Here is a 54626-nt window from a genome sequence, read left to right as displayed (position 1 = left end):
TACCTCGCGGAAGGGGACGAGGATTTCAGCTGGGTCGCCGTGGCGGAAGGGGATGCCGCCGGCATGTGCTACACATCCGGCACGACCGGCATGCCGAAGGGCGTCGTCTACTCGCACCGCTCCAACGTCCTCCATTCGTTGATCGCGATCCAGCCGGACGCGATGAACCTGTCCTCGCGCGATCGGGTCATGCCGGTCGTGCCGCTGTTTCACGCGAACGGGTGGGGGATCGCCTTTTCCGCGCCGATGGTCGGCGCATCTCTCGTCATGCCGGGGCCGAAGCTCGACGGAGCGTCGATCGGTACGCTCCTGCGCGAGGAACGCGTGACTTTCAGTGCGGCCGTTCCGACGATCTGGCTCGCGCTGCTGCAGCATCTCGAGGCGAGCGGTTCGGATCTGCCGGATCTGCGCCGCGTCGTGATCGGCGGCGCTGCCTGCCCGCGTGTCGTGACGGAGGCATTCGAAACGCGCTACGGGGTCGAGGTCGTCCATGCGTGGGGCATGACGGAACTCAGCCCGCTCGGCACGCTCAACGTCATGAGCGCCGATACGGCGGATCTGTCACGCAACGACCAGCTTGCCCTGAAGCAGAAGCAGGGACGCGCGCCCTTCGGCGTCGAGATGCGCATCGTCGGCGACGACGGCGCCGAGCTTCCGCGCGACGGGCGGACCTTCGGCCGGCTCATGGTGAAGGGACCCGCGATCGCGACTGCCTATCACGGGCATGGCGACGTTCTCGACAAGGACGGCTGGTTCGATACGGGCGATGTCGCCCACATTGACCCGGATGGTTTCATGCAGATTACCGACCGCGCCAAGGACGTCATCAAGTCCGGCGGCGAATGGATCTCCTCGATCGATCTCGAGAACCTGGCCGTCGGGCATCCGGCCGTCGCGGAAGCCGCCGTGATTGGCGTCGCACATGACCGCTGGGGCGAGCGGCCGCTCCTCGTCGTGGTGCGCAAGCCAAGCTGCGACGTGTCGCGGGACGAGCTCCTGCGCTTCCTGGATGGCCGGGTCGCGCGCTGGTGGATGCCGGACGACGTCGTCTTCGTCGACGAGATCCCTCACACCGCGACGGGCAAGATCCAGAAGACGACGCTTCGCGATCGTTTCCGCGACTATCGTCTTCCCGCCGCCTGACCTGATAGGATAGAGTCGGACGTTCGGAGCCGAGAAGCGCATGGCAGGCCATTATATCGTCGGGCGGACCAGAACCGCTGGTTGGGCCTGGGCCTTCTCCATGTTTGCGCCGGCGGTCATGGTCAGCGCGGTCGTTCTGTTCCGTCTGGCGGTTCTGGACGAAACCTCGCTGTCGTGGAGTTTCGCGCTCGCCGCCGCGCTCGTCTCGGCTGGTTTCGTCCTGGCGCTCATGGCCTGCATTATCGTTTGGCACAGTGGGAGACACGGTGGCGGCCGTGCCACGGCGGCGCTTGCCATCGCGCTCATCGCCGCCGCTCCGTTCGCGGTCGCAGCCTGGCTCTACACACAATACCCGACGGGCAACTCGGCTGCCACGACGGGTCTCGATCAGGCCGTTCCGGCAGGTGCGAGCGGGGACGACACCAGACCTCTCGTCGGACGCGACTTCCAGGCTACGGCATCGACCGTCTACGGAGCCGCTCGCACGGCCCTAGAGGGAAGCGGTATCCGGATCGTCGATGTCGCGACATCAAGTCTCGCAAGGCCCTCGGACGGCGATCTCGGCGTCAGCGGCCTCGTCGCGGCACCGATTCCGACACCGCGCGACAGCGTCGATCCGGAAGAGCCCTTCGATCGCTTCGCAGGCATCGACGCCACGGACTACACGATCCAAGGGGTCGCGACCGTCCCGATTTTCGGCTTCAAGAGCGACGTCGTCGTCCGCATCCAGGAGGAGAACGGCGAGACCTATGTCGACATGACGTCGAGGTCGCGAACCCTTCCGCTCGATCTCGGCCAGAACCGCCGCATCATCGAGGGCTTCATGGCGCGGCTCGAGGATGCGATGAACGTGCTGGAAGGCGTCACACCGGAGGAGTAGCCGGTTCATCGACGAGCGCGAAGACTTCGCCGAGCCGCGTGACCCTGCGCTTTTCCGTCAGATCCTCGAGATGGGCGAGCACCGATAACGTCGCGGCTTTCCGCAGCGCCGGCTCGATGCCGCGATAAAGGTCCGCCGTGATCGCACCAGCCTCCGCCGGACCGGTCGCCAGCCGGTTGAGGATCGCCGCCTCACGCATTCGCCGATGGGTTCGCAGTGCGCGAAGCAGCACCTGTGGACGCTCGACCGGTCCGCCGTGCCCCGGCAGGTAGCGCGTCTCCCGTCGCGGCATCAGGCGATCCAGCGACGCCATATAGTCGCTCATGCGGCCGTCCGGCGGTGCGATGACGGTGGTGGACCATGCCATCACATGGTCGCCGGAGAAGAGAAGCGAAGCTCCCCGCAGAGCGAAGGCGACATGATCCGCCGTGTGCCCCGGCGTGGCCACAACCTCGAACGTGGCGCTGCCGAGTGACAGCACTTGGTGATCCGCGAGGTCACCGTCCTTCGAGCCAGCATAGGCCGCAGACGCGAGGATCGGTGCATCGACGTTTCGTTGGAGGGAACGAGCGAGGGCGGAGTGATCCAGATGACCGTGGGTCAGAACGATCGCGGTCACCGGGCGGTTGGCGATCGCCGCCAGCAGCGCTTCAAGGTGCCGATCGTCCGAGGGGCCGGGATCGATGACCACCAGATCGTCGGAGCCGACGAGATAGGTGTTCGTACCGTGGAAAGTCATCGGGCCGGCATTGCGCGCGGTGACGCGATGGACACCCGGCGCGACCGGAACCGCGTCGCCGTGGCGAGGCTCGAACTGCAGTTCCAGGGGAAGGCTCATGGCGCCCACCTAACGCTCGCGACGCGGAGTTGGAAGCGTCGTTCCGTCTGGTCTCGCGCGAATCGAGGATTTATGAAGCCGCATGAGCTATGCCGTGGCCGCCTTCTATCGCTTCGTCGCCCTTTCGGACCCCGGGTCTGACCGAGATGACCTCGACGCATTCTGCCGGTCGGCCGGTGTGATCGGGACGATTCTCCTGGCGGAAGAGGGAATCAACGGCACCGTCGCCGGGGGACCAGAAGAGGTCGAGGCGCTCGTCTCGAAACTTCGTGAGCGTTTCGGCCTTCGCGATGGCGATATCAAGCGCTCGGTCGCCGACAGCGCCCCATTCAAGCGCTTGCGGGTGCGTGTTCGACCCGAAATCATCACCCTGCGGGCGCCCGAGGCCGATCCGACCAAGCGGACCGGGCGACACGTCTCGGCAGCGGAATGGAACCAACTGGTCGACGATCCCGACGTCCTCGTCCTCGACACGCGAAACCGCTACGAGACGGAGATCGGAACGTTCGAGGGCGCGGTCGTTCCACCCATCGACCAGTTCACGGACTTCAAGGACTTCGTCGACCGCGAACTCGACCCCGCGCGGCATCGCCGTGTCGCGATGTTCTGTACCGGCGGCATCCGCTGCGAGAAGGCCTCGTCCTACATGCTCGCGCGGGGCTTCAGTGACGTCGCCCAACTCGACGGCGGTATCCTTCGCTATCTCGAGGATGTGCCGACGCAGGAAACGCGGTGGAAGGGTGATTGCTTCGTCTTCGATGGCCGGACGGCGCTGGGCCATGACCTGGCGCGCGCTCGGTGGGACAGTTGCTTCGGATGCGGTGGGCCGATCGACGAGGAGGCTCGGCAGTCCGCAGACTACGAGCCGGGCGTTTCCTGTCCACGCTGCCGATCGCGGCTCAGCACGGAACGGGCAGAACGACTGCGTCGTCGCCATCGCGAGATGACCTGAGCTGCGGTTAGCCGCGACCGAGCTTAACTCCGTTTTATCCCGCTCTGCAGCTATTGCCCCGCAACATCCCGGGAACTACTTCCGTTGGCGCGAAGGACCCGGAATCAGCGGAGTCGTTATGAGCGCACTACGTCAACCACGTCGGCAACTCATCCGATTGCTTGGCCTCGGCGGCACTGCCGCGTTGCTGACCGCTTGGCAGACCTCGGAAGGCATGTCCTGGATGACGGATGCGCGCGACGTCCCGGGTCGTATCCTCGACATGCGCCACAATCTTCCGCAGGACATGGCGAACGGATCCGTTCTCGAAGACGTGCAATTCGACGGCAACCGCCTCACGCTGCGCCTGGCCGTGGACGACCGGCTCGACCTCGCCGCCGTGCGGGACGGCGACCGAGACGATAAATGCGACGCATGGCGTGCTGCCTTGCGCAAACGGGAACTCACTTCCGTCGAGTATCGCTATGTCCAGACCGGAGCGATGTCGTCGCTCTTTCTCGATCGCTCGGTCTGCAGCTGAGCGTCAGCTCGTCTTGAGGGCGCGCAGGATCGTCTCGGCGTTGTAGCGGAACATCTGCTCGTAGGTCGGCGCCGGACCGCCAGGACCGGACAGGGCGTCCGAGAACAGCGACCCGCCGATCGCGGCGCCCGTCTCGCCCGCGATCTGCTGGAGGAGCTTCGGGTTCGTGATGTTTTCGACGAACACGGCCTTGATCTTCTCGTCGCGGATCTGCCGGATGATGGCGGCGACGTCCGAAGCGGAGGCTTCGGACTCGGTCGAGACGCCCTCCGGCGCGACGAAGCGGATGTCGTAGGCCTGCGCGAAGTAGCCGAACGCGTCGTGCGACGTGACGACCGTGCGCTCGGAGGCCGGAATGGTGGACAATTCCTGACGGATCGACGCGTCCAGCGCGGTCAGACGCGCGGTGTAGCTCGATGCGCGTGCACGGTAGTCGCCAGCGTGATCGGGATCGACCTTCGCCAGACCATCGGCGATCGCCCTGACATAAAGTACGCCATTGCGAAGATCCTGCCACGCATGGGGGTCCAGCGTGCCGTGGTCATGGTGCTCGTCGGCGTGACCATGAGGCGTGGGAACCGCTGCTTCGTGCTCCTCCTCATGCCCGTCTGTCTCCGAGAATCGACGCGCGGTGACCTGGTTCGAAGCCACGACCGTCTCGCCGGTGAACCCGCTCGTCTCCGACAGGCGCGGCAGCCAGCCTTCGAACTGCAGCCCGTTCGTCACGAGGAGTTTTGCGTCGCGAAGAGCGCGCGTGTCTCGGGGCGACGGCTCGAACACATGCGCGTCGGCGTCGGGCCCGACGAGCGTCGTCACGGCGACATGATCGCCACCGATCTCGCGCACCATGTCGCCGAGGATCGAGAAGGACGCGACGACGGAAAGCGGCTCCTGGGCGAACGCGGCCGACGAGACGCCGACGAGCAGCGTCACCAGGATCGGCTTTAGCAGATGCTTCACGGGTCGCTCCTATGCGCGTTGAAACGAGGGATCGAGGATCTGACGCACGAGTCCACCGCGATGTCCCGCCACGAGCGACACGACATAGACGACGCTGGCAGACAGGATGATCGCGGGCGAGGCGGGCAGATCGTAATGAAACGAGACGAGAAGGCCGACGAAGGACGACGCAAGGCCGATCGCGGCCGATACCGCCATTTGCCCCGCCACGCTTGCCGACCAGAAGCGGCTGGAAGCGGCCGGTAGCATCATGATGCCGATCACCATGAGCGTTCCGAGCGCCTGGAACCCGCCCACCAGGTTGAGAACGACCAACAGAAGAAAGATGCCGTGAGCCAGACCGCCGGCGGGACCGAGGGTTCGGAGAAACGCCGGGTCGAGGCAGGCCGCCACGATGGCGCGGTAGAGAAGGGCGACGAGAAGCAACGATAGGGTTGCGACTGCAGACATCAGGAGAAGGGCGCTGTCGTCGAGTGCCAGGACCGTGCCGAACAACACGTGCAGAAGATCGACGTTGGACCCCTTCAACGATACCAAGAGGACGCCGAGGCCGAGCGAGGCCAAGTAGAAGGCGGCGAAGCTCGCATCCTCCCGCATGGTGGTGAACCTCGAGACGAGCCCGGCCAGACCTGCCACGACAAGGCCGGACACGAGGCCACCGAGCGCCATCGCGAACAGCGAGAACCCGGCCACGAGAAAGCCGACCGCCGCCCCTGGCAGGATCGCATGGGACATCGCGTCGCCGACAAGGCTCATGCGCCGCAGAATGAGGACCACACCCAGCGGACAAGCGCCCAGCGACAGCGCCGCGCATCCGAGAAGCGCCCGGCGCATGAAGCCGAAATCCATGAACGGCGCGATAGCGAGATCCCAAAAGGTCATGCCGCTACGAGCCTCGCACGCGCCTGTCGCTCGGCTATGGCCGAGGCGAGGACGACGCGGCTCGGACCATGGGCGACGAGCCCGTGCTTCAACAGCATGGTGCGCTCGAATTCCCGCTCCACAAGGCCAATGTCGTGCAGCACGGCGACGATCGTGCGGCCGTCGGCGTGCCAGCCGCGCAGCAGACCCGTCAGGTCCGCAGTGGTCTTCGCGTCCACGGCGGCGAAGGGCTCGTCGAGAAGAAGGATCGGCGCGTCCTGAAGTATCAGCCGCGCGAAAAGCGCCCGCTGGAACTGCCCGCCGGAGAGCTGTGCAATCGCCTTTTGGCGCTCGGCGAAAAGCCCAACCCTTTCGATGGCGGCAAGCAGCTTTTGCTGCTCGGTCGCGGACAGGCTTCTCGTCAGGCCGATCCGCGGCCATGCGCCAAAGGAGACGAAGTCCGTCACGTCGATCGGGAAGCTGCGATCGATCTCCTGCGCCTGAGGGAGATAGGCTATGTCCCGCCGACGAACGCCGTCGAGGCGAACGCGACCGGACGTCAGGCGAACGAGACCCATGATTGCGCGCAGGAGGGTCGATTTGCCCGCGCCGTTTTCGCCGATGACGGCCGTCATCGAGCCGGGGGCGAAAGTCGCGTCCATGGGCTCGAGCGCGACGGTCCGGCCGAACCTAACGCAGACGCCTTCCAGTCCGATCGAACTGGTCATGTCAACTCGCCATCACGAGGAAGACGCCGAGCCAGAGCGCCGCGAGCGGAAGGGCGACGATGCCAACCCTGCGCGCAGCCGAGCTACGAAGAATGGATCGGGACAGGTGGGCGGGCATGGATCGTCCGGGTCTCATGCGATTCGACTTGTTATAACATAACACCGAATCGCGTGAGGACCAGACCGGGAGACGTCCAGCGCTGGACTAACTGTTTCCCTTCGTCAGGCGTTGCGGGCCTTCGGTCGGCGCGGCTTGCCGCCGCCCTTGCCTTGCGTTTCGCGGGGCGCCGAAGATTTCGCGCGCGGGCCATCGGCCTTCTTGAACGGCTTGCGGTCCGTCCGCTCCCGACGCTCGGGCGTGCCAACCTCACCCTCGAAGCGGCTGATCGTGATGTCGTCGAGGGTGCCCTGAGCCGCGTTCGCGAACTTGTCGGCAACCGCTTCGCTGATCTCGAACTTCGTTTCGCGATCGAAGACGCGGATCGCTCCGATCTCGTCCCGCGTCACGCGTCCACGCCGACACAGAAGCGGCAGCAGCCACTTGGGGTCGGCATTGTTGCGACGGCCGATATCGAGCCTGAACCAGACGGTCGGTCCATCATTGCGCCGCGACGGACGCGGCGCGCTCTCGTTACCCTCGCGGGTGGGCTTCGGACCCCGGCCACGCTCCGGGCGCTCCGACTGGAAGCCGGGATCGTAGACATCCTCGGGTGCGGGAAGGCGCATGCGGTAGATCCGCGCAAGGGCCGCCGCCAGCTCCTCGGCCGGCCGGCGCTCCAAAAGGACGCGGCCGACCTCGAGATCGTCCTCGCTGGCCTCCTCGGTCAGGAGCGGATCGGAGAGAAGACGCTCGCGGTCCAGTGCCCGGATCTCGTCCGCCTGGGGCGCGCCGCTCCAGGTCGGACGGATATGAGCCTCCGCCAGAAGCCGCTCGGCCTTGCGCCGACGCGACAGCGGAACGAGCAGGGCGGAGATGCCCTTGCGACCCGCGCGACCCGTGCGGCCGCTGCGATGCTGGAGTGTTTCGGCGTCGTTCGGCAACTCGGCATGGATGACGAGCCCGAGGGACGGCAGGTCGATGCCGCGCGCCGCGACGTCCGTCGCCACGCAAACCCGCGCGCGTCCGTCCCGAAGCGCCTGAAGCGCCTGGTTGCGTTCGGACTGGCCCAGCTCTCCGGAAAGAGCGACCGCCGCGAAGCCCCGATCCAGGAGGCCGGAATGGAGATGGCGAACCTGCTCGCGGGTGTTGCAGAATACGATCGCGCTCGGTGCCTCGACCTGCCGAAGCATGTTGACGACGGCAAGCTCGGTCTCGGTCGGCGCGATGCGAATCGCGCGGTACTCGATGTCGGCGTGGCTCGACGTGCCGGCACTTGCCTCGATGCGCAATGCGTCGCGCTGGTAGCGGCGTGTCATGGCGACAATCGGCTTGGGCAGCGTCGCCGAGAACAGGAGCGTCCGCCGCTCGGCGGGCGTCGCCTCCAGAATGAACTCGAGATCCTCGCGGAAGCCGAGGTTCAACATCTCGTCCGCCTCGTCGAGTACCAGCGCGCGCAGGTTCCCGATCAGAAGCCGGCCGCGTTCGAGGTGGTCGCGCAAACGGCCCGGCGTGCCGACGACGATATGGGCGCCCCTTGCCAGCGCACGCTGCTCCGAGCGTGGATCCATGCCGCCGACGCAGGTGACGACCTTGGCATCCGCCTTCTCGTAGAGCCAGGCGAGTTCGCGCTGGACCTGAAGAGCAAGCTCGCGGGTCGGCGCGACAATGAGAGCCAGCGGTTCGCCGGCCGGCGGCAGGCCGCCGTCGGCTAGCAAGGTGCTGCCGAGCGCAAGTCCGTAGGCGACCGTCTTGCCCGAACCGGTCTGCGCCGACACGAGGAGGTCGCGGCCTTCAGCCTGCGACTCGAGGACCGCGTCCTGAACAGGTGTCGGATCGGCATAGCCACGTTCCGCGAGCGCCTCGGCGAGCGCGGGATAGGAGGTGCGAAAGGGCACTGGTGGAATCCTTGAGCCAGGGTACGCACTAACGCACCCATGCGGGGTCGTTCATGACCCCGCTTCCCGTTCGATGGGCAGCGACGAATGCCCGAACGGTTCAACGCCCAAGGTCTGCGGCTTGGTCAGCCGCGCGCGGAATCAACCGCTATATCGCTGATCGAAGCGGAGCCTATAGACCGTTCGCTGCGGTTTGGCGAGGCTCGAAATTGCCTGTCGACTTACATCGCCAGCCCGAGGTTCAATCCAACCAGCCAAAACAGCATCGAGATCGTCAGCCCGTAGCAAAGGCCGCGATAGGGACTCAGAATGTCCTGCCGCATGATTCTCCTCCCGTCCATGGAGCATCGGCGTCATCTTGTGTGACACTCGATTGATTCAAATCTGACAAAAACATTATGATTCTTCAACCGGCGAACGCCGCTCTCGCCGACCGGAATAGTTTCGCACAAGCGAGATTCCGCATGGCGGCAGATCGACCGTCATAGGGTTCGATTTCCGTCACGGCGCCGCCTCTGATTTCGGCTCGCAGGACCGCTGCGGATCTAACCGCCGCCGGCCTCATGAGAGTGCCGGCGTTTGATGGACGGTTCTTCCACATCGCTTGTCGTCATATCGACGACTCCAGCAACGCCTCGTTCGACGTGACGACGACCATCAAGACCGGCGTCTCGCAGCCGAATGCTCGGCGCTCATTCCAGATCAAGAGGGATGACGCGCCAGCACCGGATACCTGTCCGCACACGGCGTCGTCCAACTTCTCGACCAACATCCGTTTCATCGCCATCATGGCGACTATGCCGGTCGTCAGGCAGCGATGATATCGGGAAGGATGGCTGGGGCGCCTGGATTCGAACCAGGGAATGGCGGTACCAAAAACCGCTGCCTTACCGCTTGGCTACGCCCCAACACCGCGCGCCGCGTTTCGATCCTATAGGAGAGGGCAGGAGGCGTTGCAACATGTGCTCCGCGCAGTCGCGTGATCTTGCTCGTCGGCGAAGAAGATGGGCGAGGACCGTTGCAACGCGGAGCGACCTTGGCTATACACCGCGTCGGTCGCGGAGTGTAGCGCAGCCTGGTAGCGCACCTCGTTCGGGACGAGGGGGTCGCAGGTTCAAATCCTGCCACTCCGACCAACACTTCCTGACGTGCAAATCATAGCTTTGTCGAAATTGGCTCCGGTTGCTCGGCATCGTGCGACGTCGCGTCAGCACCGCGGATCAGGGCTTCCGGCGTCGGTGCTCCCCTACGTCGGATCGATGGCCGGGGTGTGCTCCATTCGTTCGGTCGCGCGCGGTCTCCTCGGCCCCATCGTCCGGATCAGGGGTGCCTGCGGGCTCGGGAGAGAATTGAAAGCCGAGCAGCTGCCATGAGCCAGCCACGTCCTGGAAGAGGAGGTCGAAGCGGAGGGGAGCGGGCGCTATCGCGAGGGACCCCACGATTCGGAGCTTGTCATCGCTTTCGCGCCGGAACGACGAGATGGCGGGCACGAGAAGGACGGCATCCTGCGGCCTGAACGCACCATCGCGAAGCGGGGCGAGAGCCGTTTCGAGTCCGGTCTGCGAGTAGCGACGCCGGAAGTCCGGCGCGGCGAGATCGCGCAGCACAGAATAGTTTCCCGTCTCGATCGCCTGTCCGACCGCAACGAAGAGCGTACGCACCAGGGTCAGGGCGAGGCGCGAGTTGTCCTGTGCCATGGCGACGCAACCCTGGCGTTGCGCCTCACATGGTCCGCCGGCTTGCGCGACCGCTTGTTCGGTCGTGAGCGACAGCAAGCCGAACGCCGCGGCGAGCGCGGCGCTACCAAGCCACCGCAAGACCGACCCGTGCGCCCGCGCGTCCCGTGTCGAAGCCGACGCCGACGCCGGCATTCATGAAGACGTCGTAGGTCGGTTCACCCGCGAGACGACCCACGAAACCCATCCCAGCTGCGCCTTGCCCATCGAAGGTCGCCATGTTGCCGGCGAGCGCGAAGTTCCGGCCGTCGGGCGGGAAGGACAGACCGCCGACCGCGAGCGCCAAGGCCGTGCCCTCGCTGGCGCGGTCACCCGTCCGGTCGATGCGTGTCAGAACATCGTCCACCGTGAAAGCCGTGCTGGACAACCCCCCGACGGAATCGGACGTCACGAACCGTGTGCCGCCTCCCGATGCAGCCGTCGCGAGCGAAGGGACCACGACGCTTTGGCCCTCGTTCCCGATGCGGATCTCGCCGGGCCGTTGCGTGCTGACGCCCTGTCCGATGGCGATAGAGCGATCGAAGGGAGCGGCGGCTCCCTGACCGATCGCGACGCTTCCGCGGCCGGAGGCGCTGCTGGCCTGACCGATCGAAGTCGAGTGGGCGCCCGCTGCCGTGCCGAATTGCCCGACCGCGGTCGAGGCGGCCCCTGACGCCGTTGCGAATTGACCGACGCTCGTCGAGGCGAAGCCGCTCGCCTCGCCGAACTGCCCCACGGCTGTCGCCGCGAAACCTGATGCGGTTGCGAACTGTCCGACTGCCGTCGTGGCGAACCCGACGGCGGTCGAGAACTGGCCGAGACTTGTCGCGGCGAAGCCCGACGCCGAGGCGAAGGATCCGACGCCCGTGGACGCGAAGCCGGTCGCAGACGCATAGGGGCCCAGACTCGTCGCGAACGTCCCTCCGACGTCCGTTCCGTCGCCGGCCGGCGCGCCGCTGCCGTTCCTGTTGCCGTTGAGAGTGCCGACATTCGCGTTGCCGTTGCCGTTTCCGGCATCGGCGCCGTCGATGAAGGCGCCGTTCAGGTTGCCGTTCAGCGCGCCGTCGTTGTCGTTGCCGTTGTCGTTCCCGACGTTGGGCCCACGGCTCGCGAAGCCGTTCAGGTTACCGTTGAAGACACCTTCGTTGCCGTTGCCGTTCCGGCTGCCGCCGTTCCGATTGCCGTTGAAAAAGCCGATATTGCCGTTGCCGCTGCTGGCGTCGGCATTCTGGTTGCCGTTGAAGAGCCCGACATTGCCCGAACCGCCGTTGAAATATCCGGTGTTGCCGGTGCCTCGATTGAAGGCGCCGACGTTTCCCTCGCCGAGGTTGAATCCGCCGGCAAAGGCGGGGTCGACCGCCGCCAGATCGGGAAGCAAGGGAATGTCCTCGGCATGGGCGGAAGACACCACAAGGACGGCCGAAATCAGAAGTGACTTTCGCATGTCCGGGCGACCCCCATCCACCAGATCAGGCAAGCGACGGCCGAGCTTGTCACGACTGGGTGCCTGCGACAATCCGTACGCGTACGAATGTCCAGCCTCGATCCGGGATCGTAATCCTGCTCCGAACTATTCCGCCTCGCCTTCTGCTTCGATCGGCAGCAATGCGAGATCCTCGGTGTCTCCTCGGCGGACCGAAAGGAGCACGGACGTGCGCTTGTGACGAAGGGCGGCTCGAATCTGCGCTAGGACTTCGCCCGCAACGCGCACCGGGACCTGGTTGACGGACAGGATCTCGTCGCCGGCCGTCAGTCCGATTCCCTCGGACGCGGACCCAGCATCGACCGCCAGCACCTTGGTTCCCGCGAGTCGCGCGTGACTATCCGGCGGAGACGTCGAGAGAGTCGCCCCAATGGAGGGAAGCGATAATCCGCCGACGCCTGCGTCGGCGCCGGCTCCGGCTCCGGCAACCGACGTCGCATCGCCGACCGCGACGCTCAAATGCTGACGCTGTCCTGATCGCAGTATCTCCAGCGCCGCCCAGTCGCCGGGGTGAGACAAAGCGATGGCGCGGGAGAGATCGCCAGCACTGTGGATCGCGCGCCCGTTGACGGATTGCACGATGTCCGCGGGCCGAAGTTCGCTGCGGGCCGCGGGGGAGCCGGGCGTGATCGAACCGATCAGGGCGCCTCGTACGTCTGCCAGACCCAGCGAGGCGGCGATATCCGGCGACAGGCTTTCGACCCCGACGCCCAGGAAGCCGTAGCGTGGTGGACCGGACCGCAGGATCGCTTCCACGGACTGGCGCACCTGATCGACGGGCGTGGCGAAACCCACGCCCACGCTGAAGCCCGTCGGACTGTAGATGGCCGTGTCCATCCCGACCACTTGCCCCGCCTCATCGATGACGGGGCCACCCGAGGCGCCCTTGTTCAGTGACGCGTCGAGCTGGATGAAGTCGTCGAAGGGACCGACGCCGAGATCGCGACCAAGTGCCGACACCATGCCGGCGGAAACCGAGGGACCGAGCCCGAACGCATCGCCGAACAAGAGAACGGCGTCGCCGACCCGCAAGCGCGAGGCGTCACCCCAGGGGAGGTGAGCCAGGGCATGGGGAACCTTGATGCGCAGGACCGCGATATCGCGTTTGGAGTCGGCGCCGACGACTTTGGCGGGATAGGCGGTTTTGTCCGAGAGTTGCACCGCGACTTCGCCGGCGCCCTCGACCACATGCCCATTCGTGACGACGATGCCGCTCGATGCGACGAGGAAACCCGCCCCTACGACGATATCGCCGCCCGTCGCCGTTCGAACGAGGGGCGACGGTGCCGGCCGGAAGTTGCGCGAACCGATCGGAGCGGGAGCGGGTGGAACGATCCCGGTCTCGGTGCCATCCGGGTTCATCTGCGAGCTTCCAATCGCAACGATCGAGACGACGGCGGGCGCAACCCGGGCGACGAGATCCGCACGCGAGGACGACGTGGCGGCACCGGCCTGCGCGCTACCACCCAGCAGCGCCAAGGCCAGTCCGACTGGCAGCGCGGCGGTGCGGATCGCTCGCGCTCGCCGCCCATTCCTCCGCCGAGGGAGACGAGCGTCCGGGCTTCGACGCCCGTGCGACGGAAAGGTCGACCGCTCCATCGGTTATCTCGTGTCCGCAGCCGCTTCAGCGAGAATCTTTGCAACGGCGCCCAGGACCACGAGCGCCTGCGCTTCGTTCCGCAAGAGGTCCTGCAACTCGTCCTCTAGCTCTCCAAGTTCCGTGAGCAGTTTCTTGCGCTTCTTGAGTCCGGTCTCCGTCAGGGTAAGGAGCACCCGGCGGCGATCCTTCGGATCGATGCGCCGGCTCACGAGACCTTGCCGCTCGAAGCGGTCAACGATCTTCGAAACGGTCGAGGCGTTGATCTGCACTTCGCGCTGGAGGTTGCGCAATTCGGTTTGTCCGGACTCTCGCAGGTTCCAGAGTACCTGTTCGGCACCGAGAGATAGAAGTCCGGGTTGCAGGTGGGCCTGCATGAGAATGCGGACCGAACGCGAGATGGATTGGAGCTTCGGCAGGAGCTCGATGGGCCCTGTCCTCGGCCGCGCCGGCTCGGTGGAACGAACGCGAACGGCCGGGCGGGCCGCTGGCGGGTCGGACCGAAACTGGTGGGTATGAGACATCGCTCTCTCCGTCTTTTCTGCCGTGGAGCGAGGAGGCTCGATCGTCCCCGCATTCACCGGCGAAACCGGGTATCCGGCGGCGCCGAACCGAACCGTCACCCCGCCTTGCGACGAACCGACTAGGGCGTGACCTGCGTGGCCATCATGTCGCTCGCAAGCGCTTCCCGGCGTGTGCGGATGCAGGTGGCACACTGACCAGCCAGGCGGCCCGTGCGCTCCACGGACCTTGCGACCCACTCCAGGTCGAGCAGCAGGAGGGCGACGAAGGCGTCTCTACCGCGCCCGAAGCACTCCCCGGGCGAATGGCCCTTCGTGACTTCGACCAGCTCGCGTCCGAGGATGTCGGCCCGTTCCGTCGCGACGCCGACCGCGTCCTCGAATGTCTGCACACTGGCGTCCCACATCAGCCGGGACAGGACCAGAAGCGTGTCGCCGCCGCTCCGCAACTCCGGCGGGACCGCGAGACCGACCACCAGCCTGTCCTGCGGCTTCATGGCCGGGCCGGATACCGTCATGCTCGCGTCGGCTTCGGCGAACTCCATGATGCCAGGCTTTCCTTCGCTCTCCTGTCGGCAGGATCGGCTCGCGGCGGCAGGAAAGACTTGATGAAAATCAAGCTCTTGTGGATCAAGCGATCGCATAGGTCAGAACCATGCCCATGGCCGCGAGGGCCATGACCACGGTCGCCACCCAACCGAGCGCGCGCAAGAGGCCCCGCACGGCGAAGCTGCCCATGATGGCGCGGTCGCTCGCGGCCCGCATCATGACCACCATGACCGGCACAGACACGACACCGTTCAGGACCGCGCTCCAGAAGAGGGCGCGGATAGGATCGATCGAAGGCGTGAGGCTGATCGCCATGCCGATGAGCGTGGAGAGCGCGACCACGACATAGAAGGCGCGGGCCTCCTGCATGCAGCGGCTGTAGCCGACCGGCCATTGCCGCGCCTCGCCGATCGCGTAGGCAGCCGAGCCCGCCAGCACGGGCACCGCCATGAGTCCGACGCCGATCACGCCCATGGCAAAGAAAAGGCTGGCGAAGTGCCCGGCGATCGGGCGCAGGGCCTCGGCCGCCTGGGCCGACGTTGCGATGTCGGCGATGCCGTTGCGGTGGAAGGCGGCAGCGGCGGTTCCGAGGATCGCGAGCGCGACGACGTTCGAGAAGCCCATGCCGGCGAGCGTATCCACCTCGATCCGATGAAGCGCGGCGGGCGCCTGTTCCGGCGCCGTGATGAGCTCGTGCCGACGCGGATCGACATGAAGGTCTTCCGCTTCCTCCGCCGACTGCCAGAAGAAGAGGTAGGGGCTGATGGTCGTGCCGAGAACGGCGACGACGGTCGTCCAAGCCTCGCGACCGCTCAGGTTGCCCGGCAGCATCGTATCGGACAGGAAGGTAATCCAGTCGACCTCCGTCATGGCCAGGGCGGCGAAGTAGAGGAGCAGGGCCGCCGTCAGCCATTTTAGAACGGCGACATAGCGCGTGTAGCTCAGAAGCAGCTGCATCCCGACGCACAGAAATCCGAGGAAGACGACCGGGAGCCAGCGAGGAATGCCCGGGAGAAGAAGGGTCGTCGCGTCTCCCATTCCGCCAAGGTCGGCACCAAGGTTCACGGTGTTCGCCACGAGCAGAAGCAGAACCGTCGTCTGCAGGAGCCAGTTCGGCGCATGAAGGCGGAGGACGCCCGCGATGCCGTGTCCCGTCACGCGTCCGATCCGCGCGGAGATCATCTGAACGGCCACCATCAGTGGGTAGGAGTAGAACAGAAGCCACGCGAGCCCGTACCCGAAGGCCGCGCCGGCCTGCGCATAGGTGGCGATCCCGCTCGGGTCGTCGTCGGACGCGCCGGTGATCAGCCCGGGCCCCAGGACGGAGAGAAGGCGCGGCCTGCTCGTGCCGATCACCGGGCTGCCCGTTTGATCCTTGTCTTGCCCGGTCCGCAGTCCGTCCGTCATGCCGAGGTCTCCATCGCTCAGACAAGCCGACTACAGCTTGTCGGGGCTTGGCGACCCGCCGCTTGATCCGGGTCAAGGCGGAACGAGCGGCGCACGGAAAGCCTTCTCGCGGCCGTTTCGGCCAGGCGCTCGCGGTGGTGATCCATGCGCAGCAACAGGAGGTGCACGTGTCCATATTCCAAGATCGCGAAGCTGCCTTCGAGGCGAAGTTCGCGCATGACGAGGAGCAGGCGTTTCTCGTGCGGGCCGCAAGAGACCGTCGTTTCGGCCTCTGGGTCGCGGAGCGGCTCGGATTGTCGGGCGAGACACGTCAGGCCTATGCGCGCGCCACGGTTCGATTGGCTTTGAGCGGCGGTGACGGGGAAGCCATCATCAGCCGGGCCGAGCGTGACCTGCGGTCGCGGGGCATCAGCATCCGCCGCATGGAACTCCGGCAGGTTCTCCTGCAGGCCGAGATGCAAGCCCACACGCATGTCGTCGGCACGCCGGAAATGGCAGCTGCTATCCCGTGAGATCAGTGTCCGGGCGGACGATCAGCAGCTTGATTTCCGTCAAGACCGCCGGGCGGCCGTCTCCTAACCTTCCATGACAAGGCGTTTTCGCCTCGTTGCAAGGAGACAACCGATGTTTGACACCAGCTTGCGCAAAACCGTCATGGAAGCGCTGGAGTTCGAACCGAGCATCGATGCCGCCGATATCGGCGTCGCCGTGGATAGCGGCATCATCACGCTGACGGGGCACGTGCCCACCTTCTCGCAGAAGTCGACCGCCGAGCGCATCGTGATGCGCATCAAGGGCGTACGGGGTGTCGCGGAGAAGATAGAGGTGCGTCCGATCGGAACGCACAAGACCGTCGACGACGAGATCGCCCGGCGCGCCAGCAATTCCATCAACTGGAACACGATCCTTCCGGCCGAGGCCGTGAAGGTCAAGGTCGAGAACGGTTGGATGACGCTCTCCGGTCGTGTGGAGTGGCAGTACCAGCGGATCGCGGCCTACGACGCGGTGAAGAACCTGCCCGGCGTCATCGGCGTGACCAACACCGTCGAGATCCGCCCGAAGACCGAAGTCGCCGACGTGAAGAAGCGCATCATCGATGCATTCAAGCGGGATGCGGCGCTGGAAGCCAGGGCGATCAACGTCGACGTCAAGGACGGGGTCGTCACCCTTTCGGGCCATGTTCACGCCTGGTCCGACCGGCAGGCCGCAGAGATCGCCGCGTGGTCGGCGCCCGGCGTGACCCGCGTCATGGACAATATCTCGATTTCCTGATCCCGGCCGAGGGACTGGCGTCCCTCGGTCCGGGTTCGATCGACAAGGAGACTGACGATGGCTGAACCTGCCACGAAACTGCCCGTCGAAACCCACGCTCCGGCCGGCGCACTGACGCGCCACCGGGGCACCCGGCCCTTCGTGCCCTGGTACCAGGAGGTCGACCAGTTGTTCGACCAGATGCTCGGGCGGCCGTTCTTCCCGCGCCGCCGCTCGCTCATGCCGGAAGGCGGCGAACTGGCCGCCGCGGCGGATTTCTCCGCCCCGGCGGTCGAGGTCATCGAGCGTGACGACGAATACGAAGTCGTCGCCGAAGTGCCCGGACTCGATGAATCCGAGATCGAGGTCAAGGTCGCCAACGGTGTCCTGACCATCGCCGGTGAGAAGGCTCGGGAGCAGAAGAAGCATCAGAAGGACATCTTCATGTCCGAGCGCCGCTACGGGTATTTCTCGCGCAGCCTGACGCTGCCGAGCGGCGTCGACAGCGAGAAGATCGAGGCGCACATGGCCAAGGGCCTTCTAAAGGTCCGCCTGCCAAAGACGCCGGAGGCGAAAGCTCTGGAGCGGCGTATCAAGGTGAAAGCGGACTGACGAGAGACGCATACGATCTCTGCACGTTCGAACGGCGCCCCTGGGGCGCCGTTCACATGAGGTCGGATGAGATCGCTCATGACCGGCGCGCTTCACCCTTCCCACTTCGGAAGATCGATCGTCGCGATCGTCAGCGTCGGGTCGTCCGGGTGGGCGTGCATCGAGAAGCCGACCTCGTGCTCCAAATTCAACGTTGCGGCATTGTCGCGGCTTTCCACGGATCGGACCTTTTGGAAACCGGAGCGCTTCGCGTAGGCGAGGCTGTAGGCCAGAAGCAGCCATCCGATCCCGTGCCGCTTCACGTCGCTTCGTACGGCGACGGCGATCTCGCCCTCCCGCCCATTCGTATCCGCTACGAAGAGTGATGTCGCGACCGGCGTCCCGGATGCGTCGAAGGCTATGAAGCTCGCCGATCCCGCCCCTTCCGGATGAATCATCGCGTCGAGGCGGTTTCGATCGATGTGCTTCACGGTGCTGAAGAACCGGAAGCGGATGTCGCTGGGCGTGATGTTGTCGAACAGCGACTCCAACACGCGTTCGTCCCCGGGTTCAAGGGGACGGACGGTGAGAACCATCCCGGTCAGGGTGCGCAGGATTTCCGCGCCGTGGTCGGTGGGACGCGACGGATCTCGCTTGGGCTCGCTCATCACTCTTCTCCTTGTCCGTCCTGACGATCCTTCCGCGTCCCGTGCGACGGCCTGCCGGGCTTTCGCCGAAATGGAGGACGCGCGGCGGCGAGACGCCAAGCCGCGACCGGCGATGGATCTCGATGTCGACCTCGTGGCCTGATTGCGCGACGCGGCGAGCATTGCTAGCGGCACAGCGAAGGGCCAGCCGGCGCGTCGGGAAGAAGCCCCAGCAGCTTCCCTGAAAGGCGATCGTCCACGACGGGCCCCAGGGCTGCACATGGTAGGTCACCAGGCAGTGCTGCGCGGCCATGATAGTTCAGTGGCAAAGAAGCGCCGCGACGTCGGTCCTCTTCAGAAGCTCGCGCGTCACGCCGCCGAGCAGCCATTCGCTGAAGCGGGAATGGCCGTAGGCGCCCGTGACGAGCAGACCGGCGCCGGTCGCCTTCGTCTCGTTGAGAAGCGCATCGGCGGGATGATCCCACTTCGGTAGATGGCGGATCTCGACCCGTATGCCATGCCGCGCCAGATGGCGCGCCATGTCCGCCGCCGGTTCGCGATGAAACTGCTCGTCGGCACCGTACTCGCTGACCGTCACCAGGAAGACGTCTCGCGCGCGCTGCAGGAAGGGAAGCGCTCCGGCAATGGCGCGGCTGCATTCCGGCCGGTTCTTCCAGCCGATCACGGCGGGCGCCGCGGGGTCGAACCATTCGATGGAGGGCGGACAGACGAGCATGGGGGTGCCGCTGCCGAAGAGAACGGCCTCCGTGAAGTTCGGCCGCTGTTCGACGGTACCTTCAGCTCGCGCCGCGATTACCAGGTCGACGCAGCGCGAGAGGCTCGATACCGAGTTCTCCAGTTCGAAGCCGAGCGCGTCGAGGCGCCGGAGGTCGAACGGGTGGCCGGTCCGCTCCAGGCGCTCCGTCAGCTTCTTGGCGGCACGGTCGGCCGCGGCCTCGTCGAGTCGGCTGATTTCGTAGGGAGGCGTCAGCAACTCGCCGAACCCCGACGTTGGAAAGACGATCTCGTTGGTCAGCACCGCTTCCAGATGGGTCTCGAAGACCGTCGCGACCCCGTCGGCGACGGAAGCGACGCGTTCGTCGGCCTTGGAACCATCGAACACCAGCAGGGCGTCGCTGATGCTGCGGCTGTGGCGTGCGGGATCGATGTGCGTTGCCGGCCGGCTCTGCCCGGTGGCAATGGTCGTGTCTGTCGAGACTGCGCTCATGGCGGGGCGGTCCTTGTCCAAGCCCATCATGCGATCCGGTCGGGTCGCGACCGGGTCGCCATGTTCCATGGCATCGTCTCAGGAAGGGCGAGGTACCGGATTGATCTCGCGCAAGGCTCACAGTGCCGTCAGTGAGACAGGAGGCAGGGGCAGGGCGTTTTTTCCAGGAGCGACCAGGTCACTCCGCCGAAGACCCACTCGCGCAGGCGACTATGACCAAAGGCGCCGGCGACAAGGAGATTGATCTCCATCGTCTCCAGACGAGCGAAGATCTCCTGCGCGATCGAGATGTCGCCTTCCGGCACATGGCGGGCGTGCGCCTCGATGCCACGGCGGGATAGATAGGTGCAGGCTTGGCTGAGGCTCTCGCCGACCGCGCCCTGGCCGATACCAAGCACGAAGACATGCTGAGCGCCCGCCAGGAAGGGTAGTGCGTCAGACAGCGCTCTGCGCGATTCCCGGGAATCGTTCCACGCCACCAGGACGTTGCTCGCGCTGTCGCGTTCATCATTCGGCGGCACCATCAGAAGCGGCCTTCCGGCGCGCAGCGCGACGGAACCGGGGTCGATCGAAAGGGGACCGGCATAGGCATCGTCCGAGCCGCGCCGCGCCAGCACGATCAGATCGGCCAGGCTCGCGTGATGCACCATCAGATCGGTCGGGTCGCGTTCGCCTTCGAGCCAAGTGGCCGACGACGGGGCGGCGCCCTGGAAGGTCTGGCGAGCGGCGGCGAGATTTCGCCGGATCGCGCTGCGTTCGGCCGCCGCAATCTCCGTGTAACCTCCATCCCATCCGCCGGCATAGAGAGAGATCGGAATGCCCTGGCCAGCGACGCCGGTCAGCCGCGCGTCGAAACGCTGGGCGATACGTGCCGCAAGCCCGACGCGCGAAGCCGCGCCCGGACCACCGTCGAGGCCGACAAGGATCGATGCGAAGCGGGGTTTGTCGGACATTCAGCCCTCCCATGCCTGGTCGGCATCGAGCGCCTCCGTGTCTTCCGACATTTTGATCTGGATCATGCTCGTGCATGGAGCTCAGAAGTGCTCGCCTGATCGGAACGGTCCGATACGGGTACCGGCGGACACGAGGTAGGCGGTCGACCATCCGATCAGCAGAAATCCATCGATGCCCTCCAGCGAAGCCAAAAGGCGCCATGTCGGATGAGGCGTCACGTCTCCGAAGCCGACGGTCGAGAAGGTCGTAGTCGAAAAGTAGAGCGCCGTCTCCCAATCTGAGACGACACCGAGCAGCCTGTACCCGGCAGCCCATCCCCAAACCTCGATCGTCATCAGAAGGAACAGTCCAAGCACCACGAACATCATGGCGATGATCCGTCCCCAGTTCAGATGGAGACGGAACGCCTCCACGACGCGGGATAGGACTCGGGTCAGGGCAATCAGACCCAATGTGTGGATGCAGACGCTGGCCGCGATCATGGCTGTGCCGACCATCAGGTTCTGTCCCATGACCCGAACCGGCAGCTCAAGCTGCGGCCGCTTCCTTTCTGGCGTGGCCGGAGAGCCCTTGCGCCGTGGGATCGAGGACGACGCGACCCGAGATGTGGCCTGCCTTGAGGTCCGCCAGGACACGATTGACCTCGGCCAAGGGGACGGTTGCGATCTCCGCCTTGACGTCGCCACGGGCGGCAAAGTCCAGGGCCTCGTCCAAGTCGCGCCGCGTGCCGACGATCGATCCCCGAAGCGTGAGGCGTTTCAGGACGACGTCGAAGATCGGAACGGGGAACTCGCCCGGTGGCAGGCCGACGAGAACGACCGTACCCCGTCGGCGCACGATCTCCAGCGAGGCAGCGAAGGCGGGACGCGAGACGGCCGTGACCAGAACGCCATGCGCTCCTCCGCCTGTCGCCGCCACGATCTTCGCGGTGGCATCCGGCATGTGGGCATCCACCGCAAGGTCCGCCCCCAGATTGGTCGCAAGCTCCAGCTTCTCCGGTGCGACGTCGATAGCCGCCACGCGCAGTCCCATCGCCTTCGCGTATTGGATTGCCATGTGGCCGAGGCCACCCACACCCGAAACGGCCACCCACTGGCCGGGCCGCGCTTCGGTCTCCTTCAGTCCCTTGTAGGCCGTAACGCCGGCGCACAGGATCGGAGCCGCAGGTCCGAAGTCCAGATTGTCCGGCAGCTTTGCTACGAATTGCGCTCGCGCGACGACGTATTGCGCAAATCCGCCATCGCAGCTGTATCCCGTGTTGTGCTGGTGCTCGCAGAGCGTTTCCCAGCCGGTTTCGCAATACTCGCATGCGAGGCAGGCGTCGTGCAGCCACGCAACGCCCACCCGGTCGCCGACATGCAGGTTGTCGACGTCTCGACCAAGTCTGGAAACGACGCCGGCGACCTCGTGCCCAGGGATGAAGGGCAGGTGCGGCTTGACCGGCCAGTCACCGTCTGCGGCATGCAGATCCGTATGGCAGACGCCGCAAGCGACGACCCGGATCAGGACCTCGTCGTGATCGGGTTCGGGCACGGGCACGGACTTGATCAGGAGGGGCCTGCCGAATTCCTCCACGACTGCGGCATGCATCGTTTCCGGCATGACCGTCTCCTTTCTGCGCGGACCAATCGCATCGTCGCGGGGCTGACACTGGGGAGAGGAGCGGTCGGGCGTTTTGATTCACCGCAAGACGCACCACCGCCCGTGCGGATGGTATGCCCACCGCCGGGTGGAATGCGCCGCGAGAACGACGGCGTGCCGCCGGCTCGCCCGGATGACGGGAACGTCTCCTGGGAAGCATATCCAGTTCGATCGGTCTCAGCCGTGGAAAACCGCAGCCTACCCAGTGATCCCGTTCGCCAGCGGCGCGGCAAAGGGCCTACACCCTTGGACCTGCTGCGCGGATATCATTCGCAGCAGTTCGTCCTCAGCCTCGAACTCGAGGCCCTAGCCGACACGTTTCCGCAGTACGACGCCGGTGGTTGCGCCGCGATACGCGCCACGCTTCTTCCCCGGCTCCGAACCATCCATTTCATCGAGGAGCGTTGGATTTTCGCGGCGCTCGAACGCCGACTGCCGCCCGTCTCCATTTATCGCTCGCTCATCCAACGGCTCGTGGACGAGCACGGCGAGGATCGTGATGCCGCCATCGACCTCAGCCTGGAACTGGTGAGGCTGCACGAGCGGAACAGCCGTCAGGAACTCGAAGGCATCGCCTTCCAGACGCGTGCCCTGTTTCGCAGCCTGCGGCGCCATGCGGCTTGCGAGGCCGACATTCTGATCCCGGCAATTCGGCGATTTCTTAGTCGGCAAGAGGTCGGTGCCGTCATCGACGCGTATCGGCGGCCCTCATCTTCGCAGAGTGCAGGCAATGTATTCGAATTCCTCCGCAGCTGAAATCAGGGCACGTCGCCGGTTGCCGACTTCAGGCGCTGCCTTGACAGGATGCGGACCGTTGTCGCGTCCGAGAAGTCGATGATCCCGGTCCGACGCAACTCCGTCATCTTCCGCGACACGGTCTCGATCGTGAGGCCGAGGAAGTCGGCCATGGCGCCGCGCGACAAGGGAAGGTGCAGGATGTATTCACCGCCTTCCTCGGCAGGAACGGCGCGGTGCCGGGCCACCATGTCGAGGAAGGTCGCGACCCGTTCGCTTGCCGACTTGCGGCCGATCGCCAGGAGCCACGTTCGCGCCTCGTCGAGCTGGAGCCCGACCTGATGGAGGACAGCATGTTCGAGCTCAGGGCTGCGCGAGATGATCGTCTCGAAATCATGCCGGGGAATGACGCAAAGCCGGACGGTTTCGCGAGCCACGGTGTCCAGTCCATCGTCGACCCCGACGAAGTTTCCAACGAGGCTGGGGGGAAACTGGAGGCCGACGATCTGTTGCCGTCCGTCGGGCAGGCAGCGGGCAAGGCTGACGGCGCCCCCCAGAAGGTTCGCAACAACGTCGTCGTCGAGCCCCACCCGGTGGATCGGTTCACCCCTGGCAACGACCCGGCGGCTGGAGACGCGGGCCATCTGACTGAGATTGTCCGGGTCGAGTACGCGGCAGATGCCACTTCGGCGTACCTCGCATCCCTGACATGCGGCAGGGTCGTGCAGGGTCGATGGCAGATGGGGCTTGGGAGCAATGTGCATTGCCGTGCTCCGTGGAGTGGGTGCAGCGCAGGCCGCAGCGCTGAGCCGGCTGAGAGGTTCTTGTCGCGAAAAGTTTATGGACTCCGCGATATCGGCAGGAGTCAGGTAAACCCCTACAAGACCGTAGCCGACTAAATAACTGGGTTTCGAACTCGCGGCGGGCATGACTTACGCCGTTGAATCATATGGTTAGTCCCGCACGATAAACGAGACCGGCGAAGGCGAGCGCAGCGGCATTCCCGGCGAGAACGAGAATGCGGAACTTGGGCGGACCGAACGCGAGCGCGATTCCGAGGCGCAACAGGCCGTTGACGAGCAGCGCGCCGAGCACCGCGTGGCCGGCGGTAAGGGTATCCGTCTGGACGCCGACCAGCCGCAGGACGCTGATCGTCGCGACATCGACGTCCACGGCGGCCGAGAAGGCGGTCGAAAGGATTAGTCCCTTCGAGCCGACATGGCTCGCAAGCGCCGCGTTGAAGGTTGCGACCACCGCGAAGATGGCGGCGAACAGGAGCAGGGGACCGAGATCGAATGGGTTGCGCGGCGTCGGCCCGGCGCCGATCGCTTCCGCTCGGTTCGCGAGAAGGAACCCTGCGCTGCCTCCGAAGCCGACGAGCGCTGCAAGAGCCCCTGGCGCCATACCGGGCACGACGCTGGGTTGCACCAGACAGACGATGAGGCACACGCGGGCGACCGAGATCGCCGCCGCGAGCAGCGCTGCTCCCGCCAGAACGCGCGGGCTGTCTGCCGACTTCGCCATGCGGGAGATCGCCAGTGTGACCGAGGTCGAGGACACGACGGCGCCGGCCGCGCTGCTGAGGATGAGACCGCGACGCGGGCCGAACAGGCGCGTCGCGACATAGCCGAGGTAGGACAGAGCGGCGGTCAGAACCGTAAAGAACCAGACTTCCCATGGATTGAACCCGCCCCAGGGGTCAATCGTGCGCCGGGGCAGAAGCGGTAGGATGATGGCCGTCATCGCAGCGAGGAGGAGTACGGAACGCAGTTCCGTCCAGGACATGCGCTTCAGCAGCGTATGAAGCACTTCGCGACTGGCCAGGACGCCCGCCACCGCGGCTCCCGTACCCGCGGCCGCCTCCGTATCCCCGGCGACCGCCAGCGCGCCGAGCATGAAGACGCAAAGGCCCGCGACCGTACTGGTGGCGCTGAAATCGCCGTCGTGCATCGCCTCCCGCAGTTTGAAGGCGAAAAGGACGGCCGCGAACGCGAGGAGGACGGCCACCATCTGCCAGGGATTGCCGAGAGCCATCGAGACTGCGGCGGCCAAACCTCCCAAAAGGCCGGACAGCGCGAAGGTTCGGATCCCTGCGGTGCGGCTGTGCATCGGCGCCTCGCGCTCGCGCCAGCCGCGCTCCAACCCGACCAGGAGGCCGATCGCCAACGCCAGCCCGAGGCGAAGCAGAAGCGTGTTCACGTGAGGTCCGAACGAGAGGCGCTACGACGGCTCCCGGAAGGGAGCCATGAACGGGCACGGCCGACGTTGATGCGGATCAAGAGCGGGACGGCCCCCGACGACTTATCCTGTCACGAGCCTCGACTTTTCCTGTTCCGAGCGGATCGACGCGCTGGCGGCCGCAGGAATGTGCCGACGGCATGAAGTGAGGAGCCGACCATGAAACTTCGCAAGCTCATGCACCGAGGGGTGAGATCGGTCTCTCCGGATACGCCGGTGGTCGAGATCTCCCGTCTCATGAAGAGCGAGGACATTGGCTCCGTGCCCGTGTCCGACGCCGAACAACTCGTCGGAATGATCACCGACCGCGACATCGTTCTCCGCGTCCTGGGGAACGGCGCCGACCCCACGGAACTCAAGGCGCGCGACATCATGTCGAAGACCATCGTCTACTGCCGCGACGATGAAACGGTCGACGAAGCTTTGCGGGTCATGAACAAACGGAAGATCCGGCGTTTGCCGGTGGTCGACGATCACAGGCGAATGGTCGGGATCGTATCGCTCGGCGATATCTCGCACCTCGCCGGTCGCAAGGCAGCTCACAAACTCGTCCGGTCGGTCTCCTCGCCGCACGTGTGAACCCGCCGGATCGCCTGCCGGTCGATCCTGTTCGACCGAGCCACTCTCATCTCCTCGAATGCAGGGGTCTGATCCGTGAGCACCGGTTTTCGCCTGCCCCATCACGCCTGGCTTTTTCTCGCGGACTGCGAACGGGGCCTTCTCCTGCGCAACGAAGGCGAAGCGCTGCGCATAGACCTGAAGGTCGTGCAGCGTATCGAGCCGGAACCAATGGAGCGCGCGGCGCGCGATGAAGGGCGACCGGGGCGCTTCAACAAGGGAGAGCGAACCATCGGCGGCGACTTCCGCGACGATAACGCCCAACACGTCCGGCAGGCGACCTTCGCCAAACGGCTGGCGGAGGAACTCGAGGCTGCCGTCACGCTGAATGGGATCGAGCAACTCGCGGTCGTCGCGCCACCGCGTCTTCTGGGCGATCTGCGGACGGCGTTCGGTCCGACGACGCGTCGCGTCGTAACGAAAGAGATCGGGCGCGATCTCATGCATGAACCGGTCGAGGAGATCGGGCGTCAGCTGACCAAATGGACGGCCGATGCGGCGGTCGGGCGGCGAGAATGACGCGTCGCCGCAAAGGCTCGCTGGGTCTTGACCGGCACGCGGCGCTCTCTCCGGTCATGACGACGATCCTCCTTATCGCCGCGGCCAATGTGGCGCCGCTCGCGGCGACACGCCTTCTGGGGCGACGATGGGCATGGAGACTCGATGCCGGAATGGCGATGCCGGACGGATGGCCGCTTCTGGGCAGCTCGAAGACCTGGCGAGGCTGCGCGGCGTCTCTCCTCACGCTGCTGTTGATCGCACGACCGCTGGAGACCGCTCCATCGTTGGCTGCCAGGCTCTCGCTCCTCTCCATGATGGGGGACGCTGCGGCGAGCTTCCTGAAGCGACGAATGGGGGTCGAAGTCCATGCACAGTCCCGTTGGCTCGATCCGATCCCAGAAGCGCTCCTGCCGGCGCTCGTACTGCGGCACGCGCTCGGCCTGACGCGTCACGAGGTCGCGGAAGCAGTCTTCGTCTTCGCCGTTCTGGAGGAACCGTGGTCTCGGCTCTTCTTCCGCCTCGGCCTGAGGACGCGGCCGTTTTGACGGTGCTGCCCCTCAGGGAGTGATGGCGACCTTCAGAACTCCATCGCGCTGATGCGAGAACAGCTCGTAGGCATCCTCGATGCGGTTCAGCGAGAAGTGGTGTGTGACGAGGGACCTGAGATCGACGCGGCTGCTTCCCACCACGGCCAGAAGCCGTCGCATGCGTTCCTTTCCGCCCGGGCAGAGTGAGGTGACGATTCGGTGGTCGCCCAGACCGGCCGCGAAGGCGAGGTAGGGAATCGTCAGGTCGCTCGAATAGATGCCGAGGCTCGACAGCGTGCCACCGGGCCGCAGGACGCGCAGCGCGGCCTCGAACGTCGCCTGCGTGCCGAGGGCTTCGATAGCGACATCGACGCCGCGCCCGTCCGTCAGTCGCATGATCTCGGAAATGGGATCGCTCTTCGAAGCGTCCACCACGAGGTCCGTCCCGAGCCGCCGCGCGACGTCGAGTCGCGCCGGGAGGCGATCGACGCCGATGACCGTGGACGCGCCCATCAGCCTGGCACCCACGGCGGCGCAAAGCCCGATCGGGCCCTGGGCGAAGACGGCGACCGTGTCGCCCACGCGCACCTCGGCCCGCTCCGCTCCCGCCAGTCCGGTCGACAGGATGTCCGGACACATCAGAACCTCGTCGTCCTTGAGGGCGGTTGGGACGATCGCAAGGTTCGCCTCGGCGTCGGGCACCAGAACGTATTCGGCTTGGCATCCGTCCATCGTGTTGCCCAGTCGCCAGCCGCCCATGGGTTTCCAGCCGTGCGGCGTTCCGGCACCATCCTGCGAGCAGAACCCGCACTGGCAGGCGTTGCTGAAGAAGCCCGGCGTGATGGCACCGGCGATGACACGCTGGCCCTCGCTGAAGCCCTTCACGTCACGCCCGAGCTTCTCGATCATCCCGACCGGTTCGTGCCCGATCGTCAGGCCCGGCTGCACCGGATATTCCCCCTTCAGGATGTGGATGTCCGTGCCGCAGATCGTCGTGGTCGTGACGCGAAGAAGCGCGTCGCGGGGACCGACGTCGGGTATCGGCTTCTCACCAAGAATGATCCGGTTTTTCTCGACGAAGATCGCCGCCTTCATCTTGGACATGGCACGCTCCTCCCCGTGCTCGGCGCACCGTGGCGTCAGGTTCGCCGTTCGCCTTGGTCAATGAGCATCACGAGCGTCGAGGTAAGGACGAGGACAATACCCGACACGACGCTGTTCCAGAGCGGGTCGGCATGGCCGGTATCGTTCAGGACCCAGGGCGAAACGATCAGCCAGAGGCCGAGAAGCATGGTTAGCCATTCCTGCCAGAGGCGAAACGCGATCAGCGCCGCGAAGCCAAGCGCCAGGGCGACGACGCCGCATGCAGCGAAGTTCCAGACCGTCGCTGTCGCGACGCCCGCTCCCTGGGGAGTGAAGGTAAGGAATATGGTCGTGAGCAGGAGCCAGATGCCGATGAGGATCGTGATCCAGTCCTGCCAATGCTGCTTGGCCATCGTGCGCTCCCAAACCACCAGCCGCCGATAGGTCGACGGTCCTGGAGGATGGTCTCTCGCGCCTGTGCGCCGTTGATCCGCGTCAAGCGCCGAGCATGCTGTTTGACGGGGGGACCAGGACGGCTGCACCCGAAACGCGGCCCGCGCGCAGATCGGCAAGCGCTTGGTTCGCCTTGAGAAGCGGGTAGGTCTGGGTGCGGGCTTCGACCTTCGCGAGAGAGGCCAAGGCTATGAATTCCCGTGCATCCCGCCGCGTCAGGTTCGCGACGGATACGACCTCCCGTTCCTCCCAAAGGATCGCATAGGGAAAGCGCGGAATGTCGCTCATATGAATGCCGCCGCACACGACGCGCCCGCCCTTGCGCAGCGCGCGCAGGGCGGCGGGAACGAGTTCGCCGACGGGGGCAAATATGATCGCGGCGTCGAGCGGTTCGGGCGGCCGTTCATCGGATCCGCCGGCCCAATCCACGCCGAGCGACCGCGCCAGGTCCTTGGCCGCGTCGTCGCCCGGTTTGGCGAAGGCATAGACCGATCGTTCCTGCCATCGCGCGACCTGCGCGACGAGGTGCGCCGCCGCCCCGAAGCCGTAGAGGCCCAAGCGCTTGCCGCCGCCTGCGGCCTTGAGACAGCGCCAACCGATCAGCCCAGCGCACATCAGCGGGGCTGCCTTGACGGGATCGTCGCTGGCGCTCAACGGGAAGGTGAAGCCTGCTTCCGCGACGACGTGCGTCGCAAAGCCGCCGTCACGCGAGTATCCGGTGAATGCGGGCGCGTCGCACAGGTTCTCGCGCTCGCTCCGGCAGTAGGGGCAGACACCGCAGCTGTGGCCGAGCCAGCCGATGCCGACGCGCTGTCCGATCGCCGGCGACGCGACCCCGGCACCCTGCGCATCCAACATTCCCACGATTTCGTGCCCGGGCACGATCGGCCGGCAGGTGGGCTTCAAGTCGCCGTCCATCACGTGCAGATCCGTTCTGCACACGGCGCAGGCTTCAACGCGCAGACGCACCTCCCCGGGTCCGGGCTCGGGAAGGGGGCGGCGCTCCGCGCGAAGACGCGTTGCGTTCGCGTCGAGCACCATCGCCAGCATCGCATCGGACCGACGAGCGAACGAATCACTTCGAATGGCCTTCATCCAACCCTCTCACCTGGTCGAAGTGCGACGTCGCAGGGCCCTCGGCCACCTTCCCGGCTATCCGATAGAGGTCATCCATCCGCGCATGAGCGGCGGGTGAGGCGCTTGATCACCGTCAAGCGTAGGTAGTGATTCGACACCAGTTTGAGGTGCCAGGAACGTCGGGCGTGACCAGAAACGAGACCTTTCGATGATGACCGAGAGGAAGACCGATAGGCGGCGAGCGCAGTGGCACGAAGGATCGGACGCGAGGCGCGACGCGACCATGTCAGCCCCCATCACCGACTGCAGAGGGAGCATGGGTGAAGGCGAATATTGTGGCGACGGAGCTGCCTGGCAGGATCGGCTCGGGGCTCCTCTGGAAGTGGTCAACGTCGCTGTGGGTGGGTGGCTGGCGCTGGTTCCTTTCCTGGCGGCCTCTCGGCCAGAGACGACGGCGTCCGTGCGCGGATCCCTGCTGATCGGTGTCGCGGTGGCCGCCTTGGGCGCATCGTCGGTCCTTCGTTATCGCCCTTGGCAGGAATGGGCCCTGCTGTGCATCGGCATCTGGATGCTCCTTCGCTCCATCGCCTTCGCTATCGACGGAGGAGCACGCTGGGAATGCATCGTATCCGCCACGCTGGTCGCGACCGTTTCGGGCGCAACGCTCTTTGCCAACGGCTCGAACTGGCTACGGCGCTGATCGGGGTGTGGAAGCGATGCGGTGGGTGCCCGGACGACGTTTTTCGGGAACAGGAAAGGCGGCCCGGCGGAGCGATGTCGCGAGACGCTCCGCCGGGCGAGCTTTCTTCATTGCCAGCGTCATGGAGACCGCCTGGTTTGATGTCTCCGGTGGTCCGGCCCGCATGAGCTTCGGTTCACGCAACCGGGATCGAAGCGTCGACTGTCTTCGACGGCGGCGTCGCGTGCCATCCAGGGCCAGTGAAAGGAACGAACGCGCGGCGTCCTTCCGTCATTCCGGTTTCCGCTTCCAAAACTCGGCCCGTTGCCGCGGCTCGCACTAGCGCCACCCGGGCCTTCGCCGCGACGGTCTCCGCCGACCCCACCGGTCCCCGGGCTGCTGGCGTTTCCGCCATAGCCGGGCCCGTTGCCCATACCGCTTCCGACGTTGTTGTTTCCTTGGCCGGACGCGGTATTCCCGTTTCCGTTACGGTCCCCGACGTTGCTGTTTCCGTTGTTGTTGCCGGAGTTCTCGTTCCCGTTCCCGTTCCCGACATTGCCATTGCCGTTGCCGTTGCCGGAATTGCCGTTCCCGTTTCCTTCCCCGACGTTGCCGTTTCCATTCCCGTTGCCCTGCCCGAACGCGGCGAAGGCGTTGCTCGGGGCACAGGCGAGAAGCGCCAAGCCCAGGACGCCGGCGAGAACGCGCGAGGTCGGCTCCCGGAAGGGGGCGCGATGCCGATCGAAGACCGGGGCGCTCGGGGACTTAGGGCCGGTTGCCGTTGCCGTTGAAGTTGCCGTTGCCGGCGCCGACGTTGCCGTTGCCATTGTAGAGCCCACCGTTGAAGTTACCGTTGAAGGAACCGAGGTTGTGGTTGCCGCTGGTCGGCGACGTGTTGCCGTTGCCGTTGAAGGCGCCGACGTTTCCGGTCCCGGAGTTGTAGGCGCCGTAGTTTCCGGTCCCGGAGTTGAAGGCACCGTAGTTGCCGCCCGTCTGAGGCCGGCCGTTGCCGTTGCCATTCCCGTTGCCGTTGCCGATCCCGGTGTTGTAATTGCCGTTGTTGTTGCCGTTTCGTGTTCCGATGTTGCCGTTGCCGTTGCCGTTGCCATTCCCGATGCTGATCGCGAAGGCCGGCTGAATCACGCCGAATACGAGGGCGGCAAGGGTCAGGCCTGCGAGTCGTCCGGTCGTCATGGGTGCGCTCCCTTGGTTGGAGAAGTCGCCGGTCGCAGATCCGGCCGACGTGGGGGCGTCGGACGAGACCTGCGACCGGCCGGTGAGTTTCCGTCAGCGGTTCATGTTGCCGTTGAAGTTGCCGCTGAAGCCGCCTCGGTTGCCGTTGCCGTTGCCGTTGCCGTTCAGGCCACCACGGTTGCCGTTGCCGTTCTCGTTGCCGTTACCCCAGCCACGGTTCTCGTTGCCGTTCTGGTTGCCGTTGCCCCAACCCCGGTTCTCGTTGCCGTTGTAGTTGCCGTTGCCGATACCGCGGTTGCCGTTGCCGTTCTCGTTGCCGTTGCCGAAGCCGCGGTTGTCGTTGCCGTTGAAGTTGCCGTTGAAGGCCCCGTGGTTGCCGTTGCCGTTGCCGTTGCCGTTGCCGATCCCGGTATTGCCGTTGCCGTTACCGTTGCCGCTTCCCACGGCCGCGCTGGCGACGGCGGTGAAGGCGAGAAGGGCGGTGGTGACGAGAACCATGCGTTTCATGACGATCTCCCGGAGGTTCGAGTTCTAGTGACGCCGCGCATCCCTCAGCGCCGGCGGCCAGATCAGAGCCCGATCGGGATCGTCGCGATATTGGGGGTCAACGGCAGTCGGCGTCGGGTTCGTCCGCCACGGTATGTCGGGGATTTCGTGCTTTCTCAGGAGAAAACCTGACAAGGTCGCGAAGGGGAATCTGATAAGACCATAGGTTGAGCGCCCCCGCCCACGATCGCCGGAAAGGGGTTTGCGGCACGGGAGCGGGGGGGTCTTGGTTCACCGGTTCGCTCAGCGACAGTTGCGCACGGGCGCATCGTCACTCTTCGTCGGGTCGGGCGCGCTGCTGGTCTACATGCTCGCCCTATACAGCCTGCCGGTAGAGCATCATTCCGTTGCGATCGACGGTCTGGTCCTGACCGTTCTGATGCTGCTCAACGCCGTCACCGCTCTCTCCCTGATACGCGCGGCCCGGGTCGTCGACCGGCTGGAGACGCGGCGCAACTTTGCGGAACGAGAGGTTCGGCGCCGCCGAGCCTGGCTGGAAAGCGTCGTCGAGAACATGCCGGTCGGTGTCGGGGTGATCGAGAGATCAAGCGACACGGTTGTCCTCTCCAACGCCATCTATCGGTCCTTGATGCAGGAGGCCGATGGAGACTTTCCGGTGCGCGTCGCGCACCGAGCCGTTCGGCTGCTCGACCGCAACGGGATGCCGCTCGGCCCAAACGCCCGGCCGAGCATTCGCGCGCTCCAGTTCGGCGAGACGAGCCGCGACGTCGAGCTTCAGGTCGAGATGGCAGGCAACCAGAAAGCGTGGATCGCGGTCAGCGCCGCGCCTATCCAAGAGGAGGATGGCACGACGCAGGCGGCAGTCGTAGCATTCTCCGACATCACGGCACGCAAGCGGATCGAAGGCGAGAAGGAGGCGCTCATGCGCCGACTCGTGGAGGTTCAGGAGGAGGAGCGGTTGCACTTCGCGCGCGAACTGCACGACGAGCTCGGACAGGATCTCACCGCGCTCGCGATCGGCCTGAAAGCGTTCGAGACGACGAACAACGAGACCGCTCGCGCCGAACGCCTGCGAGAGATGCATGCTATCCTGGAGCGCATGAGCAACCAGGTGCATCATCTGGCCGGCAATCTTCGTCCCCTCCTGCTTGAGGATCTCGGCCTGCGAGCCGCCGTCGAGGAACTCGCCCTCGGCTGGGGCGCAAAGCTGGGCATCGGCGTCGATCTGCTTCTCGAGGGTCTGGCAGAACCCATGCCGAACGCCACCGCGATCTCCATCTACCGCGTCGTGCAGGAAGGCCTGACCAACGTCGCGCGACATTCGCAGGCCTCGAATGTCAGCATAACCTCGCGCCGGATCGGAAACGTCCTCCGTGTCGTCATCGAAGACGACGGGCGGGGTTTCGAACTATCAAAGGCGGACGGTCCTCGAACCCGCCGCAACGGCTTCGTCGGCATGCGCGAACGCTTGGCCGCGATCGGCGGAACTCTGACCGTCGAAAGCGAGCCGGGACGCGGCACGAGCCTCTTTATCGTGGTTCCAACGAGCACTGCGGAGGGAAAGAGATGAGGGGAGAACACAAGCACCGCATCTTCATCGTGGATGACCATCCGATCGTCCTCTCCGGCCTGAAGGCCCTCCTCGACGGGCAGGACGACATGACGGTCGTCGGGCAGGCGAGCGACGCCGAGGACCTTCTCGAACGTTTGGACGGTCTGAGGATCGACCTGATGGTCGTCGACGGATCGCTGCCGGGGCTGTCGGGCACCGAGCTCGTTCAGCGAATGTCGGCGACGCATCCGTCGGTCCCCGTTATCGCGCTGACCCTGCACGAGGAAGGCGCCTATGTGCGCGAGTTCTTCAAGGCCGGCGCGAGAGGGTTCGTACTCAAGCGCTCGGCAGCGACAGATCTTCTGACCGCCATCCGCGCCGTGCTGGCGGGCGGCGTCTATGTCGATCCGGCAGTCGCCTCAAAGATCGTGTCGGGCGAACCCGAGGTCCGCTCCCGCAGCGAGCTTCTGAGCGAGAGGGAGGAGCGAGTCGCCCGTCTTGTGGCCGAAGGCTACTGCAACAAGGAAATCTCCTCAGAGCTCGGTCTGAGCGTGAAGACGATCGAGACCTACCGCTCCCGTGCCTGCGACAAGCTCGGTCTCTACAGCCGGGCGGCACTGTTCCGACACGCCATGTCGGAAGGGTGGTTCACGGCGCGCTGAAACCCATCGCATATCGCGAGGGGAAGGGCGGGCTCGCAAGAGTTAAGCCCTTTGATCTGGGTCAAACGACCCGCTGCGGTCCAGCCTCAAATCTACGGCCGTCGCTGTTCGAGCGATGGCGAGGCTGGCCGGCGATGCTTCGAGCCGGCCTCGCGACGCGCGAGGATCCCACCATGCAAATTGCCTACCTGACATATTGCGTGAAGCCGATAGAGGACGGTCACTGGACGGTCGAATGCTGCTCCATGCGTAACGGTCGCTTCGCGAGCCGGCTTGAAGCCCTGCGTTGCGCCGTGCTCGATGCCGACCGCGTCCAGAGGATGGGGCACCGCGTCCTGGTCGTGATCCATCGTCCCTTCGCGACCGGTTATCTCTGCAAGCGCGTGCTGCGCCGCAGCCTGCCGAGCGATCACGCGCCGCTTGCGGCGGCTGCCGCCGTCGGATCCATGCCGTACACCGCGCCCGGCCACCTCAAGGCGGCGTAACGCGAAGGGAAAGGCCGTCGAATGCACGCGGCTCCTTCCGACCGCCTCCTCGATGGCCGCGTTCGGGGATCCGAGCCCGCGCCGCCGGACAGTCGGGCGGCGAAGGTCCTTCCGCCCAAGGCCGCGCGATCCGCAGCGAAGCCACGCTGGCGCCGCCCGGCCTTCGTCCTGATGGCCATTGCACTGCTGGGACTGTCGGGCGGTTTAGCGGCCAGACTCGGCGGAGCCGATCGACTGGCTGATCTCGCTTGGACGATCGGCGTCGCTCCCGTGCTGGCGGCGTTGTTATGGCAGATCGGCCGCAGCCTCCGGCAAGGGGATGTCGGCCTCGACCTCGTTGCCGCCCTGTCGATGGCCGGGGCCCTTGCGGTCGGCGAAGCGCTCGCGGCAGCCGTCGTGGCGCTGATGTACGCGGGCGGGCAGACGCTCGAGAGCTACGCGTCCGGCCGGGCCGATCGAGAACTGAGAGCGCTTCTTGCGCGCGTGCCGCACATCGTGCTGCGCTATACCAGTGGACGCCTCGCAGCCGTTCCGATCGAACAGGTCGCAGTCAACGACCGGCTTCTCATACGCCTGGGGGACGTGCTCCCCGTCGATGGCTGGGTTTCGGGCCGTGCGCTCCTCGACGAAGCTGCGGTGACGGGCGAATCCCTGCCGGTCCTGCATCGCGACGGCGAGAGCGTCATGAGCGGGACGACCAACGCCGGTGCCCCGTTCGATCTCGTCGCCAGCGAACCGGCCGCGCGCAGCACCTACGCCGGGATCGTGCGCCTCGTGAGTGAAGCGCTCGAAAGGCGGGCGCCCTCGACCCGTTTGGCCGACCGATACGCCCTGGGCTTCATGGCGGCGACGCTGGTCCTTTCCGCTATCGCCTGGGCGGCGTCCCAAGATCCGATCCGCGCCGTTGCGGTCCTGGTCGTCGCAACGCCCTGTCCGCTCATCCTCGCCGTTCCTATCGCGATCGTCGCCGGTATCTCTCGGGCGGCCGGCGCCGGCGTCATGGTCAAGGGAGGCGGCGCGCTGGAAGCCTGCGGGCGAATGCGGACGCTCGTCGTCGACAAGACCGGCACACTGACGCAAGGCTCCGTATCGGTGACGCACATCGACGCCGCCGAAGGCTGGACTGAAGACGAGGTGCTCCGGCTCGGTGCCAGCCTCGATCAGGCCTCGCAGCATCCCGTCGCCCAGGCCATCGTTCGTGCCGCCAATCGACGGGCCCTGCCGCTCGCGTTGCCAAGCGAGGCGAAGGAGGTGGGGGGCGAGGGCATCGAAGGTACGGTGTGCGGCCGGCGGCTGCGTATCGGACAACCACGCTTCGCGTTGCCGGATGCCGGCGAAGTCGTTCACGCTGCGTCAGGTACGTCGCCCGGTACCTTGACCGTCGCGCTCTCGCAAGATGGTCGCGGCGTGGGGACGATCCTGCTGCGCGATACGCTGCGTGCGGGTCTCGACACGGTTCTTGCGCGCCTGCGGGCATCCGGAATTCGGCGGATCGTCCTGGCGACAGGGGACCACCGGGACGTCGCCGAGGCGATGGCCGCCCGGCTTGGCCTCGATCGGCTGGCCGCCGACCTGCCGCCGGAAGGCAAGGTCGCGCTCGTGGAAGAGGAAAAGGCGCACGGCCCGGTGATGATGGTTGGAGACGGCGTGAACGATGCGCCGGCCCTGGCTGCCGCCGATCTGGGTGTCGCGCTCGGGGCCAAGGGCGCAGCCGCTTCCGCCGAGGCCGCCGACGTCATCCTGCTGCGCGACAGTCTCGACGGTCTGGCCGATCTGATAGAAATCGGAACCCGCACGCGCCGCATCGCTCTGCAAAGCGTCGTCATTGGAATCGTCCTGTCGACGGCGGGCATGGTGGCGGCTGCCCTCGGTTGGCTTGGACCGGTGGAAGGCGCGCTGCTGCAGGAGGCGATCGACGTGGCGGCTATCGCCAACGCCCTCCGCGCGCTCAAGGTCTGAGACAGGCGAGGAGCGGCACTTCTCGTCCGCGCCAAGCTGGCACTGCGGAGACGGTTCCCTTATCTACGCGACGGGTCGTTCGACCCGGCGTGAGCGGAAGTCATCTGCATGCTGACCATGAAGGGCAAGTACGGCCTCAAGGCCATGCTGCATCTGGCGCGTCTGCCCGAAGGCGAGCGCGCCCTGTCGGAGGAGATCGCGTCTGCCCACAACATTTCCAAGAAGTTCCTCGACGCCATCCTGGCCGACCTTCGGATGGCGGGCATGATCCAAGCCCGCAAGGGGCGGGGAGGCGGCTACCTTCTTGCCCGGTCCCCGACGGAAATCCGCATCGGTCATATTCTCCGCGTGCTTGATGGCCCCCTGGCGCCCATCCCCTGTGCCAGCCGCACAGCCTATCGGCGCTGCGACGACTGTCGCGATGAACGAGCCTGTGCGGTCCGTCGCATGATGCTGGAGGTTCGCAACGCCATTTCGGCGGTCCTCGACGACAAGACCCTGGCGGATGCCGCGAGCGATCCGGCCGGTCAGGAGCTCGAGTTTCGGGAAATCGCCGTCGCCGGATAGTTCATTCCGCTTCAGTCTAGCAATTTGGTAAGCTGTATTTTCCGCGCCCAAGCTTCCATGGCTATGTTCGGTCCGACCTTTAGCGGAGCGCGGAGCCGACGATGATTCAGACACTGATCGTTCCGGGACTGAACGGTTCCCCCGAAGGTCACTGGCAGCATTTCTGGGCGCATGAAGATGCGGGTGCTGAGCTCGTTGATCAGGAAGACTGGGCGCGGCCTCGCCTGACGGACTGGCTGCACGCGCTCGAGGCGCGCATCGCGGCCAGCGCGCCCGGCGTCATTCTTGTGGCTCACAGTCTCGGCTGCGCTTTGGTCGGAGCACTCTCCCAACGCCCCTCCGCTAGTCATGTCGGTGGCGCTCTCCTGGTGGCGCCGGCCGATGTCTCGAGTCTCACGAGATCGCATCCCACAGCCGCCGACTTCGATGTCGGTACGAGCCGGACACTTCCTTTTGCCTCCATCGTCGTCGCCAGCCGCAACGATCCGTTCATGAAATTCGAACGAGCCGAGGAGCATGCAGGGATATGGGGCTCGGCATTGATCGATCTGGGCGCCGCGGGTCACATCAATATCGGAAGCGGCTACGGCCGCTGGCCTGATGCCGCGATCCTGGCGGAGGGTCTGCGGGGCCGACCGGCTCGCGATAGGATCGGCCCGTCTCCCGCGCGCCGGTGGTGGAACGAGATCCATCCGCGGAGCGCGAGCGCGCACGATGTCGGCCTCGGCATCGTCTGAGATCAGTCGTCTCTCGCGATCCGGATCCGGTTGCCGGACGGATCGGCCACGCGGAACCCCGCGTCGGCATGGACGGGCCCTAATCCGGCTTCCAGAGCACGTTCGAACGCATTCTCGACGGCCGCCCTGTCGCGAGCGTGCAACTCGACCTCGGCCAAGCCTGCCTCGTCGTTCGAACGATATCCGCTCCCGCGGCTATGCCAGACGTTGACCGCGATATGGTGGTGATAGCCTCCGGACGAGAGGAAGGAAGCGCTCGGCAACTGCACCATCAGATCCAGCCCGATGACGTCCCGATAGAAGCGGGTCGCCGCTGCGAGATCGCCGACGCGCAGATGGACATGCCCGATCGACGTAACCCTCCGGCACACCATCCCACACGGTCGAGCCCGCTGCAGCCAGGACGGTCTCGATCGCCAGTCGCTCCGTCGTCATGCGCAACTCGCCGCTTTCTAGGGGCCAGAGCGCCACGGGGCGATCGACGTAGATCTCGATACCGTTCCCCTCCGGGTCCGAAAGGTAGACCGCCTCGCTGACGCCATGGTTGGAGGCGCCTTCAAGCTGAACGCCCAACGCGAACGCATGATGGAGCCAGCGCCCGAGATCGGCTCGAGACGGCAGGAGGAAGGCCGTGTGGAACAATCCTGCGGCGCTCGCCTGCACCATGCGTGCGTTCGGTCGTCGTTGAAGCTCGAGAAAGCCGTGCCCTCCCGCGCCGAGTCTCAAACCGTCATCGGTCGAGGCGACATTCTCCAGCCCGAGCACGGATCGATAGAAGTCCGACATACGCTCGACGTCTCGGACGGCGAGAGCGACGCGTTCAATGCGCAGCGGCGCGAGAGTGGATTGCGATGCGGACGCCATGCCGAGCTACTCCAAGGCGGCGGCACCGGAACGGCCGCCCTTCCATGAGGCTCGACATGACGCCGCATCGGAGGCGCGTGAAGTCGTTCGACAGGCGACGCACTGTCGCCCGCGCAACCCCTCAGTCCTGAAGGAGTGTCGTCCCGGCGATCTCGATTCCGAAGCCGCTCAAGCCGACATAGGCCCGCTCGTGCGAGGTAAGAACGTCGATCGATCGCACGCCGAGATCGCGCAGAATCTGGGCGCCCACCCCGACCTCGCGCCAACGCTGCGAGCGCACCCGGGCGCTGCCGTGACGCTCGCCATCGGCGACGCCAGCCGCATTCACGTTGGCAGCGAGTTCCGTCACGTCATAGTCGTCGATCTGCGCGTTGCGCAGAAGCATGAGAATGCCGCGACCCTTCGTACGTATATGGTCGGTCGCGATATCCACCCAGTTGCGCGTCCCCGGCTTGCGCAGCAGTTCCTCGACCGGCTGCTCGCGATAGATCCGCACTGGAACCCGCTCGGCCGTCCGCACATCGCCGAACACCGCAACTACATGCTGCACGTCGTCGAACGGCGTCTGGTAGACGAGCACACGTGCGGGCAGGCCGCCGATCGTCGCCGCGTCGTCACGCACACGGCGCACGAAGCTCTCGCGGCGGATGCGGTAGGAGATCATGTCCTCGATCGACACGATCTTGAGACCATGCTCCTTCGCAAACGGAATCAACTCGGCCAGACGCTTTACCGTGCCGTCGTCGTTCACGACCTCGGCGAGAATGCCCGCCGGGGGCAGTCCTGCCAGGCGAGCGAGATCGACGCCCGCCTCGGTATGACCCGAGCGCGTCAGAACCCCACCCTCGCGGGCGATCAGGGGGAACATGTGCCCCGGGCGAATGAAGTCGGCGGGAGCGACGTTGTCGTTGACGAGCGCGCGCGCCGTATTTGCACGCTCCTCGGACGAGATGCCCGTCGTCATGCCCACGCGGTAGTCCACGGAGACCGTGAAGGCCGTGCGCATCGGATCGAGATTGTTGGCGACCATGGGAGGCAGGTTGAGCCGCTCCGCACGCTCGGCCGTCATCGGCACGCACAGGATGCCGCTGGTATGGCGGATCATGAACGCGATCTTCTCCGGCGTCGCCTTGGAGGCCGCCATGATGAGGTCGCCTTCGTTTTCCCGGTCCGTATCGTCGACGACGACGACCAGTTCACCTGCCGCGATCGCGGCGATCGCATCCTCGACCCTGTCCAGTTCCATCATCGATTCCCGCGCTTCCATCCGCGACGGCTTAGCCGCGTCCGCGATAGGGCGGAACCCCCTGATCGGGAATGAACAGACCGTCGGGCGTCGTGCCGGTCTGCCAGAAGACGTCGATCGGAATGCCGCCGCGCGGATACCAGTAGGCGCCGATACGCAGCCAGCGCGGCTCCATCGCAACGACGAGCCGCTTCGCGATCGACACCGTGCAGTCCTCGTGGAAGGCGCCGTGGTTGCGGTAGCTGACAAGGAAGAGCTTGAAGGACTTCGACTCAACGAGGCGGCGGTCCGGCACGTAATCGACGACGAGATGCGCGAAGTCGGGCTGGCCGGTGACGGGACAAAGCGAGGTGAACTCGGGGGCCGTCAGCCGCACGAGCGTCGGCGGTCCGTCGCCGTGACCGAACGGCACAGTCTCGAGAACCGCATCCTCGGGGCGCCCGGCGGGGCGGGCCTCCGCTCCGAGCTGGGTCAGGCTGGCGATATCGCTCAAGGCGCGACTCCTGCGGCGGGAACGGCCGTGCAGTAGCTCGACAGGAACTGGACGTGGCACGCCACCTCGTCCCAGCCATGATAGATCATGCGCAGGGCGACGAACAGGATCACGGCAAGACCGATCCAGGCGATGAAGCGGTACTTGTTGAGGACGTTGGCGATCAGCGTGGCGGCCGCGCCCATCAGCACGACGGAGATGAGCAGCCCGACGACGAGCACCTCGACATGCTCCTGCGCCGCGCCGGCGACCGCCAGAACGTTGTCGAGCGACATCGAGACATCGGCGATGATGATCTGCAGCATGGCCTGACCGAAGGTCTTGTGCTGCTTCGAGGCGTTCGCAAGCGCCGCCGCTTCCTCGTCCTCGTGCGCTCCCGCGCGGATCTCGCGGAACATCTTCCAGCAGACCCAAAGGAGAAGAATGCCGCCCGCCAGCGTCAATCCGACGATCGCCAGAAGCTGGACGGCCACGAGCGCGAAGAGGATGCGCAGGATCACCGCGCCGCCAATGCCCCAGAAGATGACCCGGCGGCGGATGGCCGGATCGACGCCCGCCGCAGCCATGCCGACCACGACCGCATTGTCTCCCGCCAGAACGACGTCGATGAAGAGGACCTGAAGGAGCGCAGCCAGCTCGGCCGTGAGGAAGGCTTCGGTCATAAGGGGCGCGGTCCGGGTGAGGGAAAGGTGTGCGCCCTCTTCGATCACGAAGGCCGGTTTGTCGACCAAATTTTCGTTCTCGGCGACCGCCATTCGATCACGCGGGCGTGACGAATGCCTGCTGCTGCAGATTGCCCGAGCGTGCGATTGTCGGTTTCAACCGCGCTCGTGTCGGGTTCGGGCGTTGCGGCACGATCGAGAGCGGTTCTAAGCTGCCGGGACGAACGCACGGGAGGCGGCGCTGGGAAACACGACTTTCGACCGGGACGAGGCGACCGGCATCGTCCGCTCGATGAGCCACATCGAGGGGCCGCTGCTTCCCATTCTCCAGGCGCTGCAGGGTCGCTACGGCTTTATCGGCGAGGACGCCATTCGGGTGGTCTCGGCTGAGCTGAACCTGTCGCGTGCGGAGGTTTTCGGCGTCGTCAGCTTCTACCATGATTTCCGCATGCGGCCGGGCGCGGCGCGGCAGGTCAAGCTGTGTCGCGCGGAGGCGTGCCAAGCGCGAGGCGGCGACAGGATCGCGGCCTGTTTCGAAAGCGAGCTGGGCATTCGCGTCGGAGGTGAAACGGCCGATGGAGCCGTGTCGCTCGAAGCGTGCTACTGCCTCGGCCTGTGCGCGATCGGCCCGAGCGCCATGGTCGACGGGCGAATCCTTGCTCGCCTCGACGAAGCGAAAGTGGTGGAACTCGCGGCGGAGCTTCGTCGATGATCCGGATCTTCGTGCCGCTCGACTCCTTCGCCGTCGCCTGTGGCGCGGACGAGATCGCGCACACGATCGTTCGTCTGTCCGTCGAAGCCGGCGAAGCGGTCACGGTCGTGCGCAACGGCTCGCGCGGCATGGCCTGGCTGGAACCTCTCGTCGAGGTGGAGACGGATAACGGTCGCGTCGGGTACGGCCCGGTCGATCCGAGCGACGTCGATGCGGCCTTTCTGTCCGTACTTCTCGCGACCGCCGACCATCCCAAACGCATCGGCGACCCGGAGGCGCATCCGTTCCTTGCACGTCAGACGCGCCATACCTTCCGCCGCTGCGGCGTGATCGATCCGCTAGATCTCACGGAGTACGAGCGGCACGGGGGCTGGGCGGGGCTGCGCCGCGCGCTCGAGATGACGCCCGACGAGGCATTGGGCGAGGTCACGCGCTCGGGACTGCGAGGTCGCGGCGGAGCCGGTTTTCCGACGGGCGTGAAGTGGAAGACCGTTTCCGAAGCGCCGGGATCGCGGCGCTATATCGTGGCAAACGCGGACGAGGGGGACTCCGGCACCTTCGCCGATCGCATGCTCATGGAAGGCGATCCGTTTTGCCTGCTGGAAGGGATGGCGATCGCGGGTGTCGCGACGGGCGCCACGAAAGGCTACGTCTACCTTCGCTCGGAGTACCCGGTTGCCATCGACGTCATGTCCCGCGCCGTCGCGGCGGCAGAGCGGGCGGGCGTTCTCGGTCCGTCTCTACTTGGAACGGATCGCGCCTTCGAGGTCGAGATCCGAGTCGGGGCAGGGGCCTATGTCTGCGGCGAGGAAACGGCGCTTCTTGACAGCCTCGAAGGCAAGCGCGGGCAGGTCCGCGCCAAGCCGCCGCTGCCGGCGCACAAAGGGTTGTTCGGGTGCCCGACGGTCGTGAACAACGTCGTGACCCTCGCAAGCGTCCCCGAGATCTTCCGTGCGGGAGCGCAAGCCTACCAGGCGATGGGGACGGGTCGGTCGCGCGGAACCATGCCGCTCCAGATTGCCGGCAACGTGCGCTTCGGCGGCCTTTTCGAGGCTCCGTTCGGGCTGACCCTCGGGGAGATCGTGGAGGAAATCGGGGGCGGGACGCAGAGCGGCCGTCCGGTCCGGGCCGTCCAGGTCGGCGGACCGCTCGGCGCCTACTTTCCACGCGCGCTGTTCGATACGGTCTTCGATTACGAGGCCTTCGCCGCGCGCGACGGGCTGATCGGACATGCCGGCATCGTCTTGTTCGACGATACGGTCGACATGCTGCGGCAGGCGCGCTTCGCCTTCGAGTTCTGCGCCGTGGAAAGTTGCGGCAAGTGCACGCCCTGTCGGGTCGGCGCGGTGCGCGGGTTGGAAACGATGGATAGAATCGTCGCTGGGCAGGATCCCGCCAGCCATCTCGAACTCGTGGAAGATCTCTGCAACACGATGAAGTTCGGCTCGCTCTGCGCCTTGGGTGGTTTCACACCCTACCCGGTCATGAGCGCCATCACCCACTTTCCCGAGGACTTCGACGTCGCGCCGGTGCGTCAGGCCGCGGAGTAGGGAGGACGCCATGTCCCTGATTCATGAAATCGACTACGGCACGCCGGCATCGCGAAGCGAAGCGGAGGTCACGCTCACGATCGACGGTCGCGAGGTTCGCGTCCCCGCAGGCACCTCCGTCATGCGCGCGGCGATGGAGGCAGGCATCGGCGTGCCCAAGCTTTGCGCCACCGATATGCTCGACGCCTTCGGCTCCTGCCGCCTTTGCGTCGTCGACGTGGAAGGCATGCGCGGAACGCCCGCCTCCTGCACGACGCTGGTCGCGGAAGGCATGAAGGTCTCGACGCAGACCGACCGCCTCAAGCGCATCCGCAAGGGGGTCATGGAGCTCTACATCTCCGACCACCCGCTCGACTGTCTGACCTGCGCGGCGAATGGCGACTGCGAGCTTCAAACGCAGGCCGGCGCGGTGGGCCTGCGCGAGGTTCGTTACGGCACCGAGGGTGAGAACCATCTCGGCAAGCCGAAGGACGTGTCGAACCCTTATTTTCAGTTCGACCCGTCCAAGTGCATCGTCTGTTCGCGCTGCGTGCGGGCCTGCGAGGACGTTCAGGGAACGTTCGCGCTGACGATCGCGGGTCGCGGCTTCGACGCGCTGGTTTCGGCGGGCCTGCCGTCCGATGATTTCTTCTCGTCCGAATGCGTGTCGTGCGGCGCCTGCGTCCAGGCCTGCCCGACCGCCACGCTGGAAGAGAAGGCGGTCCTCGAGATCGGCCTGCCGGAACACTCCGCCGTGACGACCTGCGCCTATTGCGGCGTCGGCTGCTCGTTCAAGGCGGAAATGCGGGGCGGAGAGCTGATCCGCATGGTTCCCTATAAAGACGGCAAGGCCAATCGCGGCCATTCCTGCGTCAAGGGTCGCTTCGCCTTGGGCTACGCCACGCATCGCGACCGCGTGCTGCAGCCCATGATCCGCGAGCATCACACGCATCCATGGCAGGAAGTGTCCTGGGACGAGGCGATCGGCCACGCTGCGTCGAAGCTGCGCGACATCCAGGCCCGCTACGGGCGCGGTTCGATCGGCGGCATATCCTCGTCGCGTTGCACCAACGAGGAGGTCTACCTCGTCCAGAAGATGGTTCGGGCAGGCTTCGGCAACAACAACATCGACACGTGCGCCCGTGTCTGCCACTCGCCGACAGGCTACGGCCTTTCGACGACTTTCGGCACCTCGGCCGGGACGCAGGACTTCGACTCCGTCGAAGAGGCCGACGTCGTGCTCGTCATCGGCGCGAACCCGACGGACGGTCATCCCGTCTTCGGCTCGCGGCTGAAGAAGCGTCTGCGGCAAGGCGCACGGCTCATCGTCATCGATCCGCGACGCATCGATCTCGTCCGCACTCCGCATGTCGAGGCCGATCATCACCTCGCGCTCAAGCCCGGCACCAACGTCGCCATGTTGACGGCACTGGCCCACGTCATTGTCACCGAGGGGCTGGTGGACGAGGCGTTCGTGCGCGAGCGCTGCGAATGGGACGCATTCCAGGACTGGGCATCCTTCGTGGCCGACCCGGCGCGGTCACCCGAGGCGGTCGAAGCCGTGACCGGGGTCGCGGCAGCCGACGTGCGGAAGGCTGCGCGGCTCTACGCCACCGGCGGCAATGGCGCGATCTACTACGGTCTTGGCGTCACTGAGCATAGCCAGGGCTCGACCAGCGTCATGGCGATTGCGAACCTTGCGATGGCGACCGGCAATATCGGACGACGCGGCGTCGGCGTGAATCCGCTGCGCGGCCAGAACAACGTGCAGGGCTCCTGCGACATGGGGTCGTTTCCGCATGAGTTGACGGGCTATCGCCACATCAGCCGCGACGAGGTTCGCGAAACCTTCGAGAGCCTTTGGGGTGTGCGGCTCGACGCCGAACCGGGGCTGCGCATCCCCAACATGTTCGATGCCGCGCTCGATGGCACGTTCAAGGGTCTCTACGTCCAGGGCGAGGACATCCTTCAGTCCGATCCGGACACCAAGCACGTCTCTGCCGGTCTGGCCGCGCTCGAATGCCTGATCGTGCAGGACCTTTTCCTGAACGAAACGGCGAACTACGCGACCGTCTTCCTGCCGGGCTCGACCTTCCTGGAAAAGGACGGAACCTTCACCAACGCCGAGCGCCGCATCAATCGCGTGCGCAAGGTGATGGCACCTCGGAGCGGCTATGCCGATTGGCAGGTGACGCAGCTTCTCGCCCGCGCGCTCGGCATGGACATGAACTACAGCCATCCGTCCGAGATCATGGATGAGGTGGCGCGCACGACGCCGAGCTTCGCCAACGTCAGCTACGCGCTACTGGAGGAGCGAGGGTCGGTTCAGTGGCCGTGCAACGAGCAGCACCCAACCGGCACACCCATCATGCATGTCGATGCCTTCATGCGCGGCAAGGGCAAGTTCATCGTCACCGAATATGTGCCGACAGACGAGCGTGTCGGCCCGCGCTTCCCGCTGCTTCTCACGACGGGACGCATTCTGTCGCAGTACAATGTGGGCGCGCAGACCCGGCGAACGGCCAATACCGCCTGGCACGAAGAGGATCTTCTCGAGATCCATCCGCACGACGCGGAGCAAAGAGGCGTGCGCGACCGCGATTGGGTGAGGCTCGACAGTCACGCCGGATCGACCTCGCTCCGCGCACGGATCACGGACCGGGTGGCACCCGGCGTCGTCTACACGACGTTCCATCACCCCGCGACGCAGGCCAACGTCATCACGACTGACTTTTCCGACTGGGCGACCAATTGCCCGGAGTACAAGGTCACGGCCGTCCAGGTTTCGCCCTCGAATGGACCGACCGAGTGGCAGGAAGCCTATGGTGCGTTGAGCGATGAGAGTCGCCAGGTGTCCCACCGGTTGGACGCGGCGGAGTAGTCGACCGTTGGCGTACGAGACGTTCCACTCAAGGCCCGCGATCGCATACCGGAAAGGCGGGTTCCAATTCGAGCGACGGCTCGTGCCGGAGGAGGCCGCCATCGCCGTTTCGGTGAACGGCACGACGCACGCCGTCATGATGGCGACGCCCGCCGATCTGCAGGATTTTGCCGTTGGGCTCATTCTCAACGAGGGTATCGCGACGACGCCGTCCGACATCGCCGACCTTTCAATCGAGGAGGTCGAGGGCGGGATCGATTGCCGGGTCTGGTTGAAGCCGGAGCGTGCGGCAGGCTACGTCGCGCGGCGGCGGCAAATGACCGGCCCGGTCGGATGCGGCCTCTGCGGCGTCGACAGTCTTGCGCTGGCCTCCCCGGACCTTGCGATGGTTCGTCGTTCCTTCAGGGTGCGTCCGCAAGCCATACTGCGTGGCTTCGAGGAGTTGCAGCGACAGCAGGAGTTGAGCCGCCGCACGAAAGCCGTGCATGCTGCGGGCTTCTGCCATGAAGAGGGAGAACTCGTCGTGCTGCGCGAGGACGTCGGGCGGCACAACGCGCTCGACAAGGTTGCGGGATCGCTCGCATTGGACGGGAGGAATGCCGCGTCCGGCTTCCTGCTGGTTACCAGCCGAGTCTCGGTCGAATTGATCCAGAAGGCGGCCCGGATGAGCTGTGCGATCCTCGCAGCGGTGTCAGCGCCGACCGACCTCGCGATCCGAACCGCCCAGGCACTGGGAATCTGTCTCGTCGCGGTCGCGCGTGGCGATGAGTTCGAGATATTCACCCATGAGCATGGTGTCTTGGGCGCCGGGGAGGCTACAAGCGATGCCGCCTGAAAAACTCGTCCATATGGCCAACCAGATCGCCATGTTCTGCCAGACGAACCCGAACGGCGCTCGACATACGGCAGACGTGGCCGACCATATCAACAAGTACTGGGACCCGCGAATGCGGCGGCAACTGGTCGATGTCGTGGCTGCGGATGCCGCTGACGACATTCATCCCCTGGTGCGCGCGGCCATAAGTGCAATCCGCTTGCCCGTCGAACTCAGCTGACCACGCTCCGTGTCCTGTCGAGCGCACCAGCCGGAGACGACGGAGGTTCGACAGCGGGCCCGGCCTTGCGCAGGCCGCCTGCGAAGTCGCGCAGCGCCTGTGCCAGATCGGGTTCGTTGACGGCGCTCGCGGCCTCTTCCGGACTGAACCAGCACCTCCGGCGCTCGGCCGCCTCGGGCCAACTCGCCATCTCCTCCTTGACGCGCAGCGCAAAGAGCCGGACGCGGCAGGGTACGACGTCGCCGTTACCGAGCAATTTGGGATACCGGTAGCTGCCGCTCGCCTTCTTGCGAACGCGGCCCTGCACGCCGGCTTCTTCGTAAGCCTCCTGCGCTGCCGCCTTATGCGGTCGCTTGGACTTCATCGGCCAGCCTTTTGGCACGACCCAGCGTCCCGTCTCGCGCGAGGTGACAAGGAGAATTCGTACGCCGTCCATGTCGCTCTCGCGATATGCAATGGCCCCGACCTGGCGGCGCGTCTTCATCTCATCACCTCTCCGGGAGAGCCGCTCATAACCGAATTGATCAGCCGTTCAAACCAGTTTCAGTTCAGAGGCTTTCCTAGAGGTTGCGCTGCGGAGCGATGTAACCACGCCGTGTGAGCCCTCGAGCATCCATGCCCGATATGCGAGCAATGCGCTGGTGTATGGCAACCAAAGCGGCAGTTAGATATCGCTGCCGTCCTCTCGTGCTTTGAAGGCCTCAAAACGCCCGTGCGAGTTGGTTTTCTAACCTTCAGAGGAGGCGATTCTGCTGTAACTTGTTGCCGCGGCGGCACTGCGTCGGCTTGCGAAAAAACGATGACAACCTATAGTTGCCACCACCGCAACAAAGCGTCTTCTGCGGACTTTGGATGCTTCATCAAAAAGCGCGAACGCGTAGGGCACGACGGATCAGATCGGGAGGAATTGTGCGCCAGACGGGCTACGAGGCGACACCGGGCACACCATGGCTAGGCCCTTCGAAAGACGCTGATGGCGACGCGCAGCTGCAGGGCATGGACGGATCTTCACGTATGTTCGAGTCCGATGAACGGGTCGCGGTCGCGCTGATGACGCTGTCTGCCGATCTCCTGAGGAGACGCCATCCGGCGGTGGCGGCCATGCTGCAATATGCCATCGTCGACATAATCGAGGGCGAGCAGGACTGAGTTCGGATCGCTTCCTTCGGTATCGCGTTCCGTCTCTTGTAACGCGATACCAAGGAGGGAATACGCCGTGACCGACATCCACTATGAAGTCGTGCAGCACGACGGGGGATGGGCCTACAAGCTTGGAGACGTCTTCTCCGAGACGTTTCGCACGCGGGAAGCCGCTGTCGCCGCCGCCAAGGAAGTCTCTCAGCGGCAGGAATTGGCGGGCGAGACGGAGGGTATCGTCTATCAGGATCCTCGCGGCGAGTGGCATGAGGAAATCGCCCGCGGCGATGATCGCCCTCATGCCGACGTCGTGGAAGATCGCTGACGATCGATCATGTCTGTTGCGCCGGCCGCCTTGCATCGCCGCTGGGCGCCGGCACCTTCCCCACCGCTGTATGGGGTGTCTTCTCCCATAGGTGTGGGTTACGCGACAACTGCCACATCGCTCGTATGCCGGCATAGCTGACCAAGCCCCAGTAGGCCCAGACCGCCCACAGCTTGGTTGCGAGCGGCCGTTCACCCGGAAGCGCCACGTGCAGAAACGAGGCGCTGAAGACGAGGCATGCAAGTACGAGATTTCCAGCGTCGATCGCGTAAAGCCAGCCATGGGACGGCCCTGCTTCAAGCAATGCACCGGTCAGACCCAACGCCGCAAGCTGCACAAGCAGCGCGATATGTGCGAAGCTCGATGCAACCATTCCCAAGAAGACGATCTGGAAGGCGGCCATACCGGTGAGCCCCAGTTGCCTGGATGTCAGAAGCGGGTCGCGCATATGAACGAGCCACGTCTGGATCCACCCCTTGATCCATCGCGTCCGCTGATTTCGCCAATCCGGCCAGCGGACCGTGGAGGTTTCTAAAGTCGGACTGGAGATCGTGCCTGTCCTAAATCCAAGGCGCGCCAGGCGGACGCCGAGATCCGCGTCCTCCGCCACGTTGTGACTGTCCCAGCCTCCGGCAGACATGAGATGCTTGCGCCGGAAATGATTGGACGTTCCACCGAGAGGAAGTGGAAGTGAGCGCGCCGCGAGCCACGGCAGCAGCATGCGAAACAGCACCGCATACTCTATCGCGTAATGGGCTTGCCGCCAACCGGATGTTCCATTCGTCACGACGAGAGGTGCCTGCAGGCAGGCGAGCCTGTCGTCTGCATTGTGGAACGTCGTCCATGCGTCGCGAAGCTGACCGGGATGAGGAATATCCTCGGCATCATAGAGCACGACATAATCGCCTCGCGTGAGCGGTAGCGCGAAGTTGAGTGCCTTCGGTTTGGTGGTCGGGTTGCTGGCCGGCGTGACGACGACGGAGAAGTGCGGGTAGGGAACAATCGCGCTTTCGATGGCGGCAATGGTTTCCGGATCCGTCGCTTCGCATACGAAGAACACCTCGAGCCGCGAAGCCGGCCAGTCGAGCGCCGCCATCGCTGCCGCGAGAGAGGGCGCCATCTCGGCCTCTCGATGAAGGGCGACGAGAACGGAATAAAGCGGCATGGACCCCGTTTCGATTGGAAGCGGACACGCGCTGACCGATTTCTCGGTACTGATCGTACTCAGAAGGACGATGGCGCGGAACGCCGTGCAGACGAAGGCAACCATCGTGAACCCCAGATGGAGTCCAAATCCGACACCGCCGCCCCACTGCGCCACCGCGGCGAGGAACCCGACCGCGAGCAGCGTCAGCAACGAGCCTTGATAGGGTGTCATGACGTCTCGTGCCGACCACCGATTGAGATCGGCCGCCAAACTGAGCCGCGCGGCATCCGACCGCTCGCGCATTGTATCCGCTTCGCGAACGGCTGCGATCGAAGCCGGGGTTGCAACATGGACCATTCGGCGCTCGGCATTCAGGCGCGGGAGGGCCGCTGCGATTTCGTCCAGTCGTTCTAGATCGGGCGCAATGTAGGCGCGCGCTTGATAATCGTGCGTCATGCCAACGAGGTGCCGGAGTCCGTGCCGTCCGGCCCCGCGTGCGTCCTTAATCACCGTGACGTCGATTTCGGGACTCTCGGCATCGAGCCCGAGGACCGATGCCGTCGCCATAGCGAGCTCGGTTTGCGTCGCCCAGTTCGCCGCCACGATCTCCTCAGCGATCGTCGATCCGTTCGTCGTCGATCGGACAACGAGCAACTCATACGGCTGTCGCCCGATTCCCAATCGGTCGAGAACCTCGCTCAAACGGCGGCCGGGTTCCGGTATGCGCTTGCCGTATTCCCTCATCCTCTCGTATGGACGGGAACGCGCTCCTGCAACTTGGGTCAGCGTGGATTGTGAAGGGGTCACGTGACCTCGCGAAGCGATCGGGTTCGATCCATGCTCGTCTGGTTGAAGACCTTCCGTAATCAACCCTGGCGTGTGAAACATCACAATTCACAGTTATATAAGTGGGCGCTCGTTACGTGTCTTGCCGTTGGCTGGTCGACACATGCGATCGCCCAGCCCGTCAAGCTCCCGAACTTCCGTGACCAGGCGCAAAGGGTGGCCGAGCCTCAACTTGGCGGCCGCGATCGGATTCGCTTTCTGACATCGACAGATTATCCGCCCTTCAACTTCCTGGACCAATCAGGACGGTTGTCGGGTTTCAACGTCGATCTCGTGCGCAGCATCTGCGACGAACTTCGTATCTCGTCGCTTTGCCAGATCGAGGCGCGGCCCTTCGACCAACTGACGAAGGCACTGGCGGACGGGGAGGGCGAAGCCATCGCGGCGGGCGTCGCCGTCACGGCCGACAGTCGAAGCCGCTACGCTTTCACACGACCCTACTTCCAATATCCGGCCCGTTTCGTCGTGCGTCGCGGAAGCACGCTGGCGACGGGTCTCGACGCCGGGCTCCGGGGAGCAAAGGTCGGAGTGGTTGCGGGTTCGGCGCATGAGGCGATGCTGCGGTCGTTTTTCCCGCAGGCGAACGTCGTCGACTTCGACACGCGGGACAACGCGCTGACGGGACTGCGATCGGGCGCCATCGAGGCTTATTTCGGCGACGGGGTCGGTCTCTCCTTCTGGTTGGCAAGCGAGTCGGCCGCCGACTGCTGCACCTTCGCTGGGGGGCCGTATCTTTCCGAGCGCTTCCTGGGAGAAGGGCTGGCCATAGCCGTACCGCTGGACGACGAGGAACTGGCCACGGCTTTCGATTACGCCATCAACCGCATCGTCGCGAAGGGGCAGATGGCCGAAATCATGCTTCGTTACTTTCCCATCAGCGCCTTTTGAAACGCGATGGACGGTTCGAGGCCGTCGTGCTGCCGTGCCCGGTTGACCGGTCCCCGGGAGAGAACCATACAGCGGCTATCGTTCGCGTGAGCGAGCGCGCCACCGGATGGGACGAGCCAAGGCCATGCAATTCGCGCAGCTTCCGATCGATCAGGAGATTCGGGACGAGGCAGGCCGCTCGGGGGCATGGCCCTTCGAAGAGGCCCGCAAGCTCGTCGCGCGCATGGAACGTTCGGGTAAGTCTGAGGTCCTGTTCGAGACCGGCTACGGGCCGTCGGGGCTGCCACATATCGGGACGTTCGGCGAGGTGGCCCGCACCACCATGGTCCGCAACGCCTTCCGCATCCTGACGGGCGACACGATCCCGACGCGCCTGCTGTGCTTCTCCGACGACATGGACGGGATGCGCAAGATTCCGGAGAACGTTCCGGACCGCGAGGCCTTGGTTCCCTATCTCCACATGCCGCTGACGGTCGTGCCCAACCCGTTCGGCGGAGCGAGTCAGAGCTTTGCCGAGCACAACAATGCGATGCTCTGCCGCTTCCTCGATACGTTCGGCTTCGAATACGAGTTCGCCAGTGCGACGGAGTACTACCGATCCGGCCGGTTCGATGCCGTTCTGCTACGAGCCGCAGAGCGCTACGAGGACATCATGGCCGTCATGCTGCCGACGCTCGGCGCCGAGCGGCAGGCGACCTACAGTCCGTTTCTTCCGATCTCACCCTCCACGGGACGCGTTCTCTACATCCCCATGAAGGAGGTCGACGCCAAAAACGGCACGGTCACGTTCACGGACGAGGACGGACGCGACGCGACCGTTCCGGTGACCGGCGGCTCCGTGAAGCTGCAGTGGAAGCCGGACTTCGGCATGCGATGGGCGGCACTCGACGTCGACTTCGAGATGTTCGGCAAGGATCACCAGACCAATGCGGTCGTATACGATCGAATCTGCGAGATCCTCGGTGGAACGCCGCCCGAGCACTTCGTCTATGAGCTCTTCCTCGACGCGGAGGGCGCCAAGATCTCGAAGTCCAAGGGAAACGGGCTCAGCATCGAGGAGTGGCTGACCTACGCCGCCCCCGAGAGCCTTGGGCTCTACATGTTCGGCAAGCCACGCGCCGCAAAGCGGTTGCATTTCGACGTCATTCCAAAGGCCGTGGAAGATTACTACCAGTTCGCCGCGAGCTTCGAGCGTCAGGACACGCGCTCGCGCCTGCAAAATCCGGTCTTCCACATCCATGGCGGCGCCCCGCCCGTTTCGGGCATCGCGGTTCCGTTCGCGCTGCTTTTGAATCTCGTCTCAGCTTCCAACGCGTCCAACAAGGAAACGCTATGGGGCTTCATCTCGCGCTATGCGCCTGGCGTGACGCCCGAGACCGATCCCGAACTCGACCGTCTCGTGGGCTACGCTCTGCGTTATTTCGAAGACTTCGTCCGCCCGAGCAAGCGCTTCCGCGCGCCCGACGAGACCGAGCGGCAGGCGCTCGAGGCCTTGGCGCGCAAGCTCGCGGAACTGCCCGCTGATGCTGACGCCGCCCTGATCCAAGATGCGATTCTGGACGTTGCACGGCCGATCGAGCGCTACCAGGACACGAAGAAGACGGGGCCGAACGGTGGTCCAGGCGTGTCGGGCGAATGGTTCCAAATGCTCTATCAAACTTTGATCGGGCAGGAACGTGGGCCGCGCTTCGGCTCCTTCGTCGCCCTCTATGGTATCGAGGAAACGCGAGCGCTGATCGACGAAGCCTTGTCCGGCCGACTCGCCGGCGGACAGGCTGTCTGACCTACTGGCCGAGATCGAAGGCCCAGATACCCTTGCGTTGGTTCTTGGCGCTTTCGCCGAGTTCGGCATAGCGGCCGCCGCTGCTGGCGGCCGCCCAACCGTTGCCAACGAGCCATTCGCCGATGTCGGCCTCGCCCGCGAGGCAGGAAACGGTCAGATCGTCGGACCCCTGTGCGTCAGGCGGAACCGAGCACAGAACGGAGCGCCCCCTGAGCCACGAGCGAAAAGCCGTACGGGCCCGAACGCCGCATGGCCAGGTCTGCGGCCCGTCGGAGCAGCGTGTGTCCGGTGAGATCGGCTCGACGTCCGCGACCCGGAGCGTCGTTCGCCCGGCCTTCATCGTGCCGGCGTCGACTGCCACCGGACGATTGAACATCTCGAGCTTGGGCTGGGTGGATGAGGTCTTGGAAGCCGATGCGGCAGGAGAGACGCGCGTAAGCGCCGTGTTGTCTCCGGCAGCGTAGGGGGCCGGATCGACGGCGCGGATCGCGGAAGTCGCCGTTTCCGGCACTTGGCTGGCCTCCGCCGGATTCGAGCCGACTGAAGCCGCTGTCTCATCCGAAGCCGTCGAGAGTTCCGCGACCTCACGCGGGCCGGCGGGAGCGACCGATATGAGCGTCGGGCTGCCTGGAGCGATCGCGAGCAGGAACACGATGCAGGCAAGAAGGCCGAGGGAGATCCGAAGTTCGTTCATGGTGGCATCCGTGGCGATCGCGCCAGGCTCATTTTAGCTGCCGGCTGGCCGAAGGGTAGCCCGATCGTCGAGCCTCTTCACTGGCTGACCCAAACGACACGGGCGATCCACTCGATCTCGGAGACATCGAATTTACGGGTCGGGAAGTCCGGGTTGATCGACCCCAGCTCGACCGAACCGGCGGTCCGTCGCTGTAACGTCTTGACCATGACCTCTCCGCTTCGCGTCCTTGCGACGACCCGATCACCTCGACGTATCTGGGCTGCTGGCGAGACGACGAGAATATCGCCATCGCGGTAGAGCGGTTCCATGGATCGTCCGGAGACTTC

General features: G+C 65.4%; 59 protein-coding genes, 2 tRNA genes and 1 pseudogene (2 of these 62 cut by a window edge). 29 read left to right on the top strand and 33 right to left on the bottom strand.

The genetic code is table 11. From position 1 onward, the window contains the following. On the top strand, positions 1 to 1143 hold the 3' portion of the coding sequence (locus AUL35_RS01290) for a long-chain-fatty-acid--CoA ligase (protein ID WP_062011212.1). It extends 477 nt beyond the left edge of the window; 1143 of the gene's 1620 nt are visible here — the last part of the coding sequence; the start codon falls outside the window, past its left edge; it ends in the stop codon at positions 1141 to 1143. Between the two features lie 40 nt (positions 1144 to 1183). Continuing rightward, positions 1184 to 2023 (top strand): DUF1499 domain-containing protein, encoded by an 840-nt coding sequence (locus AUL35_RS01285; RefSeq protein WP_082666011.1) that lies wholly within the window; start codon positions 1184 to 1186, stop codon positions 2021 to 2023. Here AUL35_RS01285 and AUL35_RS01280 read toward each other — a convergent pair. Further along, complete coding sequence (locus tag AUL35_RS01280) at positions 2007 to 2861, bottom strand: MBL fold metallo-hydrolase (RefSeq protein WP_062011208.1); 855 nt, start codon at positions 2859 to 2861, stop codon at positions 2007 to 2009. The genes AUL35_RS01285 and AUL35_RS01280 overlap by 17 nt on opposite strands. An 82-nt stretch (positions 2862 to 2943) precedes the next feature. Here AUL35_RS01280 and AUL35_RS01275 point away from each other — a divergent pair, with 82 nt between their 5' ends. Both AUL35_RS01275 and AUL35_RS01270 read left to right on the top strand, forming a co-directional pair. After that, complete coding sequence (locus AUL35_RS01275) at positions 2944 to 3813, top strand: rhodanese-related sulfurtransferase (RefSeq protein ID WP_062011206.1); 870 nt, start codon at positions 2944 to 2946, stop codon at positions 3811 to 3813. A gap of 118 nt (positions 3814 to 3931) precedes the next feature. Then, entirely contained in the window at positions 3932 to 4333 is a 402-nt protein-coding gene (locus tag AUL35_RS01270; protein ID WP_156417782.1) for a hypothetical protein, read from the top strand. Between the two features lie 3 nt (positions 4334 to 4336). Here the strand turns inward: AUL35_RS01270 and AUL35_RS01265 are convergent, their stop codons facing one another. From AUL35_RS01265 to AUL35_RS01250, 4 genes are all read right to left on the bottom strand, one after another. After that, a complete protein-coding gene (locus AUL35_RS01265) occupies positions 4337 to 5293 on the bottom strand; it encodes a metal ABC transporter substrate-binding protein (protein WP_244493630.1) in 957 nt (318 codons plus the stop codon). 9 nt (positions 5294 to 5302) lie between these two features. Next, positions 5303 to 6175: a metal ABC transporter permease gene (locus tag AUL35_RS01260; protein ID WP_062011202.1), complete on the bottom strand. Its 873-nt coding sequence runs from the start codon at positions 6173 to 6175 to the stop codon at positions 5303 to 5305. Then, complete coding sequence (locus tag AUL35_RS01255) at positions 6172 to 6882, bottom strand: metal ABC transporter ATP-binding protein (protein ID WP_062011200.1); 711 nt, start codon at positions 6880 to 6882, stop codon at positions 6172 to 6174. Before AUL35_RS01255 ends, AUL35_RS01260 begins: the two co-directional genes overlap by 4 nt. Positions 6883 to 7104: 222 nt before the next feature. Beyond that, positions 7105 to 8877, bottom strand: coding sequence for a DEAD/DEAH box helicase (locus AUL35_RS01250; protein ID WP_062011198.1), 1773 nt, complete (start codon positions 8875 to 8877; stop codon positions 7105 to 7107). A gap of 563 nt (positions 8878 to 9440) precedes the next feature. On the opposite strand from AUL35_RS01250, the gene AUL35_RS21910 reads away from it, so the two are divergent. After that, positions 9441 to 9698 carry a hypothetical protein gene (locus AUL35_RS21910; RefSeq protein WP_156417781.1) on the top strand — a complete coding sequence of 86 codons (258 nt, stop codon included), beginning with the start codon at positions 9441 to 9443 and terminating at the stop codon, positions 9696 to 9698. Positions 9699 to 9710: 12 nt separating this feature from the next. On the opposite strand, the gene AUL35_RS01240 is transcribed toward AUL35_RS21910, so the two are convergent. Then, positions 9711 to 9785: transfer RNA gene (locus AUL35_RS01240), tRNA-Gln, on the bottom strand. A gap of 151 nt (positions 9786 to 9936) precedes the next feature. Here AUL35_RS01240 and AUL35_RS01235 point away from each other — a divergent pair. Beyond that, positions 9937 to 10013: transfer RNA gene (locus AUL35_RS01235), tRNA-Pro, on the top strand. Between the two features lie 84 nt (positions 10014 to 10097). On the opposite strand, the gene AUL35_RS01230 is transcribed toward AUL35_RS01235, so the two are convergent. From AUL35_RS01230 to AUL35_RS01205, 6 genes are all read right to left on the bottom strand, one after another. Further along, positions 10098 to 10574, bottom strand: a complete 477-nt coding sequence (locus AUL35_RS01230; RefSeq protein WP_062011194.1) for a hypothetical protein — start codon at positions 10572 to 10574, stop codon at positions 10098 to 10100. A 103-nt stretch (positions 10575 to 10677) separates the two neighbouring features. Next, positions 10678 to 12036: a hypothetical protein gene (locus tag AUL35_RS01225; protein ID WP_062011192.1), complete on the bottom strand. Its 1359-nt coding sequence runs from the start codon at positions 12034 to 12036 to the stop codon at positions 10678 to 10680. Between the two features lie 126 nt (positions 12037 to 12162). Then, positions 12163 to 13554 carry a trypsin-like peptidase domain-containing protein gene (locus tag AUL35_RS01220; protein ID WP_062011190.1) on the bottom strand — a complete coding sequence of 464 codons (1392 nt, stop codon included), beginning with the start codon at positions 13552 to 13554 and terminating at the stop codon, positions 12163 to 12165. A 123-nt stretch (positions 13555 to 13677) separates the two neighbouring features. Continuing rightward, entirely contained in the window at positions 13678 to 14196 is a 519-nt protein-coding gene (locus tag AUL35_RS21430) for a MarR family winged helix-turn-helix transcriptional regulator (protein ID WP_082666009.1), read from the bottom strand. 119 nt (positions 14197 to 14315) lie between these two features. Continuing rightward, positions 14316 to 14738, bottom strand: coding sequence for a hypothetical protein (locus AUL35_RS01210; protein ID WP_062011186.1), 423 nt, complete (start codon positions 14736 to 14738; stop codon positions 14316 to 14318). 85 nt (positions 14739 to 14823) lie between these two features. Continuing rightward, entirely contained in the window at positions 14824 to 16149 is a 1326-nt protein-coding gene (locus tag AUL35_RS01205; RefSeq protein WP_062011184.1) for an NRAMP family divalent metal transporter, read from the bottom strand. 62 nt (positions 16150 to 16211) lie between these two features. Here AUL35_RS01205 and AUL35_RS01200 point away from each other — a divergent pair, with 62 nt between their 5' ends. The 3 genes from AUL35_RS01200 (at position 16212) to AUL35_RS01190 (ending at position 18012) form a co-directional block, all read left to right on the top strand. Beyond that, positions 16212 to 16661: a DUF1476 domain-containing protein gene (locus AUL35_RS01200; RefSeq protein WP_192847015.1), complete on the top strand. Its 450-nt coding sequence runs from the start codon at positions 16212 to 16214 to the stop codon at positions 16659 to 16661. 112 nt (positions 16662 to 16773) lie between these two features. After that, positions 16774 to 17421, top strand: a complete 648-nt coding sequence (locus AUL35_RS01195) for a BON domain-containing protein (protein ID WP_062011181.1) — start codon at positions 16774 to 16776, stop codon at positions 17419 to 17421. A 57-nt stretch (positions 17422 to 17478) separates the two neighbouring features. Continuing rightward, entirely contained in the window at positions 17479 to 18012 is a 534-nt protein-coding gene (locus AUL35_RS01190) for an Hsp20/alpha crystallin family protein (protein WP_062011179.1), read from the top strand. Between the two features lie 92 nt (positions 18013 to 18104). On the opposite strand, the gene AUL35_RS01185 is transcribed toward AUL35_RS01190, so the two are convergent. The 5 genes from AUL35_RS01185 to adhP form a co-directional block, all read right to left on the bottom strand. Beyond that, on the bottom strand, positions 18105 to 18821 hold the full coding sequence (locus tag AUL35_RS01185) for a GNAT family N-acetyltransferase (protein ID WP_192847014.1): 717 nt from the start codon (positions 18819 to 18821) through the stop codon (positions 18105 to 18107). A gap of 136 nt (positions 18822 to 18957) precedes the next feature. Further along, entirely contained in the window at positions 18958 to 19887 is a 930-nt protein-coding gene (locus tag AUL35_RS01180; RefSeq protein WP_192847013.1) for a universal stress protein, read from the bottom strand. A 107-nt stretch (positions 19888 to 19994) separates the two neighbouring features. After that, positions 19995 to 20819 (bottom strand): universal stress protein, encoded by an 825-nt coding sequence (locus tag AUL35_RS01175; RefSeq protein ID WP_062011173.1) that lies wholly within the window; start codon positions 20817 to 20819, stop codon positions 19995 to 19997. A gap of 81 nt (positions 20820 to 20900) precedes the next feature. Further along, the gene (locus AUL35_RS01170; protein WP_062011172.1) at positions 20901 to 21332 is read right to left on the bottom strand and encodes a potassium channel family protein; all 432 of its coding nucleotides are present in this window, start codon (positions 21330 to 21332) and stop codon (positions 20901 to 20903) included. Between the two features lie 16 nt (positions 21333 to 21348). Next, positions 21349 to 22422: an alcohol dehydrogenase AdhP gene (adhP, locus tag AUL35_RS01165; RefSeq protein WP_062011170.1), complete on the bottom strand. Its 1074-nt coding sequence runs from the start codon at positions 22420 to 22422 to the stop codon at positions 21349 to 21351. 285 nt (positions 22423 to 22707) lie between these two features. Here adhP and AUL35_RS22450 point away from each other — a divergent pair, with 285 nt between their 5' ends. Continuing rightward, positions 22708 to 23217: a hemerythrin domain-containing protein gene (locus AUL35_RS22450; protein ID WP_062011168.1), complete on the top strand. Its 510-nt coding sequence runs from the start codon at positions 22708 to 22710 to the stop codon at positions 23215 to 23217. A 2-nt stretch (positions 23218 to 23219) separates the two neighbouring features. Here the strand turns inward: AUL35_RS22450 and AUL35_RS21420 are convergent, their stop codons facing one another. Further along, complete coding sequence (locus AUL35_RS21420; protein WP_082666005.1) at positions 23220 to 24125, bottom strand: Crp/Fnr family transcriptional regulator; 906 nt, start codon at positions 24123 to 24125, stop codon at positions 23220 to 23222. Positions 24126 to 24141: 16 nt separating this feature from the next. Continuing rightward, the gene (locus AUL35_RS01150) at positions 24142 to 25395 is read right to left on the bottom strand and encodes an MgtC/SapB family protein (protein ID WP_062011164.1); all 1254 of its coding nucleotides are present in this window, start codon (positions 25393 to 25395) and stop codon (positions 24142 to 24144) included. Positions 25396 to 25593: 198 nt separating this feature from the next. Between AUL35_RS01150 and AUL35_RS01145 the strand changes: the two genes are divergently transcribed. From AUL35_RS01145 to AUL35_RS01135, 3 genes are all read left to right on the top strand, one after another. Continuing rightward, the gene (locus AUL35_RS01145) at positions 25594 to 26013 is read left to right on the top strand and encodes a CBS domain-containing protein (RefSeq protein ID WP_062011162.1); all 420 of its coding nucleotides are present in this window, start codon (positions 25594 to 25596) and stop codon (positions 26011 to 26013) included. Positions 26014 to 26088: 75 nt separating this feature from the next. After that, positions 26089 to 26571: a host attachment protein gene (locus AUL35_RS01140; RefSeq protein WP_062011160.1), complete on the top strand. Its 483-nt coding sequence runs from the start codon at positions 26089 to 26091 to the stop codon at positions 26569 to 26571. Beyond that, entirely contained in the window at positions 26568 to 27098 is a 531-nt protein-coding gene (locus AUL35_RS01135) for a CDP-archaeol synthase (protein WP_192847012.1), read from the top strand. The genes AUL35_RS01140 and AUL35_RS01135 overlap by 4 nt, the downstream gene beginning before the upstream one ends. Before the next feature lie 12 nt (positions 27099 to 27110). On the opposite strand, the gene AUL35_RS01130 is transcribed toward AUL35_RS01135, so the two are convergent. From AUL35_RS01130 to AUL35_RS01120, 3 genes are all read right to left on the bottom strand, one after another. Next, positions 27111 to 28184 (bottom strand): zinc-binding dehydrogenase, encoded by a 1074-nt coding sequence (locus tag AUL35_RS01130; protein WP_062011157.1) that lies wholly within the window; start codon positions 28182 to 28184, stop codon positions 27111 to 27113. Positions 28185 to 28219: 35 nt separating this feature from the next. Next, positions 28220 to 28576 carry an SPW repeat protein gene (locus AUL35_RS01125; protein ID WP_062011155.1) on the bottom strand — a complete coding sequence of 119 codons (357 nt, stop codon included), beginning with the start codon at positions 28574 to 28576 and terminating at the stop codon, positions 28220 to 28222. 82 nt (positions 28577 to 28658) lie between these two features. Next, positions 28659 to 29666, bottom strand: coding sequence for a zinc-dependent alcohol dehydrogenase family protein (locus AUL35_RS01120; protein WP_156417790.1), 1008 nt, complete (start codon positions 29664 to 29666; stop codon positions 28659 to 28661). A 343-nt stretch (positions 29667 to 30009) separates the two neighbouring features. Here AUL35_RS01120 and AUL35_RS21905 point away from each other — a divergent pair, with 343 nt between their 5' ends. Further along, on the top strand, positions 30010 to 30393 hold the full coding sequence (locus AUL35_RS21905) for a hypothetical protein (RefSeq protein WP_156417779.1): 384 nt from the start codon (positions 30010 to 30012) through the stop codon (positions 30391 to 30393). A 744-nt stretch (positions 30394 to 31137) separates the two neighbouring features. Here AUL35_RS21905 and AUL35_RS22445 read toward each other — a convergent pair. After that, complete coding sequence (locus AUL35_RS22445) at positions 31138 to 31566, bottom strand: hypothetical protein (protein WP_062011149.1); 429 nt, start codon at positions 31564 to 31566, stop codon at positions 31138 to 31140. A gap of 93 nt (positions 31567 to 31659) precedes the next feature. After that, the gene (locus AUL35_RS22440) at positions 31660 to 32073 is read right to left on the bottom strand and encodes a hypothetical protein (protein ID WP_062011148.1); all 414 of its coding nucleotides are present in this window, start codon (positions 32071 to 32073) and stop codon (positions 31660 to 31662) included. 265 nt (positions 32074 to 32338) lie between these two features. On the opposite strand from AUL35_RS22440, the gene AUL35_RS01100 reads away from it, so the two are divergent. The 6 genes from AUL35_RS01100 to AUL35_RS01075 all read left to right on the top strand — a co-directional run bounded on the left by AUL35_RS01100 (position 32339) and on the right by AUL35_RS01075 (position 38035). Continuing rightward, the gene (locus tag AUL35_RS01100; RefSeq protein WP_156417778.1) at positions 32339 to 33643 is read left to right on the top strand and encodes an ATP-binding protein; all 1305 of its coding nucleotides are present in this window, start codon (positions 32339 to 32341) and stop codon (positions 33641 to 33643) included. Continuing rightward, complete coding sequence (locus AUL35_RS01095; protein WP_062011143.1) at positions 33640 to 34287, top strand: response regulator transcription factor; 648 nt, start codon at positions 33640 to 33642, stop codon at positions 34285 to 34287. The genes AUL35_RS01100 and AUL35_RS01095 overlap by 4 nt, the downstream gene beginning before the upstream one ends. 134 nt (positions 34288 to 34421) lie before the next feature. Further along, the gene (locus AUL35_RS01090) at positions 34422 to 34772 is read left to right on the top strand and encodes a hypothetical protein (RefSeq protein WP_062011141.1); all 351 of its coding nucleotides are present in this window, start codon (positions 34422 to 34424) and stop codon (positions 34770 to 34772) included. A gap of 171 nt (positions 34773 to 34943) precedes the next feature. Beyond that, complete coding sequence (locus AUL35_RS01085; protein ID WP_062011449.1) at positions 34944 to 36731, top strand: heavy metal translocating P-type ATPase; 1788 nt, start codon at positions 34944 to 34946, stop codon at positions 36729 to 36731. 108 nt (positions 36732 to 36839) lie between these two features. Beyond that, positions 36840 to 37298 (top strand): Rrf2 family transcriptional regulator, encoded by a 459-nt coding sequence (locus AUL35_RS01080; protein WP_062011139.1) that lies wholly within the window; start codon positions 36840 to 36842, stop codon positions 37296 to 37298. Positions 37299 to 37399: 101 nt separating this feature from the next. Continuing rightward, positions 37400 to 38035 (top strand): alpha/beta hydrolase, encoded by a 636-nt coding sequence (locus AUL35_RS01075; protein WP_082666003.1) that lies wholly within the window; start codon positions 37400 to 37402, stop codon positions 38033 to 38035. Positions 38036 to 38037: 2 nt separating this feature from the next. Here the strand turns inward: AUL35_RS01075 and AUL35_RS01070 are convergent, their stop codons facing one another. From AUL35_RS01070 to AUL35_RS01055, 5 genes and pseudogenes are all read right to left on the bottom strand, one after another. Next, positions 38038 to 38409 (bottom strand): VOC family protein, encoded by a 372-nt coding sequence (locus AUL35_RS01070; RefSeq protein WP_062011137.1) that lies wholly within the window; start codon positions 38407 to 38409, stop codon positions 38038 to 38040. Between the two features lie 172 nt (positions 38410 to 38581). Then, a pseudogene (locus AUL35_RS22810) lies at positions 38582 to 38821 on the bottom strand (VOC family protein); the annotation flags it as partial. Positions 38822 to 39020: 199 nt separating this feature from the next. After that, a complete protein-coding gene (ribB, locus tag AUL35_RS01065; RefSeq protein ID WP_062011447.1) occupies positions 39021 to 40145 on the bottom strand; it encodes a 3,4-dihydroxy-2-butanone-4-phosphate synthase in 1125 nt (374 codons plus the stop codon). 31 nt (positions 40146 to 40176) lie between these two features. After that, positions 40177 to 40638, bottom strand: coding sequence for a preQ(1) synthase (gene queF / locus AUL35_RS01060; RefSeq protein WP_062011136.1), 462 nt, complete (start codon positions 40636 to 40638; stop codon positions 40177 to 40179). Continuing rightward, positions 40635 to 41300 (bottom strand): TerC family protein, encoded by a 666-nt coding sequence (locus AUL35_RS01055; protein ID WP_062011445.1) that lies wholly within the window; start codon positions 41298 to 41300, stop codon positions 40635 to 40637. Before AUL35_RS01055 ends, queF begins: the two co-directional genes overlap by 4 nt. A 292-nt stretch (positions 41301 to 41592) precedes the next feature. Between AUL35_RS01055 and AUL35_RS01050 the strand changes: the two genes are divergently transcribed. Genes AUL35_RS01050 through AUL35_RS01030 form a run of 5 tightly spaced genes read left to right on the top strand, consistent with a single transcriptional unit; the run spans position 41593 to position 47477 of the window. Beyond that, on the top strand, positions 41593 to 42012 hold the full coding sequence (locus AUL35_RS01050) for an NAD(P)H-dependent oxidoreductase subunit E (protein WP_062011134.1): 420 nt from the start codon (positions 41593 to 41595) through the stop codon (positions 42010 to 42012). Continuing rightward, the gene (locus tag AUL35_RS01045; protein WP_062011132.1) at positions 42009 to 43562 is read left to right on the top strand and encodes an NADH-quinone oxidoreductase subunit NuoF; all 1554 of its coding nucleotides are present in this window, start codon (positions 42009 to 42011) and stop codon (positions 43560 to 43562) included. Before AUL35_RS01050 ends, AUL35_RS01045 begins: the two co-directional genes overlap by 4 nt. A gap of 10 nt (positions 43563 to 43572) precedes the next feature. Continuing rightward, positions 43573 to 46422, top strand: coding sequence for a formate dehydrogenase subunit alpha (fdhF, locus tag AUL35_RS01040; RefSeq protein ID WP_062011130.1), 2850 nt, complete (start codon positions 43573 to 43575; stop codon positions 46420 to 46422). 7 nt (positions 46423 to 46429) lie between these two features. Next, positions 46430 to 47257, top strand: a complete 828-nt coding sequence (gene fdhD, locus AUL35_RS01035) for a formate dehydrogenase accessory sulfurtransferase FdhD (RefSeq protein ID WP_244493629.1) — start codon at positions 46430 to 46432, stop codon at positions 47255 to 47257. A 13-nt stretch (positions 47258 to 47270) separates the two neighbouring features. Further along, on the top strand, positions 47271 to 47477 hold the full coding sequence (locus AUL35_RS01030) for a formate dehydrogenase subunit delta (RefSeq protein WP_244493628.1): 207 nt from the start codon (positions 47271 to 47273) through the stop codon (positions 47475 to 47477). Here the strand turns inward: AUL35_RS01030 and AUL35_RS01025 are convergent. Beyond that, complete coding sequence (locus AUL35_RS01025) at positions 47470 to 47961, bottom strand: NUDIX hydrolase (protein ID WP_082665999.1); 492 nt, start codon at positions 47959 to 47961, stop codon at positions 47470 to 47472. The genes AUL35_RS01030 and AUL35_RS01025 overlap by 8 nt on opposite strands. A 530-nt stretch (positions 47962 to 48491) precedes the next feature. Between AUL35_RS01025 and AUL35_RS23045 the strand changes: the two genes are divergently transcribed. After that, positions 48492 to 48626 (top strand): hypothetical protein, encoded by a 135-nt coding sequence (locus AUL35_RS23045; protein ID WP_280137312.1) that lies wholly within the window; start codon positions 48492 to 48494, stop codon positions 48624 to 48626. 67 nt (positions 48627 to 48693) lie between these two features. Further along, the gene (locus tag AUL35_RS01020; protein ID WP_062011126.1) at positions 48694 to 48939 is read left to right on the top strand and encodes a DUF2188 domain-containing protein; all 246 of its coding nucleotides are present in this window, start codon (positions 48694 to 48696) and stop codon (positions 48937 to 48939) included. Positions 48940 to 48946: 7 nt separating this feature from the next. Here the strand turns inward: AUL35_RS01020 and AUL35_RS01015 are convergent, their stop codons facing one another. Further along, positions 48947 to 50830: a glycosyltransferase gene (locus tag AUL35_RS01015; protein WP_062011124.1), complete on the bottom strand. Its 1884-nt coding sequence runs from the start codon at positions 50828 to 50830 to the stop codon at positions 48947 to 48949. Between the two features lie 93 nt (positions 50831 to 50923). Between AUL35_RS01015 and AUL35_RS01010 the strand changes: the two genes are divergently transcribed. Both AUL35_RS01010 and AUL35_RS01005 read left to right on the top strand, forming a co-directional pair. After that, entirely contained in the window at positions 50924 to 51820 is an 897-nt protein-coding gene (locus AUL35_RS01010; protein ID WP_082665998.1) for a transporter substrate-binding domain-containing protein, read from the top strand. A 124-nt stretch (positions 51821 to 51944) separates the two neighbouring features. Further along, positions 51945 to 53603: a lysine--tRNA ligase gene (locus AUL35_RS01005; protein WP_062011122.1), complete on the top strand. Its 1659-nt coding sequence runs from the start codon at positions 51945 to 51947 to the stop codon at positions 53601 to 53603. A 1-nt stretch (position 53604) separates the two neighbouring features. Here the strand turns inward: AUL35_RS01005 and AUL35_RS01000 are convergent, their stop codons facing one another. Together AUL35_RS01000 and AUL35_RS00995 are read right to left on the bottom strand one after the other, a co-directional pair. Beyond that, a complete protein-coding gene (locus AUL35_RS01000; RefSeq protein ID WP_062011120.1) occupies positions 53605 to 54297 on the bottom strand; it encodes a thermonuclease family protein in 693 nt (230 codons plus the stop codon). 77 nt (positions 54298 to 54374) lie between these two features. Further along, on the bottom strand, positions 54375 to 54626 hold the 3' end of the coding sequence (locus AUL35_RS00995) for a helix-turn-helix transcriptional regulator (RefSeq protein WP_062011118.1). Its footprint extends 393 nt past the window's final position; only the last 252 of its 645 coding nucleotides appear in the window; its start codon lies off the right edge, out of view; the stop codon is at positions 54375 to 54377.

Source organism: Aureimonas sp. AU4 (assembly GCF_001463765.1).
Lineage (GTDB): Bacteria > Pseudomonadota > Alphaproteobacteria > Rhizobiales > Rhizobiaceae > Aureimonas.
This window is presented reverse-complemented; position numbering and strand designations above follow the sequence as displayed.

Excerpts from the sequence above, each read along its gene's own strand:
- AUL35_RS22440 (WP_062011148.1), bottom strand. The coding sequence starts at position 32,073 with ATGAAACGCATGGTTCTCGTCACCACCGCCCTTCTCGCCTTCACCGCC.
- AUL35_RS01080 (WP_062011139.1), top strand. The coding sequence starts at position 36,840 with ATGCTGACCATGAAGGGCAAGTACGGCCTCAAGGCCATGCTGCATCTG.
- AUL35_RS01255 (WP_062011200.1), bottom strand. The coding sequence starts at position 6,882 with ATGACCAGTTCGATCGGACTGGAAGGCGTCTGCGTTAGGTTCGGCCGG.
- AUL35_RS01045 (WP_062011132.1), top strand. The coding sequence starts at position 42,009 with ATGATCCGGATCTTCGTGCCGCTCGACTCCTTCGCCGTCGCCTGTGGC.
- AUL35_RS01185 (WP_192847014.1), bottom strand. The coding sequence starts at position 18,821 with ATGCTCGCCGCGTCGCGCAATCAGGCCACGAGGTCGACATCGAGATCC.
- AUL35_RS01015 (WP_062011124.1), bottom strand. The coding sequence starts at position 50,830 with ATGAGGGAATACGGCAAGCGCATACCGGAACCCGGCCGCCGTTTGAGC.
- AUL35_RS01170 (WP_062011172.1), bottom strand. The coding sequence starts at position 21,332 with ATGGGACAGAACCTGATGGTCGGCACAGCCATGATCGCGGCCAGCGTC.
- AUL35_RS01175 (WP_062011173.1), bottom strand. The coding sequence starts at position 20,819 with ATGTCCGACAAACCCCGCTTCGCATCGATCCTTGTCGGCCTCGACGGT.
- AUL35_RS01125 (WP_062011155.1), bottom strand. The coding sequence starts at position 28,576 with ATGGCCAAGCAGCATTGGCAGGACTGGATCACGATCCTCATCGGCATC.
- ribB (WP_062011447.1), bottom strand. The coding sequence starts at position 40,145 with ATGGAACTGGACAGGGTCGAGGATGCGATCGCCGCGATCGCGGCAGGT.
- AUL35_RS01070 (WP_062011137.1), bottom strand. The coding sequence starts at position 38,409 with ATGGTGTGCCGGAGGGTTACGTCGATCGGGCATGTCCATCTGCGCGTC.
- AUL35_RS21430 (WP_082666009.1), bottom strand. The coding sequence starts at position 14,196 with ATGTCTCATACCCACCAGTTTCGGTCCGACCCGCCAGCGGCCCGCCCG.
- AUL35_RS01075 (WP_082666003.1), top strand. The coding sequence starts at position 37,400 with ATGATTCAGACACTGATCGTTCCGGGACTGAACGGTTCCCCCGAAGGT.
- AUL35_RS21420 (WP_082666005.1), bottom strand. The coding sequence starts at position 24,125 with ATGCCCGCCGCGAGTTCGAAACCCAGTTATTTAGTCGGCTACGGTCTT.
- AUL35_RS01225 (WP_062011192.1), bottom strand. The coding sequence starts at position 12,036 with ATGCGAAAGTCACTTCTGATTTCGGCCGTCCTTGTGGTGTCTTCCGCC.
- AUL35_RS01090 (WP_062011141.1), top strand. The coding sequence starts at position 34,422 with ATGCTTCGAGCCGGCCTCGCGACGCGCGAGGATCCCACCATGCAAATT.
- AUL35_RS01050 (WP_062011134.1), top strand. The coding sequence starts at position 41,593 with ATGAGCCACATCGAGGGGCCGCTGCTTCCCATTCTCCAGGCGCTGCAG.
- AUL35_RS21905 (WP_156417779.1), top strand. The coding sequence starts at position 30,010 with ATGGGTGAAGGCGAATATTGTGGCGACGGAGCTGCCTGGCAGGATCGG.
- AUL35_RS01285 (WP_082666011.1), top strand. The coding sequence starts at position 1,184 with ATGGCAGGCCATTATATCGTCGGGCGGACCAGAACCGCTGGTTGGGCC.
- AUL35_RS01205 (WP_062011184.1), bottom strand. The coding sequence starts at position 16,149 with ATGACGGACGGACTGCGGACCGGGCAAGACAAGGATCAAACGGGCAGC.
- AUL35_RS21910 (WP_156417781.1), top strand. The coding sequence starts at position 9,441 with ATGAGAGTGCCGGCGTTTGATGGACGGTTCTTCCACATCGCTTGTCGT.
- AUL35_RS01025 (WP_082665999.1), bottom strand. The coding sequence starts at position 47,961 with ATGAAGACGCGCCGCCAGGTCGGGGCCATTGCATATCGCGAGAGCGAC.
- AUL35_RS01030 (WP_244493628.1), top strand. The coding sequence starts at position 47,271 with ATGGCCAACCAGATCGCCATGTTCTGCCAGACGAACCCGAACGGCGCT.
- AUL35_RS01190 (WP_062011179.1), top strand. The coding sequence starts at position 17,479 with ATGGCTGAACCTGCCACGAAACTGCCCGTCGAAACCCACGCTCCGGCC.
- AUL35_RS01010 (WP_082665998.1), top strand. The coding sequence starts at position 50,924 with ATGCTCGTCTGGTTGAAGACCTTCCGTAATCAACCCTGGCGTGTGAAA.
- AUL35_RS01005 (WP_062011122.1), top strand. The coding sequence starts at position 51,945 with ATGCAATTCGCGCAGCTTCCGATCGATCAGGAGATTCGGGACGAGGCA.
- AUL35_RS01270 (WP_156417782.1), top strand. The coding sequence starts at position 3,932 with ATGAGCGCACTACGTCAACCACGTCGGCAACTCATCCGATTGCTTGGC.
- AUL35_RS01085 (WP_062011449.1), top strand. The coding sequence starts at position 34,944 with ATGGCCATTGCACTGCTGGGACTGTCGGGCGGTTTAGCGGCCAGACTC.
- fdhF (WP_062011130.1), top strand. The coding sequence starts at position 43,573 with ATGTCCCTGATTCATGAAATCGACTACGGCACGCCGGCATCGCGAAGC.
- AUL35_RS01095 (WP_062011143.1), top strand. The coding sequence starts at position 33,640 with ATGAGGGGAGAACACAAGCACCGCATCTTCATCGTGGATGACCATCCG.
- AUL35_RS01260 (WP_062011202.1), bottom strand. The coding sequence starts at position 6,175 with ATGACCTTTTGGGATCTCGCTATCGCGCCGTTCATGGATTTCGGCTTC.
- AUL35_RS01210 (WP_062011186.1), bottom strand. The coding sequence starts at position 14,738 with ATGGAGTTCGCCGAAGCCGACGCGAGCATGACGGTATCCGGCCCGGCC.
- AUL35_RS01230 (WP_062011194.1), bottom strand. The coding sequence starts at position 10,574 with ATGGCACAGGACAACTCGCGCCTCGCCCTGACCCTGGTGCGTACGCTC.
- AUL35_RS01280 (WP_062011208.1), bottom strand. The coding sequence starts at position 2,861 with ATGAGCCTTCCCCTGGAACTGCAGTTCGAGCCTCGCCACGGCGACGCG.
- adhP (WP_062011170.1), bottom strand. The coding sequence starts at position 22,422 with ATGCCGGAAACGATGCATGCCGCAGTCGTGGAGGAATTCGGCAGGCCC.
- AUL35_RS01145 (WP_062011162.1), top strand. The coding sequence starts at position 25,594 with ATGAAACTTCGCAAGCTCATGCACCGAGGGGTGAGATCGGTCTCTCCG.
- AUL35_RS23045 (WP_280137312.1), top strand. The coding sequence starts at position 48,492 with ATGTTCGAGTCCGATGAACGGGTCGCGGTCGCGCTGATGACGCTGTCT.
- AUL35_RS01135 (WP_192847012.1), top strand. The coding sequence starts at position 26,568 with ATGACGCGTCGCCGCAAAGGCTCGCTGGGTCTTGACCGGCACGCGGCG.
- AUL35_RS22445 (WP_062011149.1), bottom strand. The coding sequence starts at position 31,566 with ATGACGACCGGACGACTCGCAGGCCTGACCCTTGCCGCCCTCGTATTC.
- AUL35_RS01195 (WP_062011181.1), top strand. The coding sequence starts at position 16,774 with ATGTTTGACACCAGCTTGCGCAAAACCGTCATGGAAGCGCTGGAGTTC.
- AUL35_RS01120 (WP_156417790.1), bottom strand. The coding sequence starts at position 29,666 with ATGCTGGCGATGGTGCTCGACGCGAACGCAACGCGTCTTCGCGCGGAG.
- AUL35_RS01130 (WP_062011157.1), bottom strand. The coding sequence starts at position 28,184 with ATGTCCAAGATGAAGGCGGCGATCTTCGTCGAGAAAAACCGGATCATT.
- AUL35_RS01055 (WP_062011445.1), bottom strand. The coding sequence starts at position 41,300 with ATGACCGAAGCCTTCCTCACGGCCGAGCTGGCTGCGCTCCTTCAGGTC.
- AUL35_RS01000 (WP_062011120.1), bottom strand. The coding sequence starts at position 54,297 with ATGAACGAACTTCGGATCTCCCTCGGCCTTCTTGCCTGCATCGTGTTC.
- AUL35_RS01275 (WP_062011206.1), top strand. The coding sequence starts at position 2,944 with ATGAGCTATGCCGTGGCCGCCTTCTATCGCTTCGTCGCCCTTTCGGAC.